This window comes from Shewanella maritima, from assembly GCF_043643735.1.
GTDB lineage: Bacteria > Pseudomonadota > Gammaproteobacteria > Enterobacterales > Shewanellaceae > Shewanella > Shewanella maritima_A.
In genome coordinates, this window is record NZ_JBHZSM010000001.1 from 230,686 (window position 1) to 274,132 (window position 43,447).

31 protein-coding genes are annotated in these 43,447 nt (G+C 40.3%); 5 read left to right on the plus strand and 26 right to left on the minus strand.

All coding sequences use genetic code 11. From position 1 onward, the window contains the following. Window positions 1-34: 34 nt before the first annotated feature. Window positions 35-1,156 carry a response regulator gene (locus tag ACHUGF_RS00980; protein ID WP_394128901.1) on the minus strand — a complete coding sequence of 374 codons (1,122 nt, stop codon included), beginning with the start codon at window positions 1,154-1,156 and terminating at the stop codon, window positions 35-37. A 37-nt stretch (window positions 1,157-1,193) separates the two neighbouring features. Then, window positions 1,194-2,120, minus strand: coding sequence for an MlaA family lipoprotein (locus ACHUGF_RS00985; RefSeq protein ID WP_394128902.1), 927 nt, complete (start codon window positions 2,118-2,120; stop codon window positions 1,194-1,196). A 344-nt stretch (window positions 2,121-2,464) separates the two neighbouring features. Between ACHUGF_RS00985 and ACHUGF_RS00990 the strand changes: the two genes are divergently transcribed. The 3 genes from ACHUGF_RS00990 (at window position 2,465) to ACHUGF_RS01000 (ending at window position 6,772) form a co-directional block, all read left to right on the plus strand. Then, the gene (locus ACHUGF_RS00990; RefSeq protein ID WP_394128903.1) at window positions 2,465-4,837 is read left to right on the plus strand and encodes a hypothetical protein; all 2,373 of its coding nucleotides are present in this window, start codon (window positions 2,465-2,467) and stop codon (window positions 4,835-4,837) included. Between the two features lie 9 nt (window positions 4,838-4,846). After that, a complete protein-coding gene (locus tag ACHUGF_RS00995; protein WP_394128904.1) occupies window positions 4,847-5,158 on the plus strand; it encodes an EscU/YscU/HrcU family type III secretion system export apparatus switch protein in 312 nt (103 codons plus the stop codon). 144 nt (window positions 5,159-5,302) lie between these two features. After that, window positions 5,303-6,772, plus strand: coding sequence for a capsule assembly Wzi family protein (locus ACHUGF_RS01000; RefSeq protein WP_394128905.1), 1,470 nt, complete (start codon window positions 5,303-5,305; stop codon window positions 6,770-6,772). Window positions 6,773-6,859: 87 nt separating this feature from the next. Here ACHUGF_RS01000 and ACHUGF_RS01005 read toward each other — a convergent pair whose 3' ends face one another. After that, the gene (locus ACHUGF_RS01005) at window positions 6,860-7,297 is read right to left on the minus strand and encodes a DUF6691 family protein (protein WP_394128906.1); all 438 of its coding nucleotides are present in this window, start codon (window positions 7,295-7,297) and stop codon (window positions 6,860-6,862) included. Beyond that, entirely contained in the window at window positions 7,290-7,709 is a 420-nt protein-coding gene (locus tag ACHUGF_RS01010) for a YeeE/YedE family protein (RefSeq protein ID WP_394128907.1), read from the minus strand. The genes ACHUGF_RS01005 and ACHUGF_RS01010 overlap by 8 nt, the downstream gene beginning before the upstream one ends. A 288-nt stretch (window positions 7,710-7,997) precedes the next feature. Here ACHUGF_RS01010 and ACHUGF_RS01015 point away from each other — a divergent pair, with 288 nt between their 5' ends. Both ACHUGF_RS01015 and galE read left to right on the plus strand, forming a co-directional pair. Then, entirely contained in the window at window positions 7,998-9,701 is a 1,704-nt protein-coding gene (locus ACHUGF_RS01015; RefSeq protein ID WP_394128908.1) for an FAD-dependent oxidoreductase, read from the plus strand. Between the two features lie 244 nt (window positions 9,702-9,945). Continuing rightward, window positions 9,946-10,971, plus strand: coding sequence for a UDP-glucose 4-epimerase GalE (galE, locus tag ACHUGF_RS01020; protein ID WP_394128909.1), 1,026 nt, complete (start codon window positions 9,946-9,948; stop codon window positions 10,969-10,971). An 87-nt stretch (window positions 10,972-11,058) separates the two neighbouring features. Here the strand turns inward: galE and galU are convergent, their stop codons facing one another. The 22 genes from galU to ACHUGF_RS01130 form a co-directional block, all read right to left on the minus strand. Continuing rightward, complete coding sequence (gene galU / locus ACHUGF_RS01025) at window positions 11,059-11,943, minus strand: UTP--glucose-1-phosphate uridylyltransferase GalU (RefSeq protein ID WP_394128910.1); 885 nt, start codon at window positions 11,941-11,943, stop codon at window positions 11,059-11,061. A 153-nt stretch (window positions 11,944-12,096) separates the two neighbouring features. Continuing rightward, window positions 12,097-13,692, minus strand: a complete 1,596-nt coding sequence (locus ACHUGF_RS01030) for an MBL fold metallo-hydrolase RNA specificity domain-containing protein (protein WP_394128911.1) — start codon at window positions 13,690-13,692, stop codon at window positions 12,097-12,099. Window positions 13,693-13,905: 213 nt separating this feature from the next. Next, complete coding sequence (locus tag ACHUGF_RS01035; protein WP_394128912.1) at window positions 13,906-14,898, minus strand: NAD-dependent epimerase; 993 nt, start codon at window positions 14,896-14,898, stop codon at window positions 13,906-13,908. 45 nt (window positions 14,899-14,943) lie between these two features. Further along, on the minus strand, window positions 14,944-15,900 hold the full coding sequence (locus ACHUGF_RS01040; protein WP_394128913.1) for a DHHA1 domain-containing protein: 957 nt from the start codon (window positions 15,898-15,900) through the stop codon (window positions 14,944-14,946). Then, entirely contained in the window at window positions 15,901-16,557 is a 657-nt protein-coding gene (cysC, locus tag ACHUGF_RS01045) for an adenylyl-sulfate kinase (RefSeq protein ID WP_394128914.1), read from the minus strand. It lies immediately after the preceding gene. Window positions 16,558-16,574: 17 nt separating this feature from the next. Then, window positions 16,575-18,302 carry an SLC13 family permease gene (locus tag ACHUGF_RS01050; RefSeq protein ID WP_394128915.1) on the minus strand — a complete coding sequence of 576 codons (1,728 nt, stop codon included), beginning with the start codon at window positions 18,300-18,302 and terminating at the stop codon, window positions 16,575-16,577. Window positions 18,303-18,391: 89 nt separating this feature from the next. Beyond that, window positions 18,392-19,798 carry a sulfate adenylyltransferase subunit CysN gene (gene cysN / locus ACHUGF_RS01055; RefSeq protein ID WP_394128916.1) on the minus strand — a complete coding sequence of 469 codons (1,407 nt, stop codon included), beginning with the start codon at window positions 19,796-19,798 and terminating at the stop codon, window positions 18,392-18,394. A 72-nt stretch (window positions 19,799-19,870) separates the two neighbouring features. After that, a complete protein-coding gene (cysD, locus tag ACHUGF_RS01060; RefSeq protein WP_394128917.1) occupies window positions 19,871-20,779 on the minus strand; it encodes a sulfate adenylyltransferase subunit CysD in 909 nt (302 codons plus the stop codon). Window positions 20,780-21,011: 232 nt separating this feature from the next. Beyond that, a complete protein-coding gene (locus ACHUGF_RS01065) occupies window positions 21,012-21,881 on the minus strand; it encodes a glycosyltransferase family 2 protein (RefSeq protein ID WP_394128918.1) in 870 nt (289 codons plus the stop codon). Window positions 21,882-21,885: 4 nt separating this feature from the next. Continuing rightward, window positions 21,886-22,794, minus strand: a complete 909-nt coding sequence (locus ACHUGF_RS01070) for a glycosyltransferase (protein WP_394128919.1) — start codon at window positions 22,792-22,794, stop codon at window positions 21,886-21,888. A 125-nt stretch (window positions 22,795-22,919) separates the two neighbouring features. Then, on the minus strand, window positions 22,920-23,684 hold the full coding sequence (locus ACHUGF_RS01075; protein WP_394128920.1) for a hypothetical protein: 765 nt from the start codon (window positions 23,682-23,684) through the stop codon (window positions 22,920-22,922). After that, window positions 23,671-25,395 carry a glycosyltransferase family 2 protein gene (locus ACHUGF_RS01080; protein ID WP_394128921.1) on the minus strand — a complete coding sequence of 575 codons (1,725 nt, stop codon included), beginning with the start codon at window positions 25,393-25,395 and terminating at the stop codon, window positions 23,671-23,673. Before ACHUGF_RS01080 ends, ACHUGF_RS01075 begins: the two co-directional genes overlap by 14 nt. Next, window positions 25,395-26,750, minus strand: coding sequence for a hypothetical protein (locus ACHUGF_RS01085; protein WP_394128922.1), 1,356 nt, complete (start codon window positions 26,748-26,750; stop codon window positions 25,395-25,397). The genes ACHUGF_RS01080 and ACHUGF_RS01085 overlap by 1 nt, the downstream gene beginning before the upstream one ends. A gap of 8 nt (window positions 26,751-26,758) precedes the next feature. Further along, window positions 26,759-27,151: an FAD synthase family protein gene (locus ACHUGF_RS01090; protein ID WP_394128923.1), complete on the minus strand. Its 393-nt coding sequence runs from the start codon at window positions 27,149-27,151 to the stop codon at window positions 26,759-26,761. A 16-nt stretch (window positions 27,152-27,167) separates the two neighbouring features. Then, window positions 27,168-28,493, minus strand: coding sequence for a discoidin domain-containing protein (locus ACHUGF_RS01095; protein ID WP_394128924.1), 1,326 nt, complete (start codon window positions 28,491-28,493; stop codon window positions 27,168-27,170). Between the two features lie 20 nt (window positions 28,494-28,513). Next, complete coding sequence (locus ACHUGF_RS01100; RefSeq protein ID WP_394128925.1) at window positions 28,514-30,115, minus strand: LicD family protein; 1,602 nt, start codon at window positions 30,113-30,115, stop codon at window positions 28,514-28,516. Between the two features lie 408 nt (window positions 30,116-30,523). Continuing rightward, entirely contained in the window at window positions 30,524-31,639 is a 1,116-nt protein-coding gene (locus ACHUGF_RS01105; protein ID WP_394128926.1) for a sulfotransferase, read from the minus strand. 38 nt (window positions 31,640-31,677) lie between these two features. Then, window positions 31,678-32,928: a glycosyltransferase family 4 protein gene (locus ACHUGF_RS01110; RefSeq protein WP_394128927.1), complete on the minus strand. Its 1,251-nt coding sequence runs from the start codon at window positions 32,926-32,928 to the stop codon at window positions 31,678-31,680. Continuing rightward, a complete protein-coding gene (locus tag ACHUGF_RS01115; protein WP_394128928.1) occupies window positions 32,925-34,373 on the minus strand; it encodes a glycosyltransferase family 2 protein in 1,449 nt (482 codons plus the stop codon). The genes ACHUGF_RS01110 and ACHUGF_RS01115 overlap by 4 nt, the downstream gene beginning before the upstream one ends. A 381-nt stretch (window positions 34,374-34,754) precedes the next feature. Continuing rightward, window positions 34,755-36,860, minus strand: a complete 2,106-nt coding sequence (locus ACHUGF_RS01120) for a DUF255 domain-containing protein (protein WP_394128929.1) — start codon at window positions 36,858-36,860, stop codon at window positions 34,755-34,757. A 116-nt stretch (window positions 36,861-36,976) separates the two neighbouring features. Next, the gene (locus tag ACHUGF_RS01125; RefSeq protein ID WP_394128930.1) at window positions 36,977-40,120 is read right to left on the minus strand and encodes a CRTAC1 family protein; all 3,144 of its coding nucleotides are present in this window, start codon (window positions 40,118-40,120) and stop codon (window positions 36,977-36,979) included. 63 nt (window positions 40,121-40,183) lie between these two features. After that, window positions 40,184-43,447, minus strand: a 3,264-nt coding sequence (locus ACHUGF_RS01130; protein WP_394128931.1) for a putative Ig domain-containing protein, incomplete at its 5' end; no start/stop codon positions are given.

Below are 43,447 nucleotides of genomic sequence, written 5' to 3' on the forward strand. Positions count from 1 at the left end.
GGAAGTTGCAGTGGGTAACTAGCTGTTATATGAACTAGCTACATTCAAGTTGTATAAAGCCGCCTGCTTTTTTAGACTCATCAAACACTAAGCCATCAAATTGGTTATTTAATAGCGCATATTTATGTTCTGGTAGCGATGTGCCTATACACAATTGCTCTCCCAACAACAGATGGCGATATTGCACACTTGGCATTTGCCAAGTTGGAAAACCAATAGGATCTGTATCAGGAATCGCGAGAGGCGCTAATCCCTGGGCATTACGTAAATAGCACCGTAAGCCTTTGCCTGACTGCGCAATACTGACTCGAAACTGTGCTAGCTCGACACAGACAAACACAATGTCCATTAAAATATGTAGTCCGGAGCTAGTGAGGCGCTCATTGATATATGTCAGCATTTCAACGGGGCGTAATAGTTTTTCACTTTGATTGTTACGAAATAACTTAAGTTGTTGATTCACAAAACTTCGAAGTAACGCACAACCAAATGCTGCACTGTTATCTTCGGGGAGGAAGTGAGCCATATAAAAAATAAGGTGTTCATCTCCAACCATGGCAGAATCAATAAAATACGCACTAACATCACTGTTTTTGTACAGGCTATAGCAAACCTGTGCTTGGGGGTAAGATATTGAAGATGTAGGAAATAATTGCTGCTGTACACTTTTTGCAGCTTCATTACTTTGCTCAAGTAACCTGAGGTTATCAGTCAGCTCTTGGTAAGACATCTCAATGAGATCTGAGCTTTGCTGCACCACACTGGCATTAACCGTTTGTTTTGCACTAATAATCGCTTGATGAACAGCTTGCTCAATAATGTATAAATCAGGCACAGGCTTAACGAGATAGTCAATCGCGCCAATACGTAATGCCTCTACCACATCAGACATGGCATTATTACCTGAGATCACAATAGATGGGACGGTTGGGTCAATATCGACCATGGCTCTGAGCATGCCCAAACCATCAAGTTCAGGCATAGCTAGATCCGCAATAACCACATCATAATGAGTTTGGGTAAACAACTTTACCCCTTGCTTGCCATCGCAAGCCTGTTTAACTGATGCTCCTTGAGAAGATAAAAAATCAGCGACTAACTGGCGAAATACAGGGTCATCTTCCACTAAAAGTACAGCAACATCTGTTAGCGCCATAAACAACTCCCAGACCTAAGCCTGAGGTTGTATCAGGCTAATCTAGCTCGTCCAAAAACTCGTCGAGTAATTCATCTTCTTCATAATTAGTGGGCACATTACCGTCATAGACCTTGTAGTCCATGTGCTGAAAATATGCCTCTTTTACAAAAGTATATGGATCGAGCGCATTATCTAATAATCTTTCTTGATCAATTGCCGACGCTCTAGCATGCAGGTTTTTTAAACCCCATTTGAGTAAGGATTGCCAAAACGTAAACTCGGATAAAGGGAAGTATAGACCATCTACCCAATCTGTCGTGAATTCTCTGGTGACATAGGGGCCAAGGAATGGTGCCATAAAATATGGGCCATTTGGTACGCCGTAATATCCTAAAACCTCATTGAAATCATCATGTTTTCTAGGCATGCCCATCATGTCGGCAATATCAATTACCCCCAGTATGCCTAGGGTTGTATTGATTGTGAAGCGACCACCAGCGTTAGCAGCCCAGCCCCATTTTCCTTGCAAAGCATTATTCACTAGCGAGCTAGGCTCTTCAAAATTAAGCACAAAATTATTCACTCCCGTTTTCATTGGCAGCGGGACATAATCTTGGTAACCATGGGCAATGGGTCTAAAAAAATATTTATCCAAAAATAGATAATTGAAGTCCCACATGGCTCTGTTGAAGCCTTCAAACGGGTCCCTGTCGTCATGATAACGAATTTCAACAGGCGCTGGTTGCTCATCACTAACGTTATCATTAGTGTCATCATTGAGGGGATCTGAGCGAACCGCCGTTTCATCTTTGGCAGGGGAAAAAGTGTCGAAATCAGTGTGGTGATCTACTAATGTGACTGATTCATAAGCAAACACATCCAAAGTGTGTTCGCTATAAGGCACAGTTTTGCTACTTGCCATACTGGCAAAGGCATAGTCACTCAAAGTGACGAGGGGAAGTAACATCCATACATACTTCATATCGGTCTCTTAAAAATGCTAAACAACATAAAATCAATTAGCACTGAACCTAAAAAATCTAAAATAGGTGCAGTGCATATACTTACACAATAAACTGCATGTTAGTCTTGTTTTTATTAAAGCATTTATTTTATAAGTCGATATAAGTGGCACAGTAGATTTTCAAATTAGCCAAAACGATTGAGTACATTTAGCTAATCCATGCCACTTCTTTCGCATAGGATACCTGTAAACAAAGGTGGCTCAAATTAATATTTGTAAAATAATATAAATATTTGTAGCAAAACAGTTTTTAGACTGTAATTTAACTAACTGCGAGATGAATGTCGCGGCGATAAGTAACTATGACGGGATCTAACCCACCTTCAACACGACTCAAACCCGAAACTGTTGCATCTGGCAGCAGTGCTAGGCCTGCGCCTCAATCAAACCTAGGCAAGATAATGACTGCTGCGCCAAAAGGTGAGCCGTTAAATGCCTCTCCATCCCCTGACTCTCGCCCTACACAGCAACAAGTAGAACAACTTCAAGGGGCAAAATCGCAAGTTTCCTCAAATAATAGTGCAACGCCAACAACGGCTTCACAAGCAAAGGGGGCGAGCCAACAAGTAAACCCAAATCCCCCTGAAACATCAGGGCAACAAAGTGTCAATCAAACTGGTAAGGTAAGTGTGACTTCACCAGAGCAACGACTGGCTGCACTTGATAAACAAGCCAGCAATCTTATACAGGCAAACGTCACACAAGTCTCTAGACCACCAAAACCTTCGGTTTCTCAAAGCCAGACCTCTGTCATACAACTTACAGTAAAGGGGCAAGTTTTTGACTTAACACTTCCAGCTCACCTTTCTACGCAGCAACGCTCACAATTGCTCAATGCCAGTGAAGTTGTTTTGAGTCAGCATCAGGCACAACAAGTGCTCAATCACGCAGCTAAACAGTCATTAGTGAGCACTTCGCTATCGCAGTCGAATTCAAATCATGCCAAAGCGCAATCGGGCAGTGCTAATATAAAGGCAGCAAATCAGATAAGCAGTCAGGTGTTGTTACTTGCTCAAGCAATCATCATAAAACTGCCAGAGTCGTTACAATCTCTAGCCCAACAAAATGGTGTTTCTCAACAACAACTAGCTCAACTTGCATCAAGGCCTCAAGGCTACCCATTGCCCGTTGCCAATGTAGAAGGCAAGCATCTTACTTTTGCTCAGGGAGCGAGTATTAAGCTTAATCCACAAACACAGTTGCCTAGTGGCGATTATTTAGCGAAAGTCGTCATCTCGAATAAGTCATTATCACTGCAGCTCACTCCAATAAAAGCAGATTTGTCCGTACAATTAACACCAAGGTCGCCCCTGACGGCTACAGCATCACAAGTCGATATAGTGATATCTAAGCATGAGCCTGCTCAGTTAATGGCTCAAATGATGCAAAAGCTTGATAAAACCCCTTTGACTCAACCCCAGCAGACAAAAGAGACACCGCTGACTAATAAGCAAAGCACTGGTACTACCGTCGATCCAAAACTAGGGCAACCTACAGCTCCTTTGGACAATAAAGCCAAACTATCAGCGGTTAATAGCAGTATTCAAAACGTCTTATCGACTAATGCAAAACGCCCAGATGGCACTGTACCTGTACAGCCAAAATCAGAATCTACTATTGCTCAGGCAAAACTTGCAAAAGTATCTGCTGAAGCACAGGCTTCACAACCTATTAAACAGCAAACAGCTTTGAGCACTCAACAAGCCATCGATGTTGCAAAGCAAACGACGGATAAACTTAAAGGTAATCTGACTCAACAAACGAGTAATAATATTCTTTTACCAAGTAGCGTTCATTCCAAGCAATCAACGAGTCCAACAACACAATCAAACACTGCGCCGATAGATGTACTGCAAAAAGCACTCGACAAAGCTGGTGCAATACCAAAAGAAATAACGACCGCACCAAGTGTAAAGGTCAGTTTGGCCAGTGAGTTATTGAAACTTTTACCGCAATTAGGGGCTCAGCCCTTATCAAGCCTCGCCGAACCTTCAGTACTGAAATCAGAGTTACTTGGTCTTGCCGCGATGCAACTTGCTCAACCACAGTCAACATCAAGCCAAATACCGCTTGTCTCAGGCAGTGCTATCACAACTTTATTTCAGTTACTCCTAGGTGTGCGGGCACAATCAATCAACGCTAAGCTATCCGCTAAACTCAGTGCGCATATTCAACGACTGCAACAGCAACTAGGAACAAGAGTAGCCAACTCAACTCAACTGCTTACAGGACTAGACAAGGCCGGTTCGTTAGAAACGGTCTCACAAGTGGGTAATGGTTTTAGCTTATACCAGCAAGCCAGTAGTGATCCCAGCCAGAATGCCTGGTTCTTTGCGATGCCATATACGGTCAATCAAAAACAAGAACAGTTCGAAGGCAAGTTTGAACATGAAGAAGATGAGCAAGGGCAGCGCAAAGGTTGGCGGCTACAATTAAAGTTCAACATTGCACAAGGAGCAATGATTGTGATTGCCCATAAACATGGCGATAAGCTTGATCTGACTGTACAGGGAAATAATCAATCGACCTTAGACAAAGTGCAACAACATCAGCAAGCATTAATGGACAAAATTACGGCCATCGGATTTGAAGCAGGCCAATTTACTACGCAAATCAAATCCATTCCTGCCACCTTGCTGCCAGGCGACCACTTTTTAGTAAAGACCCATGCTTAAAGGCTAACTATGCAACCTGAAAAACCGAGAACAAAACAAGCTGTCGCCCTCAGTTTCGATGGTAAAGCCGCCCCGAAAGTCACAGCAAAAGGTGAAGGGTTATTGGCGGAAGAAATCATCTCGTTAGCTAAAGAAGCGGGGATCCATATCCATCAAGATCCGCATTTGAGTGAGTTCTTGCAACTCCTTGAGCTAGGTGAAGATATTCCCAAAGAGTTGTATTTACTCATTGCAGAGATCATTGCTTTTGTTTACATGCTTGAAGGTAAGTTTCCAGAACAATGGAATAACCTACATCAAAGAATTGTTGAGCAGGTGTAGGTCATGTATGACTAAATTATATTTACTTGAGGCCAACTTAAATAATTTAATCATTCGTTACATATAATTCTGATATGATCTGAGCTGATTACCTATCATCAATGACCAACTGGACTAAAACCAACTGGACTTGGAAATATTTCAATGAAATCAAGATTTATATTAGGGGCCCTACTACTTACTAGCTTTTCAGCGCAAGCTGCTTGGTGGGTAGAGCCAACGGACTTGTCTCTGCGTGCAGATATCCAATTATTAGCAGATACTGGAATAATTATTCAACCTGTCACTACTTACCCATTAATGTGGTCGGGGATCAAAAAAGATTTAGACAATGCCGCAAATGCACAGATGACAGTCAGTCAAAAAGATGCTTACCACCGCGTGATGCGAGCTTATAACCAAGATCATCAATCCGTCTCTTTTAGTGGTGCACTTAATGGTGCCACCGACCAAACACGTTTTATTGGCTTTGGTCAGGATTACCGTGATAAGGCATCCGTCTCTGTCAACGCTGAAATAACCCAAAGTTGGTTCAGTGGCCGCCTCTCTGCCGCATACCATTATGATGCTCTCGACGGTAATGAATCTCGACTCGACAACAGCTTCGCCGCAGTCAAATTGGGTAACTGGATTATTACTGGCGGTGCGGTTCAAAAATACTGGGGCCCTAGCTGGGATTCAGGGCTTATTCAAACCACCAATGCACGCCCATTACCTGGCGTCACTTTATCTCGTCACGACAGTAATGCGTTTGAAACACCTTGGTTAAGCTGGATCGGTCCTTGGACATTTACCACCAGCTTTAGTCAGATGGAAACCGACCGCTATGTGCCAGAAACCAAACACTGGGGCGCACGTGGGACACTGAGACCAGTCACCCAACTCGAAGTTGGCTTTTCTTGGACAATGCAGTGGGGCGGCGAAGGCTATGGTAATAGCTTATCTGATTGGTGGGATGGCTTAACTAATGGTGGTGTCAGTGAAGGTGATGTGAATAATGGCCAAGAAAACATGCTCGCCGGTTATGACTTTAGATGGTCAGATACGGCATGGGGCGTGCCTTACGGTATTTATTATGAACGTATTCATGAAGACTTTCATAAAGGTAAAAACCGTTTAATTAATGCTTCAAACTTAGGTGGCATCGATATTTACCTCGCCGATTTAAATACCCGCTTTTTTGCTGAATACTCAGACACTGCCGCATCTTGTGGTATTGAATCTGACGTCTACAACTGTATGTATGAGCACGGCTTTTACAAATCAGGTTATCGTTATTACAACCGTAGCCTAGGTAGCACTTATGATAATGACTCTCGAGTATTAGTATTTGGCGGTATTACCCAATTATCAAAAGGCCAAAGTGTCACTAACAAGTTACGCTTGGCTAAGCTCAATTTTGATGGTGTTGATAAGAATGATATAGAGGGGGGTAACACTGTATCACCTGGACGCTATGAACGTTTATACCAGTTTGACACCAGTTATCATCGACCATTGATGGACGGCGAATTAAAACTCGGTGGCACTATTGGCTATAGCGAATTCCCGAAAGAAGATACCAGCAGCGATTGGGACGTGACATTTTATGCTGGCTGGGAAAAAGATTTCTAGCCCCAGCGTAAGCAAAAGTAAATTTAGGCCACCCGTTACAGGTGGCCTTTTATTTGCTGCAGAAGAAGCAACAAACTCTAATGCCGTTTACTTATTTCGACGTGAGCGAACATATTGACTGATGTGCTGCGAACCATAATGCCCTAGCAGCATACTCAACAAGAACCAATAAATCGCGACATCGCCACGTAATAGACTTGCCACTGCCGGCCCAGGGCAAATGCCCACCATCCCCCAACCAATTCCGAAAATCATTGAACCCAATATTAACTTAGGTGTCAGCTTAGCTTGCACGACTTCAGGTAACCGTTCGCCGTTTATGGCATGGGATCTTGGTTTTATTAATAGGTGGTAACACGGTAAAAACACCAACAATGCCCCTCCCATCACAAAGGCTAAGCTCGGATCCCAGTTTCTGGTAACATCCAAAAAATTAAGCACTTTCTGAGGTTCAACCATGTGCGAAATATTCATGCCTAAACCAAATAACAAGCCCGTTAATGCACCAACTATTATCTTAAACATAACGCTCACCACATAACCAAACAACCGTGGCAGCACTAGCCATAAAGACGCATGTTGCAATTATTGACCGGGTAGATAAACGCCCAATACCACAAATACCATGTCCACTGGTGCAACCATTGGCTAATTGCGTACCAATCCCAACGGCTAGGCCCCCCATGACTATCCAAATAAGAGAATAATCAGGTATAGTCACAGACTCAAATCCCCAAACGGGCTCAAATAGGAAGCTGGCTGCCATCGCAACAATAAACGCCAACCGCCAGCCCCACTCATCAGACTTTGCCTGAAACATGCTTCCCAAAATCCCACTTATTCCAGCCGTTTTGCCGCTCAATAGCATCAATAAAGTGACAGATAATCCGAGTAGCATGCCACCAATCAAGCTACTCCATGGTGTAAACTCAGTCATTAGTCACCCTCCAACAAGTAACACAACACTGTTACCAAATATTTACATAACACCATAAAACACAACCAATATGACAAGTAAACCATTGTTTAAGTTCAATTTTACCTGCAGTATACGACTCAACTAACATTAGTCAAATCTAATTGTGAAAGATTGCATCTACCCATTGCGCATTAGAAAAATCTAATTAATAATGATGAGCAAATTGATACTCGGCGCATTGATGAACTCGATGTACTAATGGCACTGAATGTACCCTTGCCGTTGAAGTGAACCTTGGAGAAATACATGACAAAAATAGTAATTATTGGTGGTGTTGCTGGGGGCGCTTCTGCTGCGGCAAGAGCAAGACGGCTCAGTGAGTCAACCGAAATCATCATGTTTGAACGAGGTGAATATGTCTCCTTTGCCAACTGTGGTTTGCCCTACCACATTGGTGGAGACATAAAAGAGCGAAGTAAGCTATTACTTCAAACACCTCAAAGCTTTTTAGCACGCTTTAACGTGGATGTGAGAGTTAACAATGAGATAATCAGTATTAATCGTCATGAGAAACTCGTCACGGTTAGAAACTGGCAAGATGGCACTGAATATCAAGAGAGCTATGACTTTCTGTTATTAAGCCCAGGCGCCGCGCCTATCATTCCCCCAATATCAGGGATCCAAAATCCACTCACTCATTCATTACGTAACATTCCTGATATGGATCGTATTATTCAAACCATCCAGATGAACAAACCAGAACACGCAACGGTTGTGGGCGGCGGATTCATCGGTCTAGAAATGATGGAAGCCTTCCACCAGTTGGGAATTAAAACCACGCTGATTGAAATGGCGGATCAGGTTATGACACCTGTCGACCGTGAAATGGCGGGCTTTGCTCACGCTGAAATTCGCGAGAAAGATATTGATCTTAAACTAGGTGTTGCGCTTCAAGCAGTAGAGTACGTCCCGAACGACCATATTGCTAGCATTGGCTCTGGTGAAGATACCGAGCACCAGCATATTGAAGGTGAGTTAAATCTTATTCTCGACAATGGTGAGTCGTTAACTACCGACATTTTGATTATGGCTATCGGAGTGCGCCCTGAGATTAAATTGGCAAAAGAGGCAGGACTTCAAATTGGTGAACTAGGTGGTATTCACACCAATGAAATGATGCAAACTAGCGATCCTAGCATCTACGCTGTGGGTGATGCGGTCGAAGAAAAAGACTTTGTCACAGGTGCACAAACTCTGGTTCCACTTGCTGGGCCTGCTAACCGACAAGGTCGTATGGCTGCCGACAATATGCTCGGACGCAATGAAACCTATCAAGGTACACAAGGCACTGCTATCTGCAAGATTTTTGACCTAGCCGTTGCCTCAACAGGGAAGAGCGAAAAACAGTTGAAACGAGAAGGCGTCGACTATGAAAAAGTCTATGTGCATACCGCCAGCCACGCTAGCTACTACCCAGGCGCTGAGATTGTATCGTTCAAGATGTTGTTCGATGCAAAAACAGGCAGGATCTTTGGTGCGCAAGCGGTGGGTAAAGATGGTATCGACAAAAGAATTGATGTGATGGCAGTTGCCCAAAGAGCGGGTATGACGGTTGAGCAGCTTCAACATTTAGAACTCACTTACGCGCCGCCATATGGTAGTGCCAAGGATGTGATCAACCAAGCAGCTTTTGTAGCAAACAACATCATCAAGGGCGACTCAACTCCGATTCATTTTGATGAAATGGACTCTCTCACTGGCGAGCAAGTCCTGCTTGATGTACGTAACCCAGGCGAGCTTGAAAACGTTGGCTTTATCAAGGATGCGATCAACATTCCTGTTGACCAATTACGCCACCGTATGGATGAACTTCCAAAAGACAAGGAGATCGTTATCTACTGTCAAGTTGGGTTACGCGGTAACGTAGCATATCGTCAGTTAGTCAATAACGGCTTCAAAGCCCGTAACCTGATTGGTGGATATCGAACTTACAAGTTCGCCACCGCTTAGGGTAAACCAAACTCTGCCCTTTTATCTTTAAAGTACGTAATGTGCTCCTTTTTTTGATTCAGGAAAATAATATTTAAGTCCCGTGTAGTGATCAATTTAAATTGGCCACACATTGATATTTGCAAGTAGTAAACGCCACATTAACCCGTTTAGTACTCGCCTTGTTTCACAATATAAAAAACCATTGCGTAAAGCGATTCAAACACTATACTAACCCTTCAATTTGGAAGGAATTTCTCATACAATGAATGTGTTAGTTACTGGTGGAGCTGGCTATATTGGCTCCCACACTGTTCTATGCCTGCTTAACGAAGGTTATCACGTAATAGTGCTCGATAACTTGTGCAACTCAAGTGTTGAAGCCATAAAGCGTGTTGAGCAGCTCACTCAGCAATCTGTGACCTTTATCGAAGGTGATGTCTGTAACAAGCAGCATTTAGAAAATGTATTCACAAAACATAAAGTGGACTGCGTCATTCATTTTGCCGCTTTAAAAGCGGTCGGCGAGTCAGCCCTGCAACCGTTAAAATATCACCATAACAATGTATCTGGCTCAATCAATTTACTTTCCTGTATGGCTAAGCATCAGGTCAACCAGTTCATTTTTAGCTCTTCAGCTACAGTATATGGTGAACAGAACCCCTACCCATATATTGAAACCATGCCGCTTGGCACCCCATCTAGCCCATACGGCACCACGAAGATGATCGTTGAGCGCGTATTAGAAGATAACAACAAAGCGAATGTTGATTTTAAAGCAATATCGCTACGCTACTTCAACCCGATTGGCGCGCACCCAAGTGGTGAAATTGGTGAAGATCCATCAGGTATTCCCAACAACCTATTGCCGTTTGTTGCACAAGTTGCGGTGGGGAAGCGAGAAAAGCTCACGGTATTTGGCGATGACTATCCAACACCTGATGGCACTTGTTTACGCGATTACCTGCATGTGATGGATTTAGCTGAAGGTCATGTTGCTGCACTAAATTGGTTGAAACAGCAAACAACACTTGATGAAGTTGCGGTATTTAATTTAGGTACGGGCACTGGCACCTCAGTGCTCAACATCATCCGTGCATTTGAAACCGAAACAGGCAAACCTGTTCCTTATGAAGTAGCCAATAGGCGAGAGGGTGATTTACCTGCTTTTTGGGCTAATGCTGATAAAGCTAAACAAGTACTAAAATGGCAAGCGAAAAGAGACATCAATGCCATGATGCAAGATACTTGGCGATGGCAATCAAATAACCCTGATGGCTACAGCAAATAGCACCTTAATTATTAACCCTCGGGTTTGAAGCCGAGGGTTAATAGACCAACAGGTATAAACAATCAAAATGACTTAATCTAAATAAATTTACTCCGCGATTAACTTCTGTAAGTGCTTTTTAAACTGCTCGCCTAATTTAGGATCTCGCAAACCATACTCAACAAAAGCATTAATATAACCAAGCTTATCACCACAATCATGTGACTTACCTGACATCGCAAAAGCTTCCACCGTATCTTGCTCAATCAACATATCAATTGCATCCGTTAATTGAACTTCGTCTCCAGCTCCCACTGGCGTTTTTGCTAGCAATGGCCAAATTTTTTCAGACAAAACATAACGGCCAACAACGGCTAGATTAGATGGCGCATCCTCAATTGCAGGCTTCTCAACCATAGAAGCAACCACAGCAGATTCTCCAGATGAAATAGCTTTTCCGCCACAGTCAGCAATACCGTATTTGTTGACTTCTTGCTCCGGAACGGGAGCAACCATAATCTGACTAGATTGGGTCTCATGATAACGTTTGATCATCGCTGCTAAGTTAAACCGTTTTTGATTAGCAGTATAATCATCCAAAACGACATCAGGTAACACTACTGCGAATGGATTGTCTCCAATACAAGGTTTAGCACATAAAACAGCATGCCCTAAGCCTTTTGCTTCTCCTTGACGCACATGAATAATGGTGACATCAGGAGGACAAATGGATTGAACCTCTTCTAAAAGTTGACGTTTCACACGTTTTTCTAAAATTGATTCAAGCTCAAAGGATTTATCAAAGTGATTCTCAATGGCATTTTTACTGGCGTGAGTCACTAACACGATTTGTTTTACTCCAGCAGCAACACATTCATTAACGATATACTGGATTAAAGGCTTATCCACTATCGGTAGCATCTCTTTTGGAATAGCTTTGGTAGCCGGTAACATACGAGTACCTAATCCTGCAACGGGAATAACAACTTTCATAATGCGCGCATCCTTTAATTTTTTTAAAATTTACAATTCGTTCTATTAACTCTGAATAATACGCAAGATGATTAAAATAATCATGATTTGCTTTGTTTTTTATGAAATAAGTGAAAAATTGTCACTGAAAGAATGATTTCCTCACTTTCTAAATCAAAACAATATAAGCTTATTTTTTTCAGTATCTTTCTCATCAAACTGGTCAGTACCTATTTGTACTTCACATTCAGGTAAAAGTTGTTGATAGCAGTCGGCGAGTGCAAGCTTAGCCTTATCATCACCGTGAACAATACGAATATGCACTGGTTTATGCCGCATGCGTTTTACAAAATTGATTAAATTTGTTTGATCTGCATGTGCTGAATAACCACTAATAGTATGAATACCTGCTTTGATATCAATGCGCTGCTCTTCTATAAAAACATAACCACCTTTGGGCCCATATTGCTGAATATTTCTTCCTAGGGTACCTTGTGCTTGATACCCTACAAACAATACATCAGCTTTTGAGTCAGTCAGTAATGCCTTAAGATAATTAACAATTCTACCACCGGAGCACATACCTGATGCAGCAATTACAATGGCGGGTTTATCTCGATGAGCAAGGTAATTGACTAGGCGCAAATGTTGGGAATGGGTATCGATGGTTACCAACTGTGAAAAGTCTAGCGGATGCCTTCCCTGTTTAACCCTTGTATTAGCCTCCTTATCCCACAGCAGCACAAACTCACAATACTTATCAGTAAAACTTGCTGCCATTGGCGAGTCGACAATAACATCAATACTCTCCCATACAGGGTCTGTTTGATTCTGATAAATGATTTGTTCTAATTCATACAGTAGCTCTTGAGTTCGGCCGATACTGAAAGCAGGGATCAATACAACGCCATTATCACTTACCGCGGTTTCTATCACCCGTTTTAATGTTTGAGTGCGTTGTTTTCGCCCCATATGATTTTTATCGCCATAGGTAGATTCAATGACTAGGGTATCTGCCCGATACGGCGCTTTAGGGCAAGCAAGCAAAGGCGTATAAGTCGCCCCTAAATCACCAGAAAACACCACGCGATGCTTATAGGGCTGATAACCCACTGCCGTTTTCGACTGACCAATTAAATCAATTTCAACATACGCAGAACCAAGAATGTGCCCTGCTGGTTTGAATTTAAACCTAGCTTCAGTGATATTAACTTGACTGGGTGTTTCTACAGATGATTTGTCAATGTCAACACGCCTGTGCAAAACAGCACCTGATTGACTATTCACTGCAGTATTAACAGTTAACGCTTGCCATTGATTATAAACAAGTGGCACTAGCAGTTGCTGTAAACGATTTAAATAGGCATTAATGAGTTTTTTATCACGAGTAACGCCCACTTTAATAGCATCTTCAATCACTAAAGGGAGTAACGAAGCTGTCGCAGTGGTTGCAAAAATAGGTTTATCAAAGCCTGCAGCCAATAGGTAGGGAATTCGGCCAACATGATCAATATGGCAATGGGTGACAATCAACGCTTGAACAGTAGAAATATCAAAATCAATCGCGAGTTGTTCAGCAGAAGACTTCCCGGCAGTTTCAGCACCTTGAAACAAGCCACAATCAACTAAATAGCTCGTGGGAGCCCCCATATGACGATGCCCATGAGTAGTTTTATGTGATTGGTTGCTCGAATCTTCACCTGCATTTAGCAATAGTTGATGGCATGACCCCGTCACACCATTAACGGCACCATGATGTAAAATCTGCATAAAAATCCTTTTTCATTTCAGATAGTCACAACATAGCATAAAAAGAGGACACAACGGAGTTCTTGGCATGGAGTATCTTTCCGAGGTAAACAGTGCAAAAAAGCCAGCCCACTCTATTAAATGCAATTCGTGAGACACAGGGTAGCTGTACCTCGAGGATGACAAATTAGATATCGTTCCCACAACACTCTTGAGCAGGAATGTTATGCGAGGCTAATAGTAATCACGATACCAAGAAACGAATTGCTCAACACCACCCTCTAAAGATGTCTCTGAACTGTGCCCATAACACTCGCTAAACTGGCTTGTATCCGCCCAGGTTGTGAGCAAATCGCCTTTTTGCATCGGTAAGGAATTTCGTATCGCTTTTTTACCCAAAGCTGTTTCGAGTTGTTCTACAAAATCAAGCAGCTTCACAGGTTTTCCAGCACCAATATTGTGTATTCGATAAGGCGCTGAGCCAATATTGCCAATATCGTCTTCGGCAACATTTAAGTTCGGAGGGCTAGCCATCACTGCCATAAGGCCATCAACTATATCATCGATATAAGTGAAATCCCGGCTCAAATTACCGTGATTGTATATGTCGATACTTTCGCCGGCTAGAATGGCCTTTGTAAACTTAAACAGTGCCATATCAGGTCTGCCCCAAGGGCCGTAAACGGTGAAAAAACGTAAACCAGTGGTGGGAATGTTGTATAAGTGCGAATAACTGTGCGCCATTAGCTCATTAGATTTTTTTGTTGCTGCATATAGTGAGACTGGGTGGTCAACATTATCATCGACACTAAACGGTACTTTCTTATTAAGGCCATAGACTGAGCTAGATGATGCGTATACAAGGTGCGTAATATTATATTGCCTACATGCTTCTAATATTGAGTAAAATCCCATCATATTACTCTTCATGTAAGAGCTAGGGTTTTCTAATGAATATCGCACACCAGCTTGGGCTGCTAAGTGCACAACCTGATTAAATTGATGCTCGGCAAAAATAGCATTCATTGATGCTGCATCCTCAATGTCCATTCTAATGAACTCAAACGCGGATGAACTGCCAATCCAATCTAATCGAGCCAACTTTAAATTAACATCATAGTAATCATTCAAGTTATCGATTCCGACAACTTGATGACCTTGTTTAATTAATCGCTTTACGAGATGTGCACCAATAAAACCTGCTGCGCCGGTGACTAAAACCTTCATTTATTTCCTTACAAGCCAGCTTTGTTGGCGTTTAACTTATTCTGATTATTGATAAAATGACTCTGTTACTTCAATAAATCGCTGTAATTCACTTTGCTTTAGCACATTGATGCCAGCCGCAGCAGCTCGTCCACCACCAGTGTCAAACTGGCTACAAATATCACCTGCACCTTGCTTATTATTTAATGGCGCTCTCAGAGACACTAAAAAGCTACCGTCAAGGTTTTCGGTTAAAACCGCATGGGCTTTATTAGGTGTTTGGTTAGCAAGTTGGTTGCCGAAAACCCCACTAACACGTTTTGACCAAGCTTCGTTAGGCAGTGTGATAATGGTTAAAGATTTACCACTGTATGATGCTTGGGCTGCTTCAGCTAAAGCTATGTCAGTTTGATAAGCGGACTGCAATTGATAAAAAGGCGAACTTTTATCGTCAAATACTTCAAATGGAGAGCGATATTTTAATAACTGTTGAAACAGTTCAGCAGGGGGAATATGCAAATCAGCTTCACTGGCCCCATAACCATTATAATTAACTAAGGTGCCTAGCTCTTTTAATTGCGCTTTTTGCAGTGCATCATAACCAGCTTTATCAGCTAATTCATCAGCTTTTGCAATCAAGTTATCACCATATGCTGCCGTAATAGCCCAGTCGTGGAACTGTCCCTCAAGCAATGCATCAACAATGAGTGCTGTACAGGTATTTGGGTCTAAATCAATATGTGCATCGAGTTTAGAAGAGGTAGGAATGTCACCTGAACGATGATGGTCGGCATAAAACACGCTGCATTCGTTAGCTAAAATGGTATTTAATGCGGTAGCATTTTTCTCCATTGATATGTCCAGCACTGTGAAACTATCGCCTGCTTTGGCATCTATTTTACCAAGAAGATTAATATCCCTTTTAACACCCGTTACCAGTGTTGACTCGAGTGGCTTAGCCAGTCTAAGTTGGATCAATGAAATAATGCCATCTGCATCACCATTAAATACATCGTAATTCATTTAACTATTCCTTGTACCACTTTGAACGTAGCCATTATCAACTAGAAAATTAACCACCTGTTCAGCACAGTCTTTAATTGAAATCTCAGCGGTTTTCACATGAATTTCAGGGTTTTCTGGCAGCTCATATGCAGAGTCGATCCCCGTAAAGTTTTTAATTTCACCGGCTCGGGCTTTCTTGTATAAACCCTTAGGGTCACGCTGCTCGCAAACGGCAATTGGGGTATCTATAAACACCTCAATAAATTCGCCTTGCTTTAATTGTTGGCGAACCATCTCCCTATCTTGAGTAAAGGGAGAAATAAATGCAGTAGAAACAAGTAAGCCAGCATCGACAAATAGCTTTGAAACTTCTCCAATACGACGAATATTTTCTATTCTGTCCTTATCTGAAAAAGATAAGTCACCATTCAAACCATGCCTTATGTTGTCACCATCAAGCACATAAGTTTTGCAGCCTAGGTCATGAAGCATTCTATCTACCGCATTGGCTACAGTTGACTTACCTGAACCACTTAAACCTGTAAACCACAATACTGCTGGTTTATGCCCGTTAAGCTCAACACGTTGCTCATGACTAACGCTCGCTTGATGCCAAACCACATCTGAAGATTTATCTCCAGCCACTTCAACTTCTTTATAAGGAAGTTCAGACATGTTAAATCCTTAAAACATTAAAAAGGGAAAAAATAAGGAACACTGACAATGACAATCAAACCATAAATTAAGCTCACTGGCAGTCCTATTTTGATAAAGTCATTAAATCTATATTTGCCCGCGTTATATACCATTAAGTTAGTTTGATAACCGTAAGGGCTAACAAAACTTCCACTAGCGGCAAATGCAACAGTCATCACAAACGGCATCACATCTACACCAAAGCCTAAGCCTAAACTGTATGCAATGGGGAACATCAATGCTGCCGCAGCATTATTAGTCACGAGCTCGGTCATTAACCAAGTTAAAAGGTAAACAATAATAAGGGCGAGGTATAAATGCTGCGCATCAAGGCTTGTATTAACAAGATGGCCAATAGACTCCACGACACCAGCATTAACCAGTGCATGAGATAATAAAATAGCTGAGGCAACCACTAGCCATATATCGATAGGTAGTCTGCGGATAATTTCGTTGACATTTAGCGACTGCGAAAATACGAGTGCGCCAAGCAAAAGCACCAGACCTTGCATAAGGTCAATGATGCCAAATGCTGCAAATAACACAGTACTTAAAAAGCCTAGGATGGATAAACCTGCCCGCCAACCGCTCAGACGTGTTTCGGTTTCAACACCTGATAAAACGATGAAGTTTTTGCTGAGGTTTCGGCGGCTTTTAAAGTCATCACCCACAGCTAATACTAAAAAATCACCCGCTCTAATTTTAACATCGCCCAACTTGCCTGAAACCTCTTCACCATCACGCCGAATAGCGACCACAGCAGCATCAAATAATGCACGAAAACCCAATTGCTTTAATGTACGCCTAACTAAAATGCTTTCCTGACGTACGACGACCTCGGTGAGATTTGAATCCTCTAGCGAGTTCTGATGCGCAAATGTTTCAAGCCCTGAAAATTGTTTCAGCTGTGCAAGCTTAGTAATATCACCGCTAAAAATTAACCTATCATCTTGTTGTAAGATTTCATTCGGATAAACAGGGGTAATTAAGCGCCCTTCTCTTACCACTTCAACAAGGAAAAGCGACTCAAGATGACGTAAGCCATTGCTCTCAACTGTTTTACCAATCAGCTCAGAGTTTTCAGTGATTTTTGCATCAATAAAATAGCCTTCGCTACCATCGGTCTCTTGCTCATTTTCCGGTAAAAAGCGCGCACAAATAGCCAATGTTAAACCACAGCCTATGACTAACATGATACCAATTGAGGTAAAAGAGAAGAATGATAAGGAATGCCCTGAAGCATCAATAAAAAGGCTATTAACAATTAAATTGGTTGAGGTACCAATTAATGTCAATGTGCCCCCTAAAATAGCGGCATACGATAAAGGTAACAAAAGCTTACTAGCATAATGATGAGGATTATTTCGTATTGGCGATAATAAGGTCGCCACTACTGCCGTATTATTCAACAGCGCAGAACACGCTGCTGTAATAGTAAATAGGCGGGCAAACGTGGATTTGTAGCTTTTTACAATCACTTTCGAGGCAACCACCCTTAAAAGGCGGGTTTTTTCCAAAGCGAAAGAGCACACTATCAATAAAATTAATGTCACCAAACCAGGGTTTGCAATACTCGAGAGTAATTGCTCCCTTGACACTAACCCCAAGCCGACTAAGGACAATAATGTTACACCAAAAACTGCTGCAGGACGATTCTGAAACTTAAGTAGTCCAGCAATGGTTGCAATAAAAATTATTATGGTTGTTATGGCTTCGATTGTCATAAATTCAATTAATTGGTTGCGGATAAAAAAGGCTGCACGCAGTGCAATGCGACGCAGCCTTCATTTACAAGTAATAAGTCACCTGAGCGTTAACTAATTACTTTTGCTCCCCAATGTGGGAAATGCTTTCTCACTAAGGCATTAAACTCAATTTCAAATTCAGAATACTCAGTGACATCTTTAGTTTCTTTGCCATCTAATGCTTTGCGTATCATACCTGCACCGACAGTCACATTGGTCAAGCGATCAATCACAACAAAAGCACCTGTGGCACGGTTAGTTTCATATGCATCAAATTGGATAGACTCATTGACAGCAAAGCGACAACTCCCCATCTCGTTCAATTCTAATTGGGAAGCATCAGAAACCTGCAGTGTATTCACATCAACGCGGTGATTGACGTTCTCTACATAGCCATAGACAGATTTGCTGCCCACTTTAATCGCATATTCACGATCTACTTGTAATGCCTCTTCTGTCATCCAAACAACATCGGCATCAAAGCTATTGCTTGAGAAAGGTAGCTGATGCGGACGTACAAGCATGTCACCACGGCTAATATCAATTTCATCTTCTAACGTGAGCGTGACAGCCATCCCTTCATGGGCTTTTTCTAACTCACCATCAAAGGTCACAATGGACTTAACTTTACTTTCTTTACCCGAAGGTAACGTGCGAATAGTATCACCGACACGAATATCACCAGATGCAACAGTACCGCAAAATCCGCGGAAGTCTAGGTTAGGACGATTCACATACTGCACTTGCATTCGGAAGTTATTCGACTTATCACGAGTAACCGACACAGTATTCAGCAGCTTCATCATGGTTGAACCTGGGTACCAAGGCATATTGGCACTCTCGTTCACTACATTGTCACCTTTTAATGCTGAAATTGGCACAAAGCGGACATCATCAAATGATAATTCTTCAGCAAATTCGCGGTATTCTTTTTTGATGTTTTGGTAAACACTTTGTTCGTAATCAACAGCATCCATTTTATTAATGGCAATAATGACATGCTTAATACCTAACTGAGAGCAAATAAAGCTGTGACGACGGGTTTGGACCTGAACACCATGACGAGCATCAATCAAAATGATAGCTAAGTCAGCCGTTGAAGCACCTGTTGCCATGTTACGAGTGTATTGTTCATGACCTGGGGTGTCAGCAATAATAAATTTACGCTGCTCAGTTGCAAAGTAACGATATGCCACGTCAATGGTAATACCTTGCTCACGTTCAGATTGCAAACCATCAACCAACAAAGATAAATCGAATGATTCATCAGTCGTATTAAAACGCTTAGAGTCTTTTTCAATGGCCGCCATTTGATCTTCAAAAATCATTTTACTATCAAATAACAGACGACCAATCAGAGTTGACTTACCATCGTCTACGCTACCGCAAGTCAAAATGCGTAGCATATCTTTGTTTTCATGTACTTTTAAATACGCTTCGATATCTGAAGCAATAAGAGACGTACTATTAGACATCTATCTAATCCTTAAAATATAAACTTAGCTCACACCCATTAGGTGCAGAAAATGATGTTAGAAAGTCAACTATTAGAAATAGCCTTCCATCTTTTTCTTCTCCATCGAGCCAGCGGAGTCGTTATCAATCACACGCCCTTGTCGCTCAGATGTTGTACATAACAACATTTCTTGGATAATTTCAGGTAACGTTTGTGCTACTGAATCAACCGCACCGGTTAATGGATAGCAACCAAGCGTTCTGAAGCGCACCATCTTATTTTGAACTTGCTCACCAGGTTCAAGCTCCATACGTTCGTCATCTACCATAATTAACGTGCCATCACGCTCTACAACAGGGCGTTCTTTAGCAAAATACAATGACGGGATTTCAATACCTTCAAGATAGATATATTGCCAAATATCGAGCTCAGTCCAGTTTGAAAGTGGGAATACACGAATACTTTCGCCTTTATCCACTTTACTGTTGTAAATGTTCCATAGCTCAGGGCGCTGGTTTTTAGGATCCCAACGGTGCTTGCTATCGCGGAAAGAGTAAACACGTTCTTTAGCACGAGACTTTTCTTCATCACGGCGCGCACCGCCAAATGCTGCATCAAAACCGTGTTGATCCAAGGCTTGCTTTAAGCCTTCAGTTTTCATGATATCGGTGTGTTTAGCACTACCATGAGTGAATGGACTAATGTTCATCTCTAATCCACGTGGGTTTTTGTGAACAATTAAGTCAAAGCCATACTTTTTGGCCATATCATCCCTGAACTGGATCATTTCTTTAAACTTCCAGTTGGTATCAACATGCATCAATGGAAAAGGAATTTTTCCAGGAAAGAATGCTTTTCTAGCAAGATGCAATAGTACTGAAGAGTCTTTACCCACCGAATACAACATAACTGGGTTATCAAACTCAGCTGCAACTTCACGCATAATGTGTATTGACTCGGCTTCAAGCGCTCTTAGATGGGTCAACCTTTCTTCATTCATGATGTCTATAAAATCCTAATTTATATGTGCATTTATCAAAGCGATATTCACTTCGAAAGATGATTAGAGTAAACCGACATACATCCAGTATGTTTGCCGCATACTTTATCATTTATGTTGACAACAAGCATTCACCTTTTAGGCAAATACTGTCCTATTTATAACCAAAATAACTATCAAACTAGATATATAATTAATTTCTCAGTTTACTATTCAACTAAAATCTAAATAACTAATGCCAGTGAATATGATAGGCGCCTTTTTTACCTAAAAGCCCATCATACAAACCTCTGAGCATATACTGTGCTCTTAAGCGCCTATCCGATTGCATGACACTGTTTAAAAAGAAACGAAACGGCATAAAGAACAAACACCGTACTTTCCAGTACTTCGGCACATAAGAGCGCCTTGAAAGCAATAAAATATTACGAAATTGGTAGTACAAGCGGATCGGTGAACCTACTTTATAGGTGACCCCTGCAAACTTGCTTCTAGAGTCACCTAAACGGTGTTGCATAATCACTTTTTTAGCTCTGGCAATTTGCAAATTCATGGACCTTGCACGCCAGCACCATTCATGATCGACACCATCAATAAACAGAGTCTCGTCTTTAAAGCCAATTTCATCTAATAACCCAAGGTCAATTAACATGCCAGACGCAATGATTTGGGTTACACCGACTAACTCATCGTACTCAAATACTTCACGTTGAATTAGGGACTTTTGTTCTTTATCAGTGAAACTACAGTTAATTCTTGGACCGATAGCGACAATATTATGTTTTAAACTTTTTGCAGCAATTAGCAGACTTGATAGTCGAAACACGAAGTCACTGGTTATTTGACTGTCTTGGTCCAGCAGAACACCATATTCACATCCTTTTGACAGCAAAAGTCTTAAGCCGTGATTGTGGGCGCCAGCAATACCGATGTTGTCTGGGAAATGAAGGTAGTCATAATGTTCAATGATACTCGAGAAATCATGAGGTTCAGGGCTATTATCTACAATGACCACATGCTCAGTCTGCGAATAAACACGTGTAATCAACCTTTCAGTTAATTGCAGCTCAGGTTTGTAAACGACAATGATAGCGCCAATCATGAGGTCAGTGGTGTCTCTTTAAATTCAGTAAAAATCGATCAATTTTGTAGGCAAACTTTATCACAAAACCAGGCATCATTCGAAGAGAAAGTACCGTTAGGGCATAAAGGTAGTTTCTAACCGAATGTTGCTTTAATAGCTTGATAGCTGACAACCTCGCTTTAAACTCATTCAATGACTTGCCACGACCTCTTCGCTTATAAAAACCATTGATTCGTCTGAAATGAAGTAGTGGTTCTTTAACATTGGCAAATTTATACCCATTTGCAGCAAGCGTAACCCATAAAAAATAATCCTGAGTATTTAGCATTTCTGGTTGGTATCGATATCCATCTTCAAAAACACTGAACCTAATTGCAACTGTTGGGTGATTAAAAGGGCAACGTCTTGATATCGACTTAAGTAATTGTGTGTGCTTTGTAGGTAACCTTCTTCTACCTACCTTATCCCCTTCTTCATTGATTTCACACAAGGCACTGCCAAGTACATCTACATCTGGGTGCTTATCTAGTAAATTGATTTGCTTTTCAAATCGATGAAGAACAGAAATATCATCAGAGTCCATTCGAAAAAAGTAACGAGGTCTAAAAGGTCTAACATAATCTATAACGAAGTTCATACATGTACTTAAGCCAACATTATCGACAGAGTGTATTATGACAATACTTTTCTCATCTTTTTGGATATCAGCTAACCATCGTGATATTTCTTCTGGAACGAATCCATCTAGAACGATAACAAACAAATCCACTTTTGTTGTCTGTCCTAGAATACTTTTGACAGCTTGCTGTATCCAAGGCAAACGGTCATTTCGATAGACAGACATACCGCATACAGTGTCAACTGTAGTGGGGATAGAATGCAATGTTTGAATAACAAACTTACCGTTATTTTTGCTTTTCTTTTTGTTCATTAATTAAACACTACTGAGTAAATTCGGAAAATGAATATGAGTTTGTCATTATAAGGCTATTACCATTTAAGATTCACCCAGTTCATTATGCAAGAGAAAAATAAAAACACTAATTGAAATGGGCTTTACTTAGGAAGATTGAAGTTTATAAACCGTTCAAAAACCAAAAATTCATTTGGAAAGTACTCATTAAACTTCTTATTAGCAAGTTCAGTGATAGAGGTTCCCCCCCTCGCTTGGTTTACTTTGGGCTCAATGACTTCATTTCCCAACATGCTAGACAAACGCTTAAGATCGTCGGAAAAAATATCGCTATTACCTATGAAATAAAAATCACTTGGATTTGCGTGCTTTAAGTAGCTGTCATAAATAGCAAAGCTAGCATTTAGCCTCGGCTCTATGAGCAATGTCATAAATAACTTTTCTATATCCTCAACTAAACAAGGTTTCTCTTTGATAAGTTTTAAAGCTGGTTCAGGGAAGTTTCCCATCCTAACCCAATGATTCACCATAGACCAAGCTCTTTCCGCTGGCTGACGAAGCCAAATTATCTTTTTAGCGTTTGGGTAAATCAGATTATGATTTGGATGTACTTTAAAATGGCCATGTATCATTCTAATATTTGAAGAACACCATACAGGGAAACCTTTTGACATCTCCTTTGAAAAACTATCTTTATAGCAAAGCTTTATTTGTTTTTTCTTAAATATTTGTTCGAAGGCCACTCGGAGAGAAGTACCAGCAGTCTTAGGGATATGGTATGAAATCCACTCAACCTGTTCAAACTTATCGTGAACACTTACACTTTGTTGCTTAATCCTAGATCTACGCTTTCTACTCAGCTCTATACCCATCTCGACTTTTCGAGAAATACGTTTAATTGAGTTCATGTTTTCCTCTCAAAGCGAAGTTCTCCCTAGATAGGGTCAAATGTTTATTATAGGCGGGGTCATGAGCAATAACTTTTTGCCAGGTGCTTTGTAAGTACGCCAGCTCCGAATCAAAACGAGCTTGCTTTGCGGGAGTATCTTCATGACCTCGAGACACAGATTCATGGTGATACAGTACCGACTCTACACTTAAAATATTACGGTATCCTAACGATGCCACTTTTAAACAAAAATCAACATCATTGAATGCAACTTTAAGGTGCTCTTCATTTAAACCATTAACCTGTTCAAAAATTGATTTTTTGACCAATAAGCAAGCAGCTGTCACTGCACTAAAATTATGAGTGGCTGCCAAACGATTCATATAACCATTATGATTACTGGGATAATACTTGTGAGCATGACCTGCGCCACCACCATAACCGACTATGACACCTGCGTGTTGAACACGATTATCTGCATATAATAACTTTGCACCAACACAGCCAATATGCATTCTGGATGCTTGCCCAACCATATTTTCTAACCAATTATCACTAATTACTTCAATATCATTATTTACTAAGGCTATATACTCGCCATTTGCTTTAGATACAGCAAAATTGTTAATAGCAGAGTAGTTAAACTCATATGGAAATTTCAGAACCCTAATTTTTTCATTCTCATTTAAAGAGCTGAAGTACTCTATTGACTCCAAATCATCGGAGTTATTATCCACTAAAATGATTTCGAAATTTGAATAATTTGTTTTGGTCAAAATACTTTCAACGCAGACTCTGACTAAATTATGAGCGTTATAAGTAGGGATAATTATTGATACCAAGGGGGTTTGATGGTGCCACTGTATGTGTCGTATACCTGAAATTTGTGATAAATCACACTGCTTCGCAGCAAATAAATTATCATTCTCTTTATTCGCAAAGCTACGTTCAAGTTGATGAATAAGAACAGAATCCACATGCCCAACAGACAATTTTGAATTTTCCATAAAAGCACTTATTAGCCATGAAGATATCGTTCTTGTGAAGTCAATATACTTTATTTCTGTAAATATATTTCTAATATATAATCCTGAATCAACGTACTCTGTCGTCAAATGTAAATCTGGATTCCAGTCAGGCTTAAAATATGGTTCTTTACGACTACCCGACTTAGACATTAAGTCAGTATCACAATAAGAATAATTACAATTTCCTGAGTAAAACTTAAAAACAGAAAGTGCTTTTGGGTGCAGCCGATCACCTGCATTAATAAATAATGAATTGTTGAAGTCTAGTAGTGGAAAACTTTCTCTTAATTCAACAACACTCTTACCTGAAAAGAAATGAATTCCAGCGAAGCTTGTATTTTTATCAGATATACGTCGCTCACTCTGAGAGCAAACTACAACATTTTTAGCTGCAGTTGTCATTTGATTCACCGAATCCAGAGTGATTGCTAGATTTGCCTTTTCATTATCCATAATAAAAATAGTAAAGTGAGAGCAATCATCATTAGTGATATCTGAAAATATGGCTTCTTGATCTTTTTGATGTTTTCTATATAGCTTATCCATTTCTTTAGGTGAAGGAACACCATAAAATAGCCCAGATTTGTGTAAGGCTTGCCGATAGGTTTGGAAAAGCCATGTTGATTTTTTTAATAGATTTTTAACTGGCTTTGGTATATTTCCGACAATAGATTTAACGACATACATCAGAAACTTAGCCACTACTTTGAACCTTTATCATGTTTCTTACCAAGAATTTGAGCATACTTTTTCAATTTATGTTGAATCAGAGGTCCATTTGGCCTTAAAGCATTAGCTTGTAACATCAATTTATATGCGAATGAAATTTGGTTATTTTTTTCGGCTAAGAGAGCCATTTCCCTCAAAACTATCGCATCATTAGCATCAGCGGGAATATTAAGAGAGTTTCTTAATTCTTCTATTCCAAGGATCAAGTTTGACGGTGTGTTATGTGGCACGGTTCCTTTAAACAAACTTTTACCTTTTGAGACTGCGTACTTGGCTATGTTTCTCAATTTCATTAATAAGGTCTCGTGCCGAAATATACTTTCAGCTTTTATTGAATAAAAACTTGGGTGATAGACAGACTTTCTCAAAAATAAGCAAATCTGTTCATAGAAACGTGGGTTTTCATCTCTTAAAGCTATCACCATTCTATCAAGTTCACTAATATCAGTGGACTGGTTTAGATAAGGTTTCTCTTGAGTTCGATTAACTTCTTCAATTAAAGCTAATTGATTTTCTATTGAAAAAATTTTGGATAACTCATTGATTTGTACAGTTGCTTGGTTCTGATAACTTGAATATCTGTTTGTTGGTATTAAAGTATACTTTTCTTTACCTTCACTAAGCTTTTGAAGCAATAAGTCAAGCTGTGGGCTTTCATTGACAAGGCCTAAAGCATTAAACCAACGTTTTAGCTCCAAAGCTTCGTAGCTATATGAACTGTTGATATACTGTGCTTTAAAGTTAGGTAATTTGACATTCAATACTTGGCAAAAGTCTGAAACGACAGTACCGCCAGTAAAGTGTGCTGGAACATATGCTCTCAGCCTCATATCCAAATGTTCAACTTTTGCTAAATCAGCAAATCGATTGTAGCGGTTCAAAGGAAGCTTCTTTGGAAGAGACATAGCTTTGCAGTTATTATGTCGTTTTACAGATTGACTATAACCTGACTCTAAAACATCAATAGGATTACGTACATAGCCTATAAAAACCACATTTTTAACTACATTTGAAATATCCTCAATCAAGTTGAAAAAAAACTCAGAACTCAATAGTAATACATTTGCGTGACTGCGTTTGAAGTCTGAAATCAACTTTGAAAATAATTCAATATTAAGAGTAATTGCGCCTGAATGTTTATCACATATATTCCACACATGCCCAGAGCTTACACCATTTTCATCAACAAGATGTTCAGGGTAAAATACACCTTGTTCTAATAAGTGATTACGATGGGTCAACAGCGCATTTTGAATCGCCGACGTACCTGTTTTGGGTGGACCAAAATGTACTATTACACTCTTGTCACCTAAGCAAAAACTATTCATTTTCAGCTCTACGTACTACTAATCACTTCAATAATTTCAGTTGTCGATACTGAAGGTGTACGAGGCAAATAAACAACCTCACATAGTTCTTGTAAATGATCAAACTTTCCTTCCCAATCATTCCCCATGACCAGCACGTCAGCGTTATAATACTTAATATAATCTGCTTTCTTTTCTAATGACTCTTCTGGAAAACACAAATTTACATAACGCAAACTATTTACAATTTTCATACGTTCTCTTTCATTGTAAATCGGATAGCGGCTTTTTTTAGAAAAGTTTAACTCATCTGTTGAAACACCAACAAACAGTCTATCGCCGTAAGCTGCGGCTCTTTGAATCAAATTAATATGCCCAACATGGAATACATCAAACGTACCGAAAGTAATTACCGTCTTCATCTTTATCTCAATATGATTAAAAGTATAAGAATTTAAAATCTGATTTAGCTTGCCCCCAATTAAAAGTCCAAAGAGGATCTGGTGTGCGCCAGCTCTCTCCATAATTCAATAAAAGCAAGCTGTTTGGGTCATTCGGGAGATAAAGCTCTACGCCTTGGTAGTGAGATTTATCCAGAGGTAAAACTTTATCAGTAGTTAACTTTCTTCGTCCTATAGGATTCATACTGCAATAACCTTGCTCGATAAACCCTGTAAAAATATCTAAGTTAAGTCCATTAGGTGTTGTACACCAATAGTGTGCAATGCCTGATGGCGAAACCCTGCAGCCTAATTCGACTAAAAAAGCAACAAGACTCTCTCGTTCTTCAAGCACACCCTGTTCACTATAGGCATTACTGATGTAACAAATATCGACATCATCATCATGTCCAATAAATGCACCGTCACGAACAATACCAAGTAATGTGCCTGATGAAATAAATGCAGCAACACCAAAGTCTTCATTCAGCACTTTCAAAAGCCAAGATAGCTCAGAGTAAACTTTTTGTTTCTTACTATCACTTCGCAAGTCAAATGTCTGAGTAAATCCATGAGGGCCTAGGGCAACTCCTTTATCTTTGACTAATTGATTAACTAAGTCGTGGTAATAGAGCGCATCATCGTAACGATCGGTTTTCTTCAACTCCTTTATTACTGCTTGTGCTTTACTTGCCTCTAATATCCCTGCAAATAACAAGCCTTGTTCAGCAACGGAAGACTGACCACAACCTTTTATAGCTGACCAATTGTCATATATTTCCGACCAATTAACTAGATCTCGGCTAGTTTCAATTTTCAAGCTTAAAGCTCTAGTGTAAAACTGGCCCTCGGTGTTATAGACGATGACTTTGTCAAGATTACGAATGCTACCTAAATCTACAATTAACCAAGGGTTTGCTTCCCTCTTGGTGTGAAATCCATTTCCGCCATTTTTCCTTCCCTTCAGCGCCCCTTCACCATTGTACTTAGGGTCATCATTGTACATTGAGCTGATAATGGTTCTTTTGTTTTTTGCAACATTGACACCATTTTTATTATATATTTCAATAGTATCAAGGTGAAACGATACCGTTGTTTGCAAGCTAAAACGTATGAATCTAGCCTTATTATCTGTATCAACTACTAGCGGCGTGTTAGATTTAGCCCCTTTAAACAACTTTAATGGATGGGCAGCTAAAAACTGCTTTATCTCTTGCACATCAATGTTTCTTACATTGAAGCCTGTGCTCGAGTCGTTAACTTCTTTAGGCGAACTTAATGTACGCAGAACTCTTGAAAACTTATTTTTTATTCGTGCTAGCATTGTCAACTTAACTCTGGTGATTACAATTCATAAAATGGATCGGGACTAACCCAGCCCTTCCCGTAGCGATCTAGCAAAAAGCCTTCGATATCATTTGGCACATTAAACTCTCGCCCCAAAAAGGTCGAAGTGCCCAGTGGTACTATCAATTTTTTATTGACATGACGAACTTGATACTGCTGCATATGCGTCCATAAAGAGTTCGCTTTGTTCAAAGATGGATAAATAAAAAACAAATCCATATCACAATCTTTGAAATAGCAATGCAAATTTAAGCTAGTAGGCGTAGGAGGTTTTGCTTTTATCCCTTTCTTAGCAAGTTTCTCAACCCATTGTTCTGTTTGCTCTCGATAGGTGACACCTTCAGGTAAATCTACTACAACTGCAAGGTCAATATCATCATCATGGGGTAAAAAATCTTTATCACGGTATAAACCAAGTAAGGTGCCGTAACAAGGGAATGCTTGTAAACCAAACTCATGCTCTAGAAACTCGCAAAACTCTTTCATCCGCTTTGCAAGAAACTGACTATCTTGCTCGCTAAAAGGAACAGATAAACCATGACGAGTAAACCTAACTCTTGGTAGATGGTGCGAACGGCTGCCGCCATCCTCTACACCTTTATAAAAGGTTTGCAGTAAAGCACGGTCAATTCCGCCAACTAACTTTTTGAACGATCTTGCCATATGCATGCGATAAGTGCCAAGAAAGACGCCACAACGATATACAAATGGTTCGGACCAATCATCATTGAAGATCAGTGTGTAAAGTTTAAGCAACGACAACGCAGAGCCAAACATCTCCAGAGAACTATCAACAGAAATCCAATGTTGTCCATCAGCACTAATCTCTATCTGACGGATAACCATTAAATCCGAGCTAAAAGCATCAATAGCCCAAATAGAAAAATCTTTAGATATCGACTCACTGGATTCAAACTCGAATACATGAGCATTAGGAAGGTGACTGAGTTCTTTTTTAGCAGAAAGTATTGCAGCATTCGCTGAACTTGAATGACTCTCCTCTAATGTATGAGTCGCACCGGAACCATTTTTAAAGCACAGGCCGCCATCTCTAGGTTGACGTTGACGGAAAGTTAGTACTCTTAAGTGTTTAGCATCAGCTACATTGTGATGTAAATGAAGCGCAGACTGTTCAGTCACTCCAACATCAGGGGTATCAATATTAAGCTGGTCAAATTGTGTGTAGATATGCTGCTTAAGCTGACTTGCAGTATCCTCTCGCCCCTCAAAAATATATTTGTCTAAACAACAAACTAACTTCACCACTGACTTTTTATTATGTGTATGAGACTGTAGTTTTTTTAGTGGCTCTATGAGCTCGCTGCTCAATAGCTCACTTTTCGCGTTTTTTAGTACTCTGCTAAGTTGAAACTGTCTGACACCTTGCTTATTGAAACCTTGCAATATCATAGTTTCTAATCGCTTACCCCAGCTGTCTTTACGATTAAAAACCTCTACAGCTTCAACTTCAACCTCTTCAGGAAACTCAATCTGCCACCAAGGTTTAACTTCACGTTTCGAATGTACTGATACGGTGTTATTGTCATCGCCTAAAACAGCCAAAGTAGGATCGGGTAATATCTCAGCGCAAGAGCTCATGCTGCAACTAAAATCGCCTCGATATTTGACTATCTGGCCAGCAGGTGTTTTTACCCAAATGATAATATGATTGAAGTGAAGAACTTCTGCTTGTTCATTAATAAGAGAAAGTCTGATTCTTGATACTGAGCTAGAGCATGGATATAGCCAGCTAGCTAAGTTATTGAAAGGGTCGTATTTAAGCCCTTTTAAAGCGGTAAATGACTTGCTTTGATTGCCAAAAACTTTAGACTCAAATTGCCTAAGTGAATTAATGCCCCCTAGCCCTGCCAACGAATTCCCTTTACTTATAACACGATTCAGGTATTTCTTAACTGAAACCAGCTTACTCTTGAAACGCACATATCCCCCAAAAAGACTTAGAAAATCCTATTTCTAAGCCACAACATCATAAAGGGGGGTAGTATACTACTTAAAATAGCTCTCATCTAAGGAATATTTTTGCCTAACCATCTCTTTGCCACAAATGGTCATGAATGTTGACTTTTGATCCTCACTCCAATTTATGCCATCTAAAGACATCGTACCTCCTTTTGATGTCCTCTGTGGCGAATTGTGCTTAAAGTAACCAGTAAAGCGTTGTTTCTGGTCGGAGTTAAGCCCTATCAATCTAGCTACTTTTGCAGACTCTTTTTCGACTTGAGTCTCTAAAAGATACTGCTCTACAACACAAAACCAATTCTTTCTATTGTGAGTTTTGATAATATCATTTTTTGCATTATTCCACTGATGATGTGTATTTCGCCATTGCTTACAATGAGCTGTAAATGACACCTTTGGAAATTTCTTTAACCTAGACGCCACATTTTCTATAGCACGGCGTTTACAATAAATAACCTTAGCTTGGGGATACACTTTAAGCAGCATAGGCAGTGCAGCAATCATCGGACCACCTGGTGTTTTATCGATCACTATGGCATTGCCATACATATCCCTATGTAATTGTCTCAAGTTTTCTAATAACAAACTTTGCATATGCACATCAGACACAGAATGCGTCAATGTGCCTTTAGCTCTTGCGGCCGCAGATTTAGTAACAAACTGTGTTGCTGTTGTAAGCATTTGCTCAAATAATTCTGAAATATGACTTTCACCGTGGCTTTTCACTTTATACGCATCCTGAACAGCATTGCCAACAACTGTCGTTCCACTCCTAGGCGACCCCACAATGAAGGTAACTACAGGCACGCTAAGAAGCTTTACGATGGCTATCGCACCAATATTTTCTGACTTACCACTGTCCAGCACGGCAAATATGTCATAGTTAATACGCTGGGTGCACTCATCAGCATCGCAAATAGCAATAGAAAAACCGTTATCTTGATCCACCCCAATGCTAACAACATTTTTATTTTCGCTTAAACTGACAGGCCTGAGTTCTATACTAGAAACCTCGTCTACAGTGGATGAGATCACCCCAGAAATGCACAGCTGACTAAGCGACTCTACATTTCCAACTAGGGCGCAAGTCGCATTAACTGCAAGCCCCTCTAAGCTATTGAACTGCGCTAAAAAATGATACATTTCCTACAACCACCTAATATCAAATCTGTTCATACTCTTTATGAGTAAAGAGACAAATGTTGCTCTACACAATCTCCAATGGATAGCGGCTTTCTTATCCCATTAGACAACCTTTGGCGTACTGTCTTATCAGTAATAACGTTAATCATTTTGTCTGCCAAGTCGCTGTAACTACCAACTCTAAAGTGTATTCCATCAACATTATTAGTCACTTTCTCTGCCATACCACCAATATCACTCACAATTAGCGGAACTTGGTAGTTATGCGCTTCTTGGATTACTACTGGTGAGTTCTCCCACCAGACTGACGGAATAACTACCCAATCAGAGTTTGCCAACAGTGCCGGCATCTCATGATTCTCATAGGCGCCATGAAAGCGACAGCTATCTCCAACCTCTTCTAAAAGCTCTGCTATTCTCTCTTTAAATGCACCTTTTTGGTGCTCCATATTGGCACCATGAATATCAATACGATATTTGCCATTAAGCTTTTTAGGAAGCAATTTTGTCGCTTCTAACAGAACATCAATGCCTTTATAAGGATTAACCTGACCAAAGTATGCAATGTTCACTGTGTCCGACTCCTGACTCCTATTCCCTTTAGTGTCGGTAACATCAACAATCGGCAATTGCCCATTTTCTATCACTGTTATAGAGTCTGGCTCAAGCCCCCAGTCGACATAGCGTTGTCGTAAAAAATGAGATGGAGAGACAAACTGATCCACTCTGCTGAAAATACGCTTTATATATTTCTCTCGTAAAAAATAATCTCCGGGCTGTTTATCTGGTAAACAAGCGTGACAATCTCTTGCACTCGCCTTATAACAACGTTTTCCGCCAGGTTTAACCATCAACCCTTGATTATTACAAATCGCAAGATACTCATGTAATGTGACAATAACCTTACAGTTAGGTAAAGATTGCTTGATTTCTTCTATCAACTCGATACCAAGCAAAAAATAATGGTGTAGATGAACCACATCGGGCTTTATGAGCAGCAACAAATCTCTAAACTCTTGCCACATATGACGAGTTTTCAAGTTTGAAAATAAGAACCAATCATCGTGGGTTGTATGGAACATGATTTCTCTTGCAGAGTGACGCGAAGAAAAAGCGGCTCCTCCATGAGGCGTTTGGGCAGTTCTAGCTAAAAAATAAGCGTCGTAACCTCGCTGCTCCATCTCCTTAAACATATTGTAAGCAGCAATTTCAGCCCCACCTTTATTTATATCAGGATGACCATGAGCGATAATCAAAACCTTCTTATCAAAATCTGTTGCTGGCTTCATTTGGCAACCTCACTGATCAAAGTATTCCACTTCATTGACTGATACACCCCATTTGCTAACGTCAATTTAAACTTCCAATTACCAGAATCAACTAAATCTTGAGATAGACGCTCTAGATGATAAAGCACAACATCTGTTGTGATATATATCCCTAATCCTTTATCAATAAATTTCAAACATAAATCCGAGTCTTCAAAATCACCGATCACATACAGCTCATCAAATCCACCGAGCTCCCGATATTGTTCGGTAAGCATTAGCATACATGCCCCTGTCGTAAGCGGCACAGAGCATATAGATTCTTTTTGCAGCAGTTCAAAAGGCACACCTTTGTAAGGATGGTGATTCATCCAAATTCCTGGATAATTGTTGTCTTTTCTAAACTCCATGCCTATATGCTGCACGGTATCATCCTCGTACAGCAAAGTTGCTCCCAAAATACCGATATTCTCAATTGCAGCAAATCGCTCTAAATAACAGGTTAACCAACCTGACTGAGAAGGGATGACATCGGAATTAAGCAATAATAAGTGCTCGGCTGTTGCGTATTTCACACCCAAATTATTCGCGCCAGCAAAGCCCAAATTAAACTCAGAAATAACTAGCTTAAATGGGAAACCAAATATCTGATGTATACCATGTGCGGTTATTTTGACCTCATGGCGTAAGGAAGGGTCATCCAGAACATAAATCACCTCGGCATTTTTCATCGCAGGGTCCAATGAAAACTGTGCGAGCTGATGTTGCATGAAGTCGTAGCGCCCGTATAAAGGGATCACAATTGATACCGCAGGTGCTTGGAATAATTCGCCATAACTCAATACTTCACATTGATTGTGCTTACTTTGACGTGCTTTCCATACCCGCTGTAAAGACGGAACGATGTCTTTTTGGCACTCATCATAAAAACTATCGCTATTGACATTCACACTTTGGAGGATTGTTTTCACTTTCTCAATGTCAGGGTCGCGGTTGATTGGCACGGAGAAGCTGCCCGCCCCATCCCAATTAATGTCAAGAAACTCACTGATAAATGCCTTAGCTTCGTCACTACGGCCGACAACATTATCAACAATCTGCTTAGGGTGACCTACTGTCGTGAATTTTAATTTGTTCACTCTAAATTTAGTGTTGGAGTGCGTCAATGTTAAAGCAGCAACATCTAAACCATTTAATGGTAAAACATAAACAAAACCAAAAGCCTGCTCATTACTATTGGCATTTAAATAGCTTAAAACATCACTCCGCTCATAGGTGTATAGTGCCCCAAGTTCTTTACCGTTTTCATCTTTAACGCATAAGTTTTTAGAAACGGGTAACTTCTTATGTCCAAACCAACCAGAGCAAATAAAAAAGCCATCCTTTTTACATACAAAATCAAGGTTTAAAAGGGCATCTTTACTGAGCTGTTGTTTAATAATTCTCTTCAGTTTTTGCTTAATCATAATGCTTCGCTATTCGAAATGAGGTGCATAATATACACTCTAAACGTAATTTCCCTAGGTTCTGTGCAGTACCATGCTCGAAATTAAACCGGTAAATATCAATAGCCTAAAACGCTCACTATACAAGAGTCGCGTAAAAAACTTTCAAAGGAAAATAGGAAAACTGTTATATGCGGAATTCTACCACAAACAGTGAGTATTCTAATGAAATTTTAATGAGTAACTAGCGCCGAAAGTAAGGTCACGAAACTCCAATATCTAGGAGTGTAACAAGTTTATATAAAAACTCGAAGGCGCTGAAATTTAGAGCTTTAAAACAACTTGAGTACCCCTGATAGAATAGCCAGTATATAAGCCTGATGCCGCCTAATCGCTCCAAAGTTAGAGAAACATATAAAGCTTAATATTCTCAGGTAATAGACATAATTGATCAGAGCAAGCTTGTAAACTTATATTCACTTTATGTCTGTATCCATCCTTTGCTTCGATGTCGAGATATAATTCAAATTTCCCTTCGTATAACTGAAGCATGCCATCATCAAAACCTAATTTTTTGTTAATTGACTTAGGGTAAGTAACACGAGAGTCAACTAAATCACTTTCAACCTTGGTAGCAATCAATCGCTCATTTTTTATGTCATTAGCATTGATATGCCAACCATCAGCCATATCAAATTGAAGCGTAATCTTTCCAAAGCTCTTACTAGCACTAACCCGGCCTTTACCTCGAGCAAAGCTTGCTTGGTTAATATTCGTGTTGTGTAGGCTGTTGGCATTGTGAGCTACAAAAGAATATTCATTCACTAGTTGCCGCGCCCAAGTGTCACTCAAGGCACTCGCCGTTTTAGACAACTGTCGATAATGTCGATTTTGACTCAAGCTGTAACCTAAACTAAGCGCCGAATATACCGTTGAACGCGCCGATGGCAGTTCGCCATCGTGGTTTAGATTGAGTAATTCCCTAAGTAATATAGGCTGCTGAAGTTTGTCCGCCAACTTACCCAACAAGATAAAGTTACGGTATTTCGCTTGACTATCACTTAACTCTGAATAAGTTGCTATCATCTTACTTATCGAAAATGGCTCATAAAAACTCAACATCATTTGTGACAGAGCAAACCAAGCTAAATCTTCCATCTCTGCATTGATTGCTGCTCGTCCTGCAAACAAACTACGATAGACAGTTTCACCATCAACAAGAGACTCCCATAATTGATTAGACAACTCAGTTGCGGATTCCAGAAGCTCAGCCTGACGGGTAACTTGATAAGCTTCAAGCAAGGCAACGATATATAAACTGTTCCAACTTAAAATCACTTTCTCATCAACAAGCGGCTTGACTCTTCTTTCTCGACTTCCTGCTAGCTGTCGAACAATCGTACTGTTAGGCCAATCTTTTGAAAAATCAATTTGGCTATACTCATTGGCTAAATGTTGGTAGTACAGACCTTCCACTCCATCTGATAACGCCGATACCGCAGAGCCCATCCCCTGAGTTTGCCTTAACCAACGCTCACTCCAATTAACGGTTTGCATTAATGCTATTCGATAGCGCTGCTGCCCAGTAATAGCATAGAGTTTGGCTAACACACGAATCATATTCGCTTGGGTATAGAGCATTTTTTCATAATGAGGCTCTTGCCATTGTTCATCAACGGCATAACGATGAAAACCGCCCTCGATAGCATCATAGGTAGGGCTTTTTAAAATGAGGTCAACATGGTTTTGCACTTGCCGTAAAATCGTTATATCACTGCTACGCAAATACTCATCGAGTAAACCTAGCAGCCAATAGGCCCGAAAAAACCTCGGTCCATCTGTGCCCTGTTCTTTTTGCAGTCCATTTACAATATCCTCATGTAAACTAGGAAGAACTTGACGCCACTGCTTAGTCGATAAGGTAACACTATTACCTTTTAAAATCGGTGGTTTGTCTAAAAGTAGTTTTTGTTCGACTCGCTTTGCTAAAACGTTAACTGCAGATGGCTTTGATTGCCAACGCTTTGCCAACCCCACTAATACTTTTGAAAAAGCTTGCTTATCAAGGTATGACTCAATCCAAATCAATTGGCCATCAGGGGTCAAAATGGCGTTAATAGGCCAACCCGCTTCCCCCTTAATCGCCTCTAATGCCGATTTAAAGCGATTATCCACCAGCGGCCACTGCTCTCTGTCTACTTTAACGCTGATATAACTTTCATTGAGCAACTCCGCCACCGCAGGATCGTTAAAACTCTCTTCCGCCATCACATGACACCAATGGCAAGTTGAATAACCAATTGAAATAAATACTAACTTACTTTTATCGGCTACTCCTTGCTTAAACTGTTCATTCCACTCTATCCAATCAATGGGTTGCAAAGCATGAGATAAAAGATATGGAGAACCTGAATCAATAAGAGCATTGATAAACTCAGGTGTAGTCTGTAGCTTGTGAATGACTTGATTGTCAAACAACCACTGTTTTTGACTTTCAAATGATGCCATCTTTGCTTGTGTATGCTCGGCCCTAACTTCTTTAGTAGTTAGGGTAAATAAGGTACAAAGTAAGAGGAACACGCAGGCGAAATACTTATGACATCTATACATCTGAATTGCTACCACTACTGTGACTTATAAGAGATTGTATAGCTCTTATTTGCTTGAAGCTCATCAAAGAACATGCGTTCGCCATTTGGCCAAATAACGGTAACACGTGCGCTATCAGCTTTTCCTAAACCAATATGCTGTACCTTAGGGTGTACCGACATATAGCCTTGGCTGCCAGAAACCTGACGCCAACTATAACCACCACTTGCAGTGCCGACGAGGACTTGTGCACCAATAGCATCACGATTTATACCGTGTTCAGGGGAGCCAATCAGTTTGATTTTTAGCCAGTTATTAGACAGTTTTTCAGCATTATTCTTAAATAGCTTGGCAGTGTCATGATAATTGTTTAACGCAACATCAAGATCACCGTCATTATCAAAATCCAAATATGTTGCTGAACGTGAATTAGCGATAATATCTAAGCCACTTTGTTTAGAGACATTGTTCAACTTACCGTTACTGTTCAAAAAGAATACATTGCTTGCTTTAGAAGCATCAGGGAAGTGAATATTACTCACAGACTCCCCCGTGACAGGATCGGTGTAATAAGGGTTTTTAGTGGAATACACGTAGTAGTCATTCATGCCATTGAGCACATAAAGGTCGTCATCACCATCATTATCAACATCTAAGAAATCTGCATCCCACGCCCAACCCGTTGAAGAGTAACCACGGCCTACTAGATCGCTTTGCTGGTATGCTAGAGCACCATTGTTATTTTTTCCGGATAAGAATAAATCATTACCTTCAACTACGCGCATATTCGCCAATTTATCTGGGTTAAACTCAGCTTGTGTATCTTCAGTTGGCAGCACATATTTTTGATCTTTATTCATGGTCACGATGTTGGAAATATACACATCTGCTAGACCATCACGATTTAAATCAGTGAGACTAATATTCATGGTATATGAAGGTTTATCAGTACCAAGTTTAGCCGCATAATCAACAAACCCCTCACCTTGTCGGTTGATGTAATAAGCATTAATACCGAAATCGTTACCGACAATGAGGTCCTGCCAGCCGTCCATATTTAGATCTGTATGCGTTACTGATTGCCCCCAACCAGTATCATTCGCCCCTAATGCCTGAGCAGTCTTTTCAAATTTGAAACCTCCTTTATTGATAAATAAGACGTTTTCGCCGCCATTATCATTTCTTCTTTTTAAAGTAGGTAAATCTCCTTTTAGATAATTACCAAAGTATTGAATATAAATATCTAAGAGACCGTCATTATTGACATCAAAGGCGGTTGCGGGGCCTGCTACCATTCCTACGCCACCTAAATTAACTTGATTTGATATATCGCTAAAAGTGCCGTCGCCATTGTTGCTAAATACTTGATGTGATTCATCCACATAGGTAATGATAATGTCCTGATCACCATCATTATCAAAGTCAGCGATTAATGGTTGCCTTGGCTCACCATAATGTTGGTTTTGACCTTGTTTTCGACTTTTTACATCTAAACCAGATTTTGCAGTGACATCGACAAATTTGTCGCCATCATTAAGCAGTAATTTATTACCAAGTCCACTAAGCACTAATACATCAATTAAGCCGTCGCCATTTACATCTTCAGCCGCTATCCCACTGCCGCCAAAAGCGGGTGGAATAGTAATAACACCTGTACTGTTATCTTTCTCTAAATAACTACGAAGTTGCCTGCTTAACCAGTCTGACGATCGATGTTCTGCATTAAACTGGCTGACTTTAGTAACATCATTAAAGTAATTGATTGAACCAACAGTCTGAGTTGAATCGGCAGATATAATCGGAGCACTGTTAATCGACTCAGGCTTGTAGGATGCGTGGTGTGCTAAATTTGAATTAATTGTTTCATAGCTTTGTACTAGAGACTGCGCTGTCAAATGCGCTTGATCGAGTTGTTTGACACTTTCACCAGCGCCTCTTAATAACAACACACCATAGTGAGCAATTGCCTCACTGATCAGCTCTGCAGCAAAAGGATCTGCTTCCAGTTTTACTTGCTGGCGGATATCAACTAAAGCTTCTTGAAAATATAACCAATGAAGACCTGAATCACGGAAAGCATCCATGTCATAAGACTCAATCACAACTTGCTTAGATTGAGGGTATTTCGGGTAAAAAATGACATCCTCATATTCATTCACTTCATGGGGAAGTAAAGATAAAATCGCATGTGCAACATCTTTCTCTTTAATCGTTGCACCAGATTCAACATTCGCTTGAGCAGTTAAATAAATACTCGCTGAAAATGCGATCATTGCCTCGGTAAAGTATTGTTTGAACTCAGCTTGCGCATTTTTACTTTCGGGCATGGCTGCTTTAGCAAAATAAACTTGCAGGTTTCGATAAAACAGCGGCTGACTAACATCATTATATTTATTAAAGACAGCAATTTTTTGAACAATAATACGATCTAGCATCCCAGTGGGCGCAGTTTGATTGCTCGCAACGTTAACAGAATTATTATTTTGATCAGTAATGGTAGAAAATAGTTTTTTATCAACCAACGCAATATGCGATTTTTCTACTTGATGAGCATTATTTTCTCGTGCAAGAGCGTCAGCCTCTTTCAATAAAACTAATGTTAATAAATCAACAAGGCGATTGATTTCATTAGCCGCGCTATCATCTAATTGTGGCAGTTCAGTATCAAAATCTAAAAGCACATCCTGCTGCACCGCCAGCATAGCCCTTAATGTATAAGCAACAGAGCCATAGTGTTGTTGATCTCTCTCATTAATAATTGTTGTATTATCACCCAATTTTACAGTCCAACTGGCCCCAGCAGCATTAACTGTTCGCTTGGCTGAAAATAAGTCACTCACTCCTGAGTCAATATGATTTTTAGTGAGTGTAGTGATATTCGTTTTTGAAGCTTTGGCAGCAGTTTGCCAAATTGATTTAACAAGTTGTTTTTGGACTTCCGTTTTTAGATACCTTGCATCTTCAGAAAGTGGGGTGCCATAGATGAGACCTTCAAGGCGAGTAGCCGTTGCATGACACTTAGGGTCTTTTTCTGACTCAAGTTCTCCCATAATCCCTAAGAGAAGATCAGAGTTTGGCTTTGGAGGGAGTTTTGTTAAAGCATTGACTTGAAAACTACTGCAAAACAAAAAAAAGCAAATTATGGCAATGGCATGCCTAATTGGTTTTACAACTTGCATTATCTTTCCTTAAAAAAGCGCTGCGTAGCAGCGCTTATACTTCCTATTTCTTTAACATTTTAACTACAAAGCGCTTTTGCGTCGATAGTAAATTGCGATTATAAGCATTCCGATTACCCAGAGTGGTAAACTACCTCCTTTGGCATGTTCAGCTTCAATTTCAAAGGTTTGAGTAAAGACATTATTCAGTTGGTTAATGTCATATTCATCAGCATCAGCATTACCTGTCACGTTATATTCACCATAAGTTGTCATTGTTATCCATAGACCTAAATCAACAACTTCTGCAGGTTCAATAGTACCTAGTGAACATGTAATACCGGTCTGCATTGTTTGGCAATGTTTTGGCAGATTATCCACAACAATTGTCTTAGGAATCGTGATCTCAAGCTTTGAGTTTGTAGCAGTACCCAAGCCATTATTAACAACTTGCCAGCCCATATATGTTGACTCTCCAACAACTGGGAATGATGGCGGTAATGATAAAACTTGGAGATCAATATCTTCCGCTGCTAGCGTATTTGACTCACTCCAATACCAAATAGACACACCAGATTCATTATCGAATACAACCAAGTCATTATTGCCATCATTATTGACATCTAAACTGGCAACTGAAGTGATATCGTTACCACGTAATACAATATCAAGCGGACTAAACAACATTTGATGATTACTCCATAAACTAATTCCAGTAGGAGTAATTATCACCAATTCGTAATTACCATCATTATCAAAATCTATCTCTTTGAAGTTTGCAACTATAGGTAGTTGTTGCTGGCTGACTTCAAAGTCATTTGTTAATAGGTTTTGATATATTGCCCATGTTTGATCTTGTAAAACCAGCGCATTAATCATGCCATCGATACTAGAATCCAGCAGGCGAATCTTGTCTATTGGCTTAGGCAGAGAGTCAATTAAACTTACACTCCAGCTGTCTGCGTTGAACGTGAGTAATACAGGTCTTTCATCTTGAATACCTACAATAATCGATGGTTCAATTGCTTGTTTAACCGATGCTAGGAAGGTTATCCCTTTAACTTCAGATTCTACGCTTTGCTCAACCGGGTTTACGAAAGTTGATGACGCCTCAATCTGAGATTCAGCTTCTGCTTCACTTTCAAACACGTCAAATAGTGAAATAAAATCTTCCGTTACATCAAGCCCATTAAACTTATACAGCCCAATGACATCTTGATCTAACCCCGCAAGTAAAACTTCTTCTACACCATCGAAATCAAAATCAATAACCACAATTATTTCAGCAATAATATTATCCAAACTATGTATCGCTTTGACTTCATAGGCCTGATCTAAAATATATGCTCGATTACCAGACACGGTGCCACCAATCGTAACAATATCTATCCAATTATCACCATTAACATCAGCGGCAATAAAGGACTTAACGTCTTGTTCCAATGAGATAGAGTGTGTAACTGCAAAGTTGCCATGAGAATCATTAATTAGCACTTTAATCACATTCTCTAATGGCACATATACCAAAATATCTAAATACGAATCTTCATTAATATCAGTAACAACCCCTTTGCTACCGAAAGCCGTTAATATGTTTTCTGATTGATCTGCAAGTATCGAATCAGAGAGTAAAACTGACGCATGAATACTTGTCGAACTTTGGACTAAATTATCACCAGAAAGCGTAACCATTGCAGTTTCAAAACCTTTATCTGAATTTAGCACTTCAAAGCTAGCAACTAAGGATTCACTCTGTTCAATTTCAATCCCGTCTTCAAACTCACAACTGAAACCATTAACACTAGTCTGTTCACAATTATCAGGTAGTGTAACTAGAGCTAGTGATTCACCGTATGTGATTTCAAGCGTCACGCCAACTGCACTGGTATAACCTGTATTTTGCGTGTTAATGACTAAATCAACCACTTCACCAGTCACACTTGGGGAAGGAGTAAAGTAGGCATTTAAGGAAACATCTGTATTTATTGGTTGCTCAACAACAATTACAAAACGTTGGGTAACAGGGAAATCAATGATTCCATCAGTTAATGCTAATTCCACTTCAAATGATTGATTACCTGTATCAATAGGTGGCGTACCTGTTAAATGGTTTTGAGAATTCATTGATAACCAGGAAGGTCCTTCTAGCATCATTATCTCAAGTGCCGCGTCGACATCTGCATCAGATACTTCGATTTCATAAACATATTCTACTAATGCAGTCGCTTCTAGTAATGGTTCGGACTCGAATTCGGGCGCATCATTTACATTTTTGACTTCAATTGAAAATGCTCCAAAATCGACTTGAGTAATACCGTCGGTTACTGATAATAAAATATCAGCATAAGTACCAACATCCTCATTTTTAGGAGTGCCAGATAACGTTCCAGAATCAATATTAAAATCTGCCCAAGCGGGCTTGTTCACTATATTGAACTCAAGTGTATCCCCTTCATCCTCATCACTGACCATTGGCGTAAAGTTATAATATTGATCTTGTTCTATTATCAACACTGGGCTACCAGTGATCACTGGCGCATCATTGGTGTTGGTCACCGTTAAGCTAAAGGCACTTAAACTGGAGGTGACTGTGCCATCGTTCACCGAAATCACGATACCGGCAGTGGTACCCACATCGACATTACTTGGCGTACCCGACAGTTGACCATTGACACTACTAAACGTTGCCCAACTTGGCTTGTTAGCAATGCTGAAGGTGAGCGTATCACCGGCATCATCATCGCTCACACTTGGCGTAAAGCTATAAGCACTGTCTTCATTGACCGTCGTTGCAGGCGAGCCTGAAATCACTGGTGCATCATTAGTGTTACTGACTGTGATACTAAAGGCGCTGAGACTGGAGGTGACTGTGCCATCATTCACCGAAATCACGATACCGGCTGTAGTGCCCACATCGGCATTGGTTGGCGTACCCGACAGTTGACCATTAGCACTGTTAAACGTTGCCCAACTTGGTTTGTTAGCAATGCTGAAGGTGAATGTATCACCGACATCATCATCGCTCACACTTGGCGTAAAGCTATACGCGCTGTCTTCATTCACGCTAGTTGCAGGCGAGCCTGAAATCACTGGCGCATCATTGATGTTGGTTACCGTTAAGCTAAAGGCGCTGAGACTTGAAGTAACCGTGCCATCATTCACCGAAATCACGATACCAGCAGTTGTACCCACATCAGCATTACTTGGTGTACCCGACAGTTGACCATTGGCATTGTTAAACGTTGCCCAACTTGGCTTATTGGCAATGCTAAAGGTGAGCGTATCACCGGCATCATCATCGCTCACACTTGGCGTAAAGCTATAAGCACTGTCTTCATTGACCGTCGT

What these genes read in the sequence shown, in the direction of transcription:
- ACHUGF_RS01010 (WP_394128907.1), bottom strand. Translation starts at nt 7,709, where the DNA reads ATGACTGAGTTTACACCATGGAGTAGCTTGATTGGTGGCATGCTACTC.
- ACHUGF_RS01000 (WP_394128905.1), top strand. Translation starts at nt 5,303, where the DNA reads ATGAAATCAAGATTTATATTAGGGGCCCTACTACTTACTAGCTTTTCA.
- ACHUGF_RS01110 (WP_394128927.1), bottom strand. Translation starts at nt 32,928, where the DNA reads ATGAAGCCAGCAACAGATTTTGATAAGAAGGTTTTGATTATCGCTCAT.
- ACHUGF_RS01030 (WP_394128911.1), bottom strand. Translation starts at nt 13,692, where the DNA reads ATGCAGATTTTACATCATGGTGCCGTTAATGGTGTGACGGGGTCATGC.
- ACHUGF_RS01120 (WP_394128929.1), bottom strand. Translation starts at nt 36,860, where the DNA reads ATGGCATCATTTGAAAGTCAAAAACAGTGGTTGTTTGACAATCAAGTC.
- ACHUGF_RS01085 (WP_394128922.1), bottom strand. Translation starts at nt 26,750, where the DNA reads ATGAATAGTTTTTGCTTAGGTGACAAGAGTGTAATAGTACATTTTGGT.
- galE (WP_394128909.1), top strand. Translation starts at nt 9,946, where the DNA reads ATGAATGTGTTAGTTACTGGTGGAGCTGGCTATATTGGCTCCCACACT.
- ACHUGF_RS01075 (WP_394128920.1), bottom strand. Translation starts at nt 23,684, where the DNA reads ATGAACTCAATTAAACGTATTTCTCGAAAAGTCGAGATGGGTATAGAG.
- ACHUGF_RS01065 (WP_394128918.1), bottom strand. Translation starts at nt 21,881, where the DNA reads ATGATTGGCGCTATCATTGTCGTTTACAAACCTGAGCTGCAATTAACT.
- ACHUGF_RS01090 (WP_394128923.1), bottom strand. Translation starts at nt 27,151, where the DNA reads ATGAAGACGGTAATTACTTTCGGTACGTTTGATGTATTCCATGTTGGG.
- cysC (WP_394128914.1), bottom strand. Translation starts at nt 16,557, where the DNA reads ATGTCTGAACTTCCTTATAAAGAAGTTGAAGTGGCTGGAGATAAATCT.
- ACHUGF_RS00980 (WP_394128901.1), bottom strand. Translation starts at nt 1,156, where the DNA reads ATGGCGCTAACAGATGTTGCTGTACTTTTAGTGGAAGATGACCCTGTA.
- ACHUGF_RS01115 (WP_394128928.1), bottom strand. Translation starts at nt 34,373, where the DNA reads ATGATTAAGCAAAAACTGAAGAGAATTATTAAACAACAGCTCAGTAAA.
- ACHUGF_RS00990 (WP_394128903.1), top strand. Translation starts at nt 2,465, where the DNA reads ATGACGGGATCTAACCCACCTTCAACACGACTCAAACCCGAAACTGTT.
- ACHUGF_RS00995 (WP_394128904.1), top strand. Translation starts at nt 4,847, where the DNA reads ATGCAACCTGAAAAACCGAGAACAAAACAAGCTGTCGCCCTCAGTTTC.
- ACHUGF_RS01105 (WP_394128926.1), bottom strand. Translation starts at nt 31,639, where the DNA reads ATGTATCATTTTTTAGCGCAGTTCAATAGCTTAGAGGGGCTTGCAGTT.
- ACHUGF_RS01005 (WP_394128906.1), bottom strand. Translation starts at nt 7,297, where the DNA reads ATGTTTAAGATAATAGTTGGTGCATTAACGGGCTTGTTATTTGGTTTA.
- cysD (WP_394128917.1), bottom strand. Translation starts at nt 20,779, where the DNA reads ATGAATGAAGAAAGGTTGACCCATCTAAGAGCGCTTGAAGCCGAGTCA.
- ACHUGF_RS01035 (WP_394128912.1), bottom strand. Translation starts at nt 14,898, where the DNA reads ATGAAGGTTTTAGTCACCGGCGCAGCAGGTTTTATTGGTGCACATCTC.
- ACHUGF_RS01050 (WP_394128915.1), bottom strand. Translation starts at nt 18,302, where the DNA reads ATGACAATCGAAGCCATAACAACCATAATAATTTTTATTGCAACCATT.
- ACHUGF_RS01100 (WP_394128925.1), bottom strand. Translation starts at nt 30,115, where the DNA reads ATGAGCTCTTGCGCTGAGATATTACCCGATCCTACTTTGGCTGTTTTA.
- ACHUGF_RS01040 (WP_394128913.1), bottom strand. Translation starts at nt 15,900, where the DNA reads ATGAATTACGATGTATTTAATGGTGATGCAGATGGCATTATTTCATTG.
- ACHUGF_RS01095 (WP_394128924.1), bottom strand. Translation starts at nt 28,493, where the DNA reads ATGCTAGCACGAATAAAAAATAAGTTTTCAAGAGTTCTGCGTACATTA.
- galU (WP_394128910.1), bottom strand. Translation starts at nt 11,943, where the DNA reads ATGAAAGTTGTTATTCCCGTTGCAGGATTAGGTACTCGTATGTTACCG.
- ACHUGF_RS01070 (WP_394128919.1), bottom strand. Translation starts at nt 22,794, where the DNA reads ATGAACAAAAAGAAAAGCAAAAATAACGGTAAGTTTGTTATTCAAACA.
- cysN (WP_394128916.1), bottom strand. Translation starts at nt 19,798, where the DNA reads ATGTCTAATAGTACGTCTCTTATTGCTTCAGATATCGAAGCGTATTTA.
- ACHUGF_RS00985 (WP_394128902.1), bottom strand. Translation starts at nt 2,120, where the DNA reads ATGAAGTATGTATGGATGTTACTTCCCCTCGTCACTTTGAGTGACTAT.
- ACHUGF_RS01125 (WP_394128930.1), bottom strand. Translation starts at nt 40,120, where the DNA reads ATGCAAGTTGTAAAACCAATTAGGCATGCCATTGCCATAATTTGCTTT.
- ACHUGF_RS01015 (WP_394128908.1), top strand. Translation starts at nt 7,998, where the DNA reads ATGACAAAAATAGTAATTATTGGTGGTGTTGCTGGGGGCGCTTCTGCT.